Here is a 57671-nt window from a genome sequence, read left to right on the forward strand (position 1 = left end):
GAGCGCTCCATGACGTGGAAGTCGAGGCGTGTGGGTGTGTGCATGCGGTGGGGGCGAGTGGAACGGTCGTCCACCGGATGGGGTACAAGGCCCCGCCGCTGCGGACGCTCGCGCGGTGGTTCGATTGGTGGACGCGAGCGTCGCCGACCGGTGAGAACCTCTACGGAATTGCAGTCGGCCGGCCGCACATCGCGGTCGGTGCGAGCGGCACGATTCTCGAGCGGTGACGGGAGCCGGCTGCACTACCGTCACCGATAACCCCGACGACGAAACCAATAGGAAATAAGAGTGGAATCACGAATTATATTCTAAAATATACTTTCGAGCGGGTTTCAGCTTCCGTATTCTTCATGGCGTGGTTCAGGCCGGTACTGCAGTTAGGTGCTCTTCAGTATGGCTGTGCTATCCCCGAGAAAATCTGATTAATCGAGGTAGTGTTAGTGGCTTGCATGGTATTTTGAGAACTGGGACTAGTGTGGACGGCCGGTCGTGCCGGTTGGAGCTTGTTGCAGTGATTCAGTCGGTTCTGTGTTGATAACCGTGGGCAGTCAGAACGCTCCAGTACTGGGCTGAAACGCGGGTTTGTCGATCCGAAGGTAGTTCAGAGGTCGTCGAAAGTCGAGTTGTCGCTCGGCTTCACTCGCTCATTTTCGATACGGTAACCGAATCCGACTGTCGCCAGATACATCAAGAGTATATACAGTATTCTAAAGTGGTTTGTGAGTCGAGATGAGGGAGAGGCGTGGGTCGTGACGAGAGTGAATTAGGGTCCTACGGAACGGGGTAGGTCGTTACTCAGACGTACCCGTATCGAGCGAGTCGGTGACTACTGTGAGGCCGGCCGCCGCGTCGAGTTCGTCGAGCGTCTCGCGGAGGTGGGTTGGTCCGCTCCCGACGAGCGTGACCTCGACGGGCGTCCGGTTCGGGTGGTCGGCGGCAGTGCGGGATTGCGTGTTGACGGCGTCGAGTTCGGCGCCGGCGTCCATCACGACCTCGGTGAGCGTATCGAGGCCGCTCGGCCAGTCGTGGACCGCGACCCGTGCGTCCGTGCATCGGCCGAGTCGCATCAGGCCGGCTCGCACGAGTTCACCGTGTTCGGTCAGGTTCGCGTTGCCGCCGGAGACGACGGCGGCGACTCGCTCTCCGGAGACATCGAGGTCGTCGCTGAGGAGCGCGGCGACGGGCGCGGCGCCGGCGGTCTCGGCGACGGTCTTCACGCGTTCGGCGAGCAACGCGAGGGCGGTGGTGAGTTCGGCGTCGCTGACGGTGACGACGGCGTCCACGCGTTCGGAGACGACCGCCCACGTCCGCTCGAGGAGGCGGGTGTCGGCAATCCCCTCGGCGACGGTGTCGACGTCGCTCAACTGGTGGATCTCACCAGCAGCGAGTGACGGCGGAACGTGAGCGGCGCCCTCCGGTTGGACGCCGACGACGCGGACGTCCGAGTCGTGTGCCTTCAGGGCGGTCGCGACGCCGCTGATGAGGCCGCCGCCGCCGATGGCGACGAGGACGGTGTCGATGTCGCCGAACTCGTCGCGGAGCTCCAAGCCGACTGTTCCTTGCCCGGCAATCACGTCGTCGTCGTCGAACGGGTGGACGAACGTGTAGTCGTGCTCGTCGGCGAGGTCGAGGGCGTGCTCGTAGGAGCGCTCGTAGATGTCTCCGTGAACGACGACCTCCGCGCCGTAGCCCTCGGTGGCGTCGATCTTCGCGGCGGGAGTGACCTCGGGAACGACGATCGTCGTCTCGATACCCAACAGTTCCCCGGCGTGGGCGACGCCCTGCGCGTGGTTCCCCGCGCTCGACGTGACGACGCCGCGCTCGCGGGCGGCCGGCGAGAGCTGCGCCATCGTGTTGTACGCGCCCCGAATCTTGAACGAGCCGGTGCGCTGCATGTTCTCGAGCTTGAGGCCGACTGCGTCCGCGGACGCCCGCTCCGCGAGCGTGCGTGAGGTGTCGAGCGGGGTGTCGTTGACGACGCCCGCGATGCGCTCGCGTGCGTCCTCGATGTCCGCGAGCGTGACGACGTCGGCCGCCGAGGGAGTCTGCTGGCTCATGGTCGCTGGGCTGCGGTGGCGACGATTGCGTCGGTGAGGACGTCGACGCCGGTTTCGAGGGTGCGTTCGTCCACGTCGAAGGTCGGGGTGTGGTGGTCGCCGGGGTGGTCGGTGCCGACGATGGCGTAGCAGGCGCGCCCGCCCTGCTCTTGGACGCGTTGCATCAGGAACGTCGCGTCCTCGCTGGCGCCGAACTCCGCGGAGTCGAGGACTGTCTGGACGTCGTGGCGGCCGCGGGCCGTGTCGGCGACGACGGCGGCGAGCTCGGGGTCGCTGTCGGCGCGCGGGCATTCGCTGACGACGTCGACGTCGACGGTGCAGCCGTGGGCCGCGGCGGCGGCCTCGACGCGCTGCGTGAAGGCGTCCTGCATGTACCGCATGAGTTCGGTCGTCTCGCCGCGGACTTCGCCCCAGAGTGTCGTCTCGTCGGCGACGACGTTGCTCACGCTCCCGCCCTCGATGCGGCCGACGTTCACGCGCGTCAGGCCGTCTGCGTGCCGCGGAATGCCGTAGAGGTCGCTGACTGCGCTCGACGCCGCCTGGATGGTGTTGTCTCCTGCTTGGGGTGCGTTGCCGGCGTGTGCGGGGGTTCCGGAGAACGTCGCGGTGATGTGCGCCATCGCGAGCGGTTTGACGATGCCGGCGACGACTTCGCCGGTCGGGTGCCCGAGGCCGACGTGGACGGCGTAGAGGTAGTCGACGTCCGCGAGGTGGTCGGTTTCGGCCATCGGCTTTCCGCCGCCGCCGGCCTCCTCGGCGGGTTGGAAGAACACTTTGAGTGTGCCCGAGAACTCGCTTTCTTTGACGGCTTCGAGGACGCCGAGCCCGATGGTCATGTGGGCGTCGTGCCCGCAGGCGTGCATCGTGTCGCCGGTCTCGGAGCGAAACCCGTCGGCGGCGGGGACGTGGTCGGCGCTGTCGCTCTCCTCGATGTGGAGCGCGTCGATGTCCACGCGGAGACCGATCGTGGGGCCGTCGCCGCGTTCGAGGACGGCAACCGCACCCGTATTGCCGCCTTCGAGCTGTTCGAGGACGGATTGGCGTGCGCCGGCGTCGCGTGCGCGCTCGTACCACGCGGTGAGTGTGTCCTCGTCGGGGACGTTCATGCGTTGGGTGGTGTCGATTGCGTCCGGGCCGACGTGGAGGGCGTCGACGCCGATTTGCTCGATTTCGTCGACGAGGCGGCAGGTGGTCCAGAACTCACACCAGGCGGGTTCGGGGTATCGGTGGAACCGCCGACGGCGGTCGCTGAGGCTGGAGTGGTGCGTGCGACTCATCGTGTGTGAGTGGTTCCATACCAAGGTCCATAAGTGTACACGAAATCCGTACCCGTCGTACACGAGAAGTCGAAACAATCGAACGGCGTCGGGCGGATACGCGAGTCAGGAGGAATCGGCGCCTCGAGGCTCGGTCACGAAATTACTCAGAAACTGTGTACGATATGCGTATTTCCTGTGGATAAGATATTTGGTGGCGTGATTCCTGGAGAGAGGTATGGCAGGTCCACCGATCGAGGAGATCCACTTCGACGACGCACCGCACGTTGAGGAGTTCCCCGGACCGAAAGGCCGCGAACTGTTGGAACGACAGGAGGAAATCGACTCGAACGCCGTCGCCTACCCCGACCACATCCCCCTCGTGCCCGACGAAGGGAAGGGCGCGACCATCAAGGACGTCGACGGCAACGTCTTCCTCGACCTGTTCGCCGGCATCGGCGTCCTGAACGTCGGCCACGCGAACCCGTACGTGATGGAGGCCGTCCACGAGCAGGCGGACAAACTGGTTCACACCGTCGACTTCCCGAGCGAACCGCGCCTCGACCTCATCGAGAAGCTCGAGGCCATCGCCCCCGGCGACCTCGCCGGCAACAGCAGAGTCGTGTTCGGCGGCCCCACGGGCAGTGACGCCATCGAGGCCGCAATCAAGCTCGCGAAGTACAACACCGGCGGCCACGGCCTCATCGCCTTCCGCGGATCGTACCACGGCGCCACGAGCGGCGCGATGAGCATCACGGGCAAGAAAGACTTCAAGGAGCCGTACGCGCCGCTGCTCGGCGACGTCGAGTTCGCGCCGTACCCCAACGCCTACGAGCAGGGCGTCGACCCCGAGGCGGCGGTCGAGCGCTCCCTGTCGGAGGTTCGCGCGATCGTCGAGGAACCGTACAGCGGGCTGGCGAACCCCGCCGGCATCTTCGTCGAACCCATCCAGGGCGAAGGCGGCGTCGTCGCCCCGCCGGAGGGATTCCTCTCCGGGCTCCGGGAGATCGCCGACGACAACGACCTGCCGCTCGTGTTCGACGAGATTCAGGCGGGGCTCGGCCGGACCGGCGAGTGGTGGGCGAGCGACCACTACGACGTCACCCCGGATATCCTCACGACCGCGAAAGCGCTGGGCGGTGTCGGCTTCCCGCTCTCCGCCGCCATCTACCACGAAGACCTCGACACGTGGGGGCCGGGCGACCACGCCGGCACCTACCGCGGGCACGTCGTCGCGATGCGCGCCGGCCTCCGCGCGATGGAGTACATCGAGGACCACGACCTGCTCGCCCACGCCACCGATCTCGGCGAGTACATCCGCGGCCGGCTCCGCGACGTCGACTCCCCGCTCGTCGGGGACGTCCGCGGGAAGGGACTGTTCGTCGGCGCGGAGTTCAGGAACCCCGACGGCACGCCCGCCGACGAGGCCGTCAAGCAAGTCCAGAAGTACTGCTACGAGCGCGGCGTCCTCATCTGGAAGGCCGGCCAGTACAACAACGTCCTGCGGCTCCTGCCGCCGCTCGTTCTCACCGAGGCACAGGCCGAAACCGGCCTCGACGTCATCTGTGAGGCCATCGAGCACGTCAGCGCCGAACACGTCGCGACGACCTGAACCGACGACTGACGCGGACGACCTCCGTTTTCTCCCACGCGAAAAATCCGGCGCTCCCGCAGCGACACCGGTCGTCGCCGACCACGCTAACTCGTCGGGACGTACGCGACCGCGTCGATCTCGACCGCGACGTCACCGGGGAGTCGTGCGGTCTCGACGCAGACGCGCGCGGGCGGCACCGGCCCCTCGACGTACTCAGCGTACGCGTCGTTCATCGCGTCGTAGTCGTCCATGTCGTCGAGGTAGACGGTGAGTTTCACGGCGTCCGCGAGGCTCGCGTCTGCCTCCGCGAGCACGGCCTCGATGTTCTCCAAGCACCGCTGGGTCTGGGCGGTGACGTCGCCCTCGACCTCCGCGAGCGTCTCGGGCTCGACGGGGCCGAACCCGGAGACGTAGACGAAGTCGCCGGCGTGGACGCCCTGCGAGTAGGGGTGGTCGGTGAGCGGTGCGTCCTCGGTCGTGAGTGCGGTCTTCTCGGACATCGGTCTGTGGTGTCTGCCCGGCGACGGCGCTCACGGTGGCGGGCAGTAGCTCTCGCCGCCACGCGTGTCGTCCCCGGGACGGCAGTTCGTGGTGGGCGCCGCGCCGCCATAAAAGTTCGAGGCGCCCGCGAGACGGCCGCCTAGTCGCGCAGGTCGCTGACCTTCTGGTCGCGCGCTCGCTCTGCGGCCTCGACCTGCCCGACGAACTCCTCCATCTGCGCGTGCAGTTCCTCGCGTGCCGCGTCGGGCGAGAACTCGTCGCTCTCGGTGAGCAGGCGGACGAACGCGCGCAGTTCCTCGTCGGTGAGCTGTTCGAACTCGTCGTTGTCCAGCTTGTCGATGACGTCGTCGACGTCGATTCGGCCGACCGGGTCGACGTTGAACTCGACGTTCACCATCCGGTAGTCCGACCCCGCGAGGCGCTGCTCGGCCTTGTTCACGCCCTCGGCGAGCATGTGTTTGAACGGGACGTAGTACCCCATCGTCCCGAGGTGGAGGAACCCCAGCATGTTCGTGATGCCGCGGGTGTACGCCTCGCGTGCGTCGTCGTCGGGGTCGAACACCATCTCGCGGTCGCGCTCCTCGAGGTGCTCGAAGATGATCGAGAAGTCGAGGATGGCGTTCCGGAGTCGCCGCCGAATGCGGTTGCGCTTCTGCTTCTTCGAGTGCTCGGTGTAGTCCGTCTTCTGCCCGAGGAGGAACTCGCGGTCGCTCGGCGTGAGTATCCCGCGAGGCCGGTCGTCGTCTTCCGTCGGGTCGTATGATTCGTCCATACACAGATAATGTATACAATATCCGTTAAATCTTCTGTAAGCTGCTCTTTTCACTCGAACGGAACCTATAATAGCCACGTACGGCGCATATACCGGCGATTCCACTCGTTCAGTATTCGAAAACTGTTGACCAAGAATCCGCGCACGGGTAGCCGAGTGCGTGGCGCTGCGGGCTAGTCGTCGAGGCCGTCCGGCGGGGAGAGCCAGACGGTCTTCTCGTTGGTGAACTCCCGGATGCCCTGCGTCGCGAGCTCGCGCCCGTACCCCGAGTTCTTCACACCGCCGAAGGGGAGTCGCGGGTCGGAGGACACCAGCTCGTTCGCGAACACCGCGCCCGCTTCGAGCTCCCCCGTGAGTCGCTCGGCGCGGTCGAGGTCCGACGTCCAGACACTCGCGCCGAGCCCGTACTCCGTGTCGTTCGCCAGCTCGACGGCGGCGGCCTCGTCGGGCACCCGGAAGAGACTCGCGACGGGGCCGAACAGCTCGTCGCAGGCGGCCGGCGCGGTCTCGGGCACGTTCTCGAGGACCGTCGGCGCGTAGAAGTACCCCTCCCGGTCGAGCGGTTCGCCGCCGAGGAGAACGTCCGCGCCCGCATCGACACTCGCCTGGACCTGCTCCTCGAGCGTCTCGAGGAGGTCCTCGCGCGCGAGCGGGCCGACGTCTGTCTCGGGCGCAGTCGGGTCGCCGACCGTGAGCGCGTCCATCTCCGCGACGAACCGCTCCTTGAACTCCTCGTAGACGTCGTCGACGACGATGAACCGCTTCGCTGCGATGCAGGCCTGCCCGTTGTTCTTCGTGCGTGCGTCGACGCCGACGCGGGCCGCCCGGTCGAGCGGGGCGTCGTCGAGGACGACGAAGGGGTCGCTGCCGCCGAGTTCGAGGACGGAGGGTTTGAGGTGCTTCCCGGCGGTTTCGGCGACCGCACTCCCCGCACGTACGCTCCCGGTGAGCGTGACGGCGGCGACGCGGTCGTCCGCGATGGCGTCGTGGACGGCGTCGGGTTCGACGACGAGCGTCTGGAAGACGCCCTCGGGGATGCCGGCTTCGTGGAGGACGTCCTCCAGGACCTTCGCACAGCCGGTGACGTTCGGGGCGTGCTTGAGGAGCATGACGTTCCCGGCGGCGAGGGTGGGAGCGGCGACGCGGAGCACCTGCCAGAAGGGGTAGTTCCACGGCATCACCGCGAGGAGCGGGCCGAGCGGTTCGTAGGCGACCTTCGTCTTCGCCTGCGGGTGGACGCCGACGCGCTCGTCCTGCAGGAACTCGGCGGCGTGCTCGGCGTAGTACTCACAGACCCACGCGCACTTCTCGACCTCGGAGCGAGCCTGGTCGACGGGTTTCCCCATCTCTTCGGTCATCAGCGCGGCGTACTCGTCTTTGTTCTCGCGGAGGACGTCCGCGACACTGTCGACGAGCGCCTGCCGCTCGGTGATGTCCCGGCCACTCCACGATTCGAACGCCGCAGCCGCGTCGTCGAGTGCCGCGTCGAGTTCGCCAGCGTCGTGCTCAGCGTACGTCTGTAGTGGTGACTCGGTGGTTGGGTTGACGGTCTGCATGGTTCGTACGTCCTCATCACGGAGCCGGCCATATAGTAGTACTGTACACAGTGTATACAGTATCTGTTGCTGCAGTCTGCGTCTCGGTCGGTGAGCCGACGCCGACGGCAGAGTCGTTGCAGCGGCTCGCGCGACGGGCGCTTGAATACACATATTCTGTTTCTGAGGTACACAAAAGTTTTTACAGCCAGTCGCGGAAGGTGCGAACGAGACCCGCATGTCCAGAACGGTCTTCCCGAGTAGCGAGTACGACAGACGAATTGAACGGACGAAAGCGCGGATGGCCGAGGAAGGCCTTGACGCACTGTTCGTGAGCGACCCCGCGAACATGAACTACCTCACGGGCTACGACGGCTGGTCGTTCTACGTCCACCAGGGGCTCGTCGTCCTCCCGGACCGCGACGAGCCAGTGTGGGTCGGGCGGAGCATGGACGCGAACGGGGCGCGAGCGACGACGCGGCTCGACGAAGACAGCCTCCGGCCGTACAGCGACGACTACGTCCAGTCACCGCACGACCTCCACCCGATGGACGCCGTCGCCGACGTGCTGGAGGAGTTCGGCGTCGACGACGGCCGCATCGGGCTCGAAATGGACGCCTACTACTTCACCGCGAAGTCCTACACGCGCCTCCAGTCGAACCTCCCCGAGGCGACGTTCGAGGACCACACGCTCCTCGTGAACTGGATCCGCATCAAGAAGACCGATGCGGAACTCGAGTACATGCGCGAGGCCGCCCGCATCTCCGAGAACGCGATGCAGGCCGGGCTGGACGCCGTCGAGGAAGGCGTCCCCGAGTACGAGGCCGCCGAGGCCATCTACTCGGCGCTCATCGACGGGACGGAGGAGTTCGGCGGCGACTACCCGTCGATCGTCCCGCTGCTGCCGTCCGGCGACCACACCGGCACCCCACACCTCACCTGGAGCGACCGCACGTTCGAAGACGGCGACCCCGTCCTCATCGAGCTCGCCGGCTGCCGCCACCGCTACCACTCCCCGCTCGCCCGGACGACGTACGTCGGCGACCCGCCCGAGGAAATCCAGGAGACCGCCGACATCGTCGTCGAGGGGATGGAGGCCGCACTCGACATCGCCGAACCCGGCGTCACCTGCGAAGCCGTCGAGCAGGCCTGGCGGGAGACCATCGCCCAGTACGGCGTCGAGAAGAAAGACCGAATCGGCTACTCCATGGGGCTCGGCTACCCCCCGGACTGGGGCGAGCACACTGCGAGCCTGCGGCCGGGCGACGAGACGGTCCTCGAGGAGAACATGACCTTCCACACCATCCCCGGCCTCTGGTTCGACGACTTCGGCGTCGAACTCAGCGAGACCTTCGTCGTCACGTCGAACGGAGCCGAACCGCTCGCCGACTTCCCGCGGAAACTGTTCACCAGCTAATGACTGCATCAGACCCGACCGGAACGACGACCGACGACACGACCACCGTCGAGGACGACGCCTCGGCCGAGACGGCCGTGGCGACCGCCCGCCGGCAACTCGAACGCGCCGCCGCCCACGTCGACGTCGACCGCGGCGTCGTCGAACGGCTGAAACACCCGACGAAACTCCAGCAGGTGTCGGTCCCGCTCCGCCGCGACGACGGGACCCTCGAAGTGTTCACCGGCTACCGCGCCCAACACGACGACGTCCGCGGCCCGTACAAGGGCGGCATCCGCTACCACCCCGAAGTCAACGCCGAGGAGTGCATCGGGCTCTCGATGTGGATGACGTGGAAGTGCGCCGTGATGGACCTGCCGTTCGGCGGCGGGAAAGGCGGCATCGCCGTCGACCCGAAGACCCTCTCCGAGGAGGAGACCGAGCGCCTCACGCGGCGCTTCGCCGAAGAGCTCCGCGACGTCGTCGGTCCGAAAAGCGACGTCCCCGCACCGGACATGGGGACCGGCCCACAGGAGATGGCGTGGTTCATGGACGCCTACTCGATGCAGCAGGGGGAAACGACGCCGGGCGTCGTCACCGGCAAACCCACGATTATCGGCGGTTCCTACGGCCGCGAAGGCGCCCCCGGTCGAAGCGTCGCCATCGTCACCCGCGAGGCGGTCGACTACTACGACTGGGACATCGACGACGTGACAATCGCCATCCAGGGCTTCGGGAGCGTCGGCGCGAACGCCGGCCGGCTCCTCGACAACTGGGGCGCGAACGTCGTCGCGGTGTCCGACGTCGACGGCGCCATCTACGACCCGACCGGCCTCGACACCGAGAACGTGGAAGGCCACGACGAGCGCCCGGGGATGGTCTCGAGTTACGACGCCCCGTCCTCGATGAGTAACGCGGAACTGCTCGAACTCGACGTGGACGTCCTGATTCCGTCGGCCGTCGGGAACGTCCTGACGGCGGACAACGTCGACGACGTCCGGGCGGACATGGTCGTCGAGGGCGCCAACGGGCCGACGTCGTCCGCGGCCGACGCCGTCTTCGAGGAGCGCGGCGTGCCCGTGATTCCCGACATCCTCGCGAACGCCGGCGGCGTGACAGTGAGCTACTTCGAGTGGCTCCAGGACATCAACCGCCGGCAGTGGTCCCTCGAGCGCGTCCACGACGAACTCGAGGACGAGATGCTCAAGGCGTGGAATTCGGTCCGCGCGGAGTACGAGGACACGGAGATGACGTGGCGGGACGCGGCCATCGCGGTCGCGCTCTCGCGCATCGGCGACGCGAAGGAGACGCGGGGCCTCTGGCCCTAACGGTCGCTACGCGGAATCGAGTTTTTCGAGCGAAATACAGCGACAGAGAACCGCTGACTACGGCGTGTTCGTCGACTAGCGGTCGGGCGCCAGAACCTGGTTCTCGAGGGTCGTTCCTTCGTCGAGGCGGCCGAGGTTCTCGGCGACGATGTCAGCGAGGCGGTCCCAGTGCTTCGGCGTGTGGCCGCCCGTGTGTGGGGTGATGAGGCAGTTCTCGAGGTCCCAGAGCGGGTGGTCTGCGGGGAGCGGTTCCGGGTCGGTGACGTCGAGGGCGGCGCCCCGGATCTTGTTCGACCGGAGCGCGGCGACGAGCGCGTCGGTGTCGACGATGCCGCCGCGGGCGGTATTGACGACGACCGCGTCCGTCGGTAGCGTCGCGAACTCCTCGGCGCCGACGAGCCCACGGGTGAGGTCGTTCAGCGGGCACGCGAGGACGACGTAGTCGCTGCGCGAGAACGCGTCGTGGATCGCGTCCGCCTCGAAGCCCAGCACTTCGTCGGTCGGGCCGCCCTTCGACGGCGTGTACCGGATTCCGATGGTGTCGACTTCGAACCCGTCGAGCCGCTGGACGAGCGCCTGGCCGATCGACCCGAGGCCGACGACGGTGACCGTGCTGTCGGTGAACTCCCCGGACTGGAAGTGCCGCCACTCCGAGCGCTGCTTCCGCCGCCAGCCCTCGTGCAGCTGCCGGGCGAAGACGAGCATGTTGCCGAGCGCCTGTTCGGCGATCCCGGGCGCGTGAATCCCGCCGGCGTTCGTGACGGCGACGCCGTGTTCGGCGAGCGCGTCCATCGGCACGTGGTCGGTGCCGGCGAACGTGCACGCGAACAGTTCGAGGCGGTCCGCCCGCTCGAGCAGCTCTTCCTCGAGGGTGATTCCGGTGACGACGCGCGCCTCGGGGACGAGGTCGCGCTCCTGCTTCGGGGTTCGGGCGAGCGTGACCGTTCGGTCGGGGAGTCGCTCGCGGAGCGCGTCGGCGTACGATTCCATCGAGAGTCCTTCTGTCCCCTCGCGGAGGACGACGACGTCTGGTTGGTCTGTCATGAGTAGGTGGGCGTCGAGTCGAGACACTGCCGTTCGGGCGAGTCGGACGATGCGACCGCGTCGTGATCGGCGGCGAGTGCCATCGTTGGGTGTACTGTCATGTTGGGTGGTTCATGCGACTGCGTCCGTTGTGACGGCGTCCATCGCGTCACAGAACAGCTCGGTCCCGAGTTCGATCTCGCGGCGCGTGCTGTCGAGCGGCGGGAGCAGGCGAATCGTCTTCTTGCCGCAGCCGAGGGTGAGCAGGCCGCGGTCGAGCGCCGCTTCGACGACGGCGTCGCGGCGGTCGCCGGTGTCGAACTCGACGGCGAGCATCAGTCCCTCGCCGCGCACGTCGACGACGTGGTCGGGCGCTCCGTCGCGGAGAATCTCCTGCGCCTGCCGGCCGCGTTCGGTGGCGTTGTCGAGTAAGTCGTGTTCCTCGATGGCCTCGAGGGTGAACGCCCCCTGCATGGACGCGAGGAGGTCGCCGCCGCCGAACGTCGATCCGAGTCGGTTCTTCTCGGCGGGGAAGATGTCCGAGCGGGAGATCGTCGCGCCGACGCGGAGGCCCTTCGCGGAGGCGATGACGTCCGGTTCGATGGGGTAGTGGTCGGCGGCCCACATCTCCCCGGTCCGTCCGACGCCGGACTGGATTTCGTCCACGACTAGGGGGATGTCGTAGGTGTCACAGACGTCGTCAACCTCGGCGAGGAACTCCTCGTTGGGGAACCGGTAGCCGCCGACGCCCTGGACCGGTTCGAGGACGAGGAACCCGACTTCGTCGGGGTTGATGTGCCCGCCTTCGGGGGAGAGGGTGTTGCGGAGCCGGGAGCTGTCGCCGACGAAGAACCCGCACTCACAGGCGGCGGCGCTCTCGCAGTCACAGAACGGAATCGTCTGCACGCCGCCGATTTCGGGGTAGTGGCGGGTGTAGACCTCCTTGGACTTGGTGAGCGAGAGTGTGCCGACGGTCCGCCCGTGGAAACTGTTCTCGAAGGCGTACGCGTACTTCGCGGGGGGTTTGTGGTCGTGGCAGATCTTCATCGCGTTCTCAATCGCCTCGGCCCCGGAGTTCGAGAGGAAGACGGTGTCCATCCCGTAGTGGCTGGAGGCGTCGACGAGCCGGTCCATCAGGTGACTCGAGCCCGGGAACTCCGCCGTCTCGGGGTCGGGTCCGGCGCCGAAGTACATGTCCTGTCCAGCGATTTTCATCGGCTCGACGAGGTCGAACTCGCGGAGTTTCGAGAGGACCTTCTCGTTGTTGTAGCCGAGCGGCGCCGCACCGATGTGGCACGTGAAGTCGAGGAGGACGTTGCCGTCGACGTCGGTCACGAACGGGCCGTCCGCCTCGGCGGTGACGTCCCAGACGAACTCGTGAGAGTACTCGCTTGGCGCCGCGTTCTCGGAGTGGAAGTCGATCCACCGTTCGGCGTTCGGCCCGGGAAACGCTGCCGTCTCGGGCTCCGCGGTATCCCTATCCATACACAACAATCGTTGATACCATACATTAAAACTTGTTATATTCTGGGTTCCGGACGGCGGTTGCAAATAAGAACGGCGTGACCGAGCGCCGAGGCGCGGTCAGTCGTCGTCCGTAGCGGCCGCGCCCTCAGTCGCTTCGCTCTCACTGGTACTGGGCCGCCCGATCAGCGTCGTCTCCTCCTGGAGGAGGACGGGCCCGTGCTCGTCTTGGAACGTCCGTATCAGCCCGATCACCGCCACCACACAGACGATTGCGAACGGCGCACCCGTGATGATCGCCGCCGACTGGAGCGCACGGACGCCACCCACGACCATCAGGATGGACGCGACGACGCCCTGCAGCACCGCCCAGAACACGCGGCTCACCGCAGACGGCTCCTCCTTCCCGCCGGTCGTCATCATCGACACCGCCAGCGTCGAGGAGTCCGCGGACGTGACGAAGAACGTCGTCACGAGCGCGAGGAACCCGAACAACAGCACCGGCCCGAGGATCGGGAGGTTCCCGAAGAGGACGTACCCGGACACCGCCTCGCCGTACTCCGAGACCGGGCCGAGGATGTTCGCCGCGCCCGAGAACTGCATCAGGACCCCGGCACCGCCGACGATGATGAACCACGGAATCGTCGCCATCGCGGTCGCACCGATGCCGGCGAACGCGACCTCGCGCACGCTACGCCCGCGGGAGATGCGGGCGATGAACAGGCCGGCGAACGGCGACCACGCGAGCGGCCACAGCCAGTAGAACACCGTCCAGCTGTTCACCCACTTGCTCGTGCTGTCCGTGGCCACCTGCGTGAACAGGCTCATCTCGACGAAGTTCCCGGCGAACCCGCCGACGGCCTGCGTCCCCAGCTCGAGAATCCGGAACGTCGGCCCGAGGACGAGCGTGGAGACCATCAGGACCGAGAACAGCACCATGTTGAAATTCGAGAGACGGCGGATACCACGGTCGACGCCCAGCACCAGCGAGACCGTGAAGATGACCACCATCCCCGTAATGACGAGGACGGTTCCGATGTCGCCGAGCTGGATCCCCCACTGGAAGTCCAGCCCCGTGATGAACTGCTGGCCGATGAACCCCAGCGACGTGGCGACGCCGCCGAGCGTGGCGAACACCGCCAGGATGTCGACGATCTGGCCGAGTGGCCCGTCGACGTTGTCGGCGCCGACAATCGGCGTCAGGACCGCGGAGACGCGGAGCGGAGCGTCGTAGTTGTAGACGAAGTACCCGATTGCGAGCCCCATCACGGTGAAACACGCCCACTGCGTGAGCCCCCAGTGGAAGATCGCGTACTGCACCGCGACCGGCATCGCGCCGGCGGTCTGGGCTTGCACGCCGTCAGCGATGGGTGGCACCGTGGAGTAGTGGAACAGCGCCTCGGCGGGTCCCCAGAAGACGATGCCCGCCGCGAGCCCGGCGGAGTACATCATCGCGAAGTACGAGAGGAAGCTGTACTCCGGTTCCTCGTCGCCGAGTCGCAGGCGTCCCCACGGCCCGAAGATGACGAACAGGAGGAACAGCACGAACGCGAACATGGCGATGAGGAAGAACCAGTTGAACTGGGCGAGAATCCACTGCCGCACGGCGAGGACCACGTCGTACGCGGCGTCCGGGCGGAGACTGAACGCGCCGACGAACACCAGGGTGAGCGCGGCGCCGAACGCGAAGATCGTGGGTTCGATCTCGTCAAGGAACTCCGCCCACGCCCCGTCAGCAGAGCTCACAGTCACTCACCCCATTAGCTGTCCTCAGTTGTTGCCTCCCGGTGGCCGCGCCGACGCGGGGAGCGGTCTGTAACCGGTGTTCGTGTCGACTGTCGTGGCGAGCACCGTCGCGGTGTGGTCTTGCGGAGTACATGTGGTTTCTACCGAGGTTGTGTTCGTGCTACTCGGTGCCAACTGTCGTGATACGCTGTGGCACCCAGTCATACCCTTTGGATTAATGTATATAGTATTAACGGTGACTGTGTACAGCTCGTCGGTGACTGGGGTCGCCGACGCGGACCGGCTACGAATCCGCCGAGCCGTCCGTCTCCGACTGCGACGTCTGGTAGGACTCCAACATCTGCTCCTCGAACTTGTCGACGGCGCGTTCGAGAATCTCCACCTGCGTCGCCTTGGTATCCTCGTCGACGTAGTACTCCGGCCCGCTCAGGTTCAGCGAGCCGTAGACGCCACCCCGTGGTGACTTCACCGGCATCCCGACCGCCCAGAACCCTTCGACTGCTTCCCCGCAGTTCTCTGCGTACCCCCGCTCACGGACCTGCTCTAACTCCGCGAAGAACTCCTCCTCGGTCGTAATCGACTCGTCAGTCGCCTTGGGGAGGCCCCACCGGTCGAGAATCTCGCGGATTCGGCTCTCCGGGTACTCCGCGACGATCGCCTTCCCGGACGCGGTGGTATGCACGTGGAACGGACTCCCGTCGATGAGGAACCGCGGCGTGTTCGCGAACTCGAGGTTCCCGTACAGCGAGATGACGCGACCGTGCTCCTCGACTGCGAAGTCCGCCTCCATCGTCGTCTCGTCGGCGAGCCACGCGACGATCTCGTTCGCGGTCTGGTAGTACTCTTTGCGGGTTCGCACGTAGTCCCCGAGATGGCAGAACTTCGCGCCGAGTTGGTACTGATTGGCGTCACTGACCACGTACCCGTACTCGGCGAGCGTGTTGAGGTGGCTGTGGACGGTGCTCTTCGCGAGGTCGGTCGCCTCCGCGAGCTCGGTGAGACCAGCCCCCTCCTTCTCGAGGAGGGTGTCGATCAGTTGGAGTGATATCGCGGTCGTCTGCAACACCCCGGACGTTTCGTGGTTGGTCATACCCCCTCTTTCGCGCCGGACGGTAAAGAAGTACGCTCCTGTCGGGAGTGCCGGTTAGGACCGTCCGAGACGCGTACCGTGGTTGCTTCAACGGAGTACAGCTCGTGACAGAGCACTGCATGGTATCCTTTCTCTATCGTGAACGTTTATAATGGATTCCAGACTGAATCACGCACCCGCATATAAACTAACAGCCGATATCACCTCGAATATCCCGTCCCGCTCCCGATTCCGCTCACACCCACAGCAACATTACAATAAATGAGTTCGGCTCTCCGGAACCATTCGACGAACGCGGAACTACTAACGGGCTGGAATAGGGCGCTAACGCACGGTTAGCGAAGACCGCGACCACGGAATTCCCCTCAAAGGAACCTTCAAGTACTCCACCGTGGCCCTCGAAGACCGATCGTGGAGTGGTCGAGTTGTGGACGACTGACCAGCACCGGCAGGGAATTACAGACATAGTAGTGTAATACCAGCGCGGTTCAGCGATTCCAACAGAAGGTGCGGCTGTTTGCGGTGAATCGAGCGACAACAGTTGACCTCGTTTTGAAGCCCCGAACCCAATCTAAGCTCCACAACTACCAATACCGAATACAGTATATATTTTTTATAATCTCACGTCAGCCGCTGCCAGCTGGTCGCTCGCAACCGAGTCTGGAAAGTGAATCTACAGCGCTCTGACGGTGGCAACCCAGACGGCGCCCCAACCAGCAAACAACACTCTGGCTCTACAACGAGCCATCCATCTGGGTCAAACCTACCAATTCTCAGTCTATACCTCAAATATGTCCGGATTTGTAGAGTCACTACGCCCGATTATCCGACTATCTACGGTATAGTTCGTCAGAACAATATCGCCGCCGGCGGCGTTCTTCGACGGTCCTGTACTGTGGTAGGAGATGTTCTCTCGGGCGCGATCTCGTCGACGAGCACCAATTACCGGGTAATCAGACCAGCACCGAAAATATATTTTTAGTAGGAAAATACTAGATAAACCAGATTCCGTATATTTCTTCTCTGCGGAACGAGACTCCAGACGTTCACCGCTACCCGGACCTCGCTCGTCGGCCCCTCGAGTGGCTGGAACTGGAATCCAGATTTCCGTTGTCGGCGTCTGCAACCCGCACAACGTAGGGCGACAAACCGGACGGGCTACGGAGCGTGCGTCAGTTCGTCGGCGAACTCGATGTCGCCGGTAGCGTAGTACGTCCACGCGACGAGGAGGGCGATGCCGATCGCGGCCCGGACACCCCACAGTTCCACGGATTGAGCGAGCGATGCGCTCCCCAGGCCGTCAACGACGAAGACGGACGGGAGCGTCAACCGTGGGCTCTGCGAGACGGGGTCCTGCATGACGGTGAGGATGGCGACGCCGCCGAAGTGGACGCCGAGCGGCAGCGACAGTTGGCCGCACAGCACGTACGCCGTCGCGAACAGCAGCCCCGCAATCGCACTCGTCAGCACAGCAGCCACGCCGCCGCTGCCGACGAGGTGCAACAATCCGAAGACGGGCGCGCTCACGACGACTGCGAGCGCGACCGCAGCGGGCGGTGACAGCGAGCGCGCCTGGAGGCCGCCGGCGGCGGTGCGGATGAAAATCGCGCGGAACAGTAGCTCCTCGAAGACGTTGTTCGCCAGATAGAACAGCAGGAGAGCGGCGACGGCGAGGACGGTGAGGCCAATCGAATCGACGCCGACGCCGGTCAGTTCGACTTGGAGGGACGCCTCGCTGGTCGCTGCGTAGTAGAGCACGGCGCCGACGGACGCAATCACGCCGATGAGCACGCCGACGAGGAACTCGCCGCCCCACCGACGCGACAGATCGAGGCCGTAACTCGCGGGAGGGCGTTGGTCGAGTCGTGCTGCGACCAGCACCGCGACAAATCCGCTCGCAGCGATGACGAAAGCTAACAGCACGAACAGGACCAACGCCCAGAGCAAGGCACGCTGTCCCGATACGTCACCGAGGACTGCTCGGACGCCCAGCGGCACCGCTATCTGGCCGGCGAGATACAGTGTCAGCCCGGTTAGGACCGGAAGCACGACTCGCCAGGTCGCTCGGAGCCGCCCGTCATCGGAGCCGTACAGCAGCCGCGCCGCGAGGGTTCGCATCCGCGACCGGACCCCGGAACGCAGTGGCATACCCGACCTGTATTTCGGTCAGGCCCTTAGCAGTTCAGCCCACACGGCCGCGCTCGGCCCCCACGATACCACGGCAGGAACACCAACGGGACACAAACTGAATCTGGGTCACGGTGGCCCGGTGTCGCCGTCAGTTACGCGTCGTGTTCGGCGCGGTGTCGACGCCGGTGAATTCGAGGCGGGCGCCGCCGGCGTCGCTGTCGGTGACGTGGACGTCCCAGCCGTGTGCATCCGCGATTTGTTCGACGATGGCCAGCCCGAACCCGGACCCGCCGTCCAGCGTCGAGAACCCGTTCTCGAAGACGCGTTCGCGGTCGCTCTCGGGAATCCCCGCGCCGTCGTCCTCGACGTAGAACCCGTCCGAGAGCTCGCCGACCCGGACGGTCACGTCGTCGCCGCCGTGTTCGACGGCGTTCCGAATCACGTTCTCCAGCAGTTGCCGGAGGCGACTCCGGTCGGCCTGCACGGACAGCTCCGCCGCCACGTTGAGTGTCGCGTCCGCCGTTGCGACTTGCGCCCAGCACGTCTCCACGAGTGCCGGCAAGTCGATGGGTTCGACGTCGCTGACGTTCTGGCCCTCGCGGGCCAGCGTCAGCAGGTCCGCAATCAGGTCGTCCATCCGCTCGTGCGCCTCGGCGACGGCGTCGAGGTGTGGACTCTCGCACGTCTCCCGGGCGAGTTCGACGTAGCCCTCCGCGACGTTCAGCGGGTTCCGGAGGTCGTGGCTGACGACGCGCGCGAACTCGTCGAGGCGCGCGTTCTGCCGCTCCAGTCGCTGCTCGTACTGCTTGCGCTCGGTGACGTCCTGGACGGCACCGCGGAGCATCACCGCCTCGCCGTCCTCGACTTCGGGGACGCCCTGAATCCGCAGCCACCGGACGTCCTCGCTCGGCGTGCGGAACCGCGCCTCCACGTCGAACGCCTCGCCGTTGGCGAGCCCGTCCTCGACGGCCTCCGCGACGATGGGACGGTCCTCCTCGTGATAGACGTCGAGGGCTTCGTCCAGCGGCGGTTCCTCGTCGTACTCGACTTCCAGGAGCTCGAAGAGGTGGTCGGTCCAGAACACCTCCTGGGTCTCCGTGTCGATCTCCCACCCGCCGACGTCGGCGATGTGCTCGGTCTTCTCGAGGAGGTCACGAACTCGCTCGATCTCCTGTTCGCGCTCGCGGCGCTCGGCGAGGTCGCGCGCGACGCCGACCAGTCCCACGAGGTCGCCGTCCGAGTCCGTCAGTCGGGCGCCGGTCAACTCGTAGGGGGTTCGCTCGCCGGACGCGGTCAGGATGTCGGCTTGCAGCGACGCTTGGCCGGTCTCTAACACGTCCGACACCGCGTCGGCGACGCGGTCCGCGTCCTCGCCGTCGAAGAACTCGTGGAAGTGCATCCCCCCGATTTCGTCGTCGCCGTACCCCGTCACTTCGCAGAGGCTGTCGTTCCACCGCTTGAGCGTGCCGTCCGTTCCGATGACGTAGAACGCCTCGTCGAGCGTGTCGAGCGCCTGCTCGACGAAGGCCTGTTCTTCCTCGAGTTCTCGCTGGCGGCGGCGTTGCTCGGTGATGTCTTTGGCGGACGCGACCAGCGAGACGACCTCGCCGGCCTCGTCCGTGACCGGACGGATCGTCCCGCTGAGACTGTACGGGTCTCCGGAGGGCTGTGCGAGGTCGGCTTCGAAGGAGACGTACTCACCGCTGGCTGCGCGTTCGACCCACTCCTCGACGTCCGACTGGAGGTCCTCGCCCCACCACGGCGTCTCCCAGAACGCCGTGCCGAGCACCCGTTCCTCGGTCGGCTCGATGAGCTCCATCGCGGTCTGGTTGACCTGCTCGACGCGGCCGTCGGCGTCGAGCACGCCGACGAGCATCTGCGGGTCTTCGAACACGGCTTCGAATCGGCGTTCGTTCTCCCGGCGTTCGACGAGCGCGCGTCGCCGGTCGACGGCGTTCCGGATGCGGTTGGCGAGAATCGTGTACTGGCTGGTGCCGGCGTCCTTCTGGAGGTAGTCGGTGACGCCCGCCGTGATCGCCTGGCTGGCGATCTCCTCGTTACCCTTCCCGGTGAACAGGATGAACGGCAGTTCGGGGTGGTCCTCGCGGACGGCTTCGAGGAACTCGATGCCCGTCCGCTCGGGCATGTCGTAGTCGGAGACGATGCAGTCGACCTCGGTGGCCGCGAGGGCTTCGAGGCCGGCGTCGGTACTGGTGGCTGTCCGGACGGTGAAGCGGTCGTCGTCGCGCCGGAGGAACTCGCCGGCCATCTCGGCGAAGCCGGGTTCGTCGTCGACGTGGAGAACGCGGATCGGAGCGGAGTCAGTCATGTGTGCAGTGGGCGGTCGAGCGAGCAATTACTACCGTACCGAAACGGTTGGTATATAAAAGCGTAGCGGCCGGGCCGCAAGCACCCGGACGGGACCGCTTCAGTCGCCGAGCGCGTCGGCGACGCGCTGGACGACCGGGGGCGCGGCAGCGGCGTAGCGGTGTGCGTTCGCGTACTCCGAGTAGAGGTAGTGGCCGGGAGAGGACGCGGAGTCCTGCTCGATACTCCGGTTGGCGCTCTGGAGGTGACTGTGGGCGTAGGCCGCCGGGCGACGCGCGAGGAGGCCCGGCGACGTGTCCAGGAGAGTTCGTAGCGCTTCGACGGCTGCCTCGCGTTCCGCTGCAATCGGCGCCGTCGACTCGGGAACGCCGTACGCGCCGTCTGCGATGGCGTCGGTCGCGTCCGCGAACGCGCGGTCGAGCGTGAGCGCTCGCATCGCAGAGCCGACCGCGAGCGCGACGTGGCCGTCGTCGCGGCGTTCGACGGCGGTGTCGGCGGCGTTCCACCGCGCCCCGGCGAGTTCCTGCAGGAGCTCCGACGCGGCAGTGCCCTCGATGTTGCGGTCGAAGCCACCCGTCACGTCATCCCAGTCGGGCCGCGTCGCGTGGTCCTCGACGTCGGCGACGAGGTCGTCGGCCACCCGCGCGAACCGCTCGGCGTAGTCGTGCGTGGCGTCGAGCGTGCCCGCGTAGTGGTCGTAGAAGCGACGGGCGTCGGTCGCGTACGCGTGCCCCCACTCGACGCCTTGCGCGAGTTCGGCGGTGTGGAGGACGGTGTTCTCGTACTCGTGGTAGTCGCTCGACCGCGCGATGCGAGCGCCGGTCTGCCCCCAGTCGGTGATTTTCGCGTGTGCGGCGAACGCGGCCACCGGGTCGTCGGCCGGGCCGACGTACGCGTAGTCCGCGAGGAACGACTCGGCGGCTTCGACGTGGCGCTGCCGACGCGCCTCGATGTCGTCAGGCCCAAGGTTTCCTTCGAACGCTTGCACGCCGGCGTGGACGAACATCGCTTCCGAGCGCGGGTGCGTCAGCCCGGCGAGCGCGCCGACGCGGGTGTCGTCCGTCTCGTCGTCTTCGAGCGAGTCGCGGGCGTAGTCGCGTTCGCGGACGAGCCGCCGCCGGACGGCCTCGTTGGGAATCTCCGAGAGGTCCGCGTCCTCGAGCAGCGACCGGATTCGGTCGCGGGCGGCCGCGACGGCGTCGGCGGGCGGCTGTGCGGGCGTCAACGGCGGGACCTCCGGCAGGTCGCCGGCGAGCGCGGCGATCGCCTCGTCGTCGTACTCGACGCGGGACTCGCTGGAGAGCGGATTGAGGCCGCTACAGCCGGCGAGCGCGGTCGTCACTGCGGTGCCGGCCGCGGCGAGCACCGACCGGCGGGTCTGGCGGGTCACGCTGACTCACCCGTGGTTCGGTAGCGTTCGGGGACGGGGTCACAGCTCCCGCCGCTGCCGACGGAGTACCCACTGAACCCGTCTGCGGGGAACGGGAGCCGGACGAACACGGCGGCGTGGTCGTAGGCGTCCCGTTCGCAGTTGATGTCGGCGTCACGAATCACTCGGCAGAGCTCCAGGCTCGGGTCGCCGTCGTCGTCCCGGGTGACGTAGTTCAGCTCGAGCGCGTAACACTCCGGGATGCGCGACTGGTAGACGAGCACCGACTCGTCGTCGTAGTCTGTCTCGGCGACGAGCCGCCGGACGGCGGCGGCGTCGCGGGCTTCGTCCGCGAACTCGAACGCTTCGGCGTCGGCTTCGGTCCCGACGACGTGCAGGGACAGCGGTTCTGTGGCAGTCGATTGGTCGTCGCTGGCCGCGCCCTCGGCGTCCTCGCGTGGCGCGACGACGGGCGGTCGTTCGGTCGGCGAGCGGGTCGTCGCGGCGACGTAGTCGGTGACGAGCGTGCCGTCCGGCGAGGAGGAGTGCTGGGTCGCAGTCTCCTGACAGCCGGCGAGCGCGGCCGCGAGCCCGGCGCCGAGGCCGGAGAGGAGGGCGCAACGGGAGGGCGTCTGGAGTGACGGGGCCATACAGCCGTACAATCCCGGCAGCCCACCAAGAAACCAGCGCCTACGGTCACACGAGTGGCTGGTGGGTCGTTCTGTCGGTGGCACACGCGCGGTGGTTCTGTGCGGTGGCGAGTTCGCCAGCGCTACGAACCACGGGCGAGAACAGCCAACGAACGGGTCAGGCGTTGTTCATGCGGGTCTTGCTGGTCGCCCCGCAGGCCTGACACTCGGCGATGCGGTACGGCTCCCGGGAGAACGACGCGTTCTCGTCGTCGTCGCTCTCCGTGAGGATGTCGATGGAGACGTCGTGGGGCTGTTCGCTGCCACACGTCGCACACTCTTCGGCGATCGCATCGGAGTGAACGTTCTTGCTGGCCATCGGACTCACCCACCTGTGCGTTACGGCCCGACCGCCTTCCGTCGTACGCCTAATATTTTAGGTATCGATGTGAGAGGCGACCGCCGGGACCGCGACTCACCGCCGGAAGTCATCGCTTACCCACGCGCCAATCCCCAACTCGGGACATCGAGTTCACAATAACCCGAAGGACATGAGAGAACAGTTCATCGAGAGGTGCTAACAGTAGGGGTGTCGCGTCCCCGAGCGTTCCGACCCGGCGCTCACACAGTGCAGACTACGAGGACAGCGGGGCTTGCCGCGACAGCGAGGACCGCGATGAACACAGACCCTTCGAAGATGGACGCCGCGAATCGAATCGTTCGGACCGAGTGGACAGCAACTGGAACGCCCAGCGAGGGCGTCGTCGACGCCGTCGCCACGGCGGCCGACTGTGACCCAACTCGACATCGAACCACTCCAACGGTACGTCGACGCCGACGCGCTCGTCGGCGAAGCAGCCCACGGCTCGGTTCGCGTCGCCTTCGACTACGAGGCGTTCGGCGTCGTCGAGAGCACCGGCACCGTCGAAATCTACGCCGACTGACCCCCTCAGAGACTACGACCGCGGGTGGTCGTCGTCGAACAGCACCGCTTCGCCCGGCATCGTCGTCGCTCCCGCGCCGAGTTTGACGCCCGCGTTGAGGCTCGTGTTGATTGCGGTCTTCGCGCCGTCACCGAGCACGACGCCGAACTTCCGCCGACCGGTCGAGGTCGGCTCGCCCTTGACGACGACTTCGACGTCCGCGTCGTCGTGCCGGAGGTTCGCGACCTTCGTCCCGGCGCCGAGATTCACGTCGCGGCCGAGGACGCTATCTCCCACGTACGAGAGGTGCCCGGCCGTCGCGCCCGCCGAGAACACGCTGTTCTTGACTTCGACGCCGTGCCCGATACTGGCGTCGGGACCCACGAGCGTCGCCCCGCGCACGTACGCGTTCGGGCCCAACGTTGCACCCTCCCGGACGAGCGCTGGCCCCTCCACGACGACACCCGCGTCGACGCGAGCACCCTCCTCGACAACCACCGACCCGCGCAGGTCGGCGTCCTCGTGGACGTCACCGTCTATGCGTCGGTCGAGCTCGCCGAGCTTCCACTCGTTGGCGGCGAGCAGCTCCCACGGCCGGCCGACGTCCAGCCACCGGTCGAACGGCACCGGCGTCACGTCCGCGTGCTCGCAGGCGCGCTCGAGGACATCCGTCAGTTCGAGCTCGCCGCGCTGGCTCTCCCCGACATCGAGCCACGACCACGCCGCCGCGGGGAAGACGTACGCGCCCGTGTTCACGAGGTCCGATGGCGGGTCCGCGGGCTTCTCGGTGACACCGGTCACGCGGCTCCCGTCCGCGGTGGTGTGGAGCACGCCGTACGAGGAGGGATCGTCCGCGCGGTACGAACCGACCGCCGGCCCGCTGTCGTACAGCTCCGCCAGCCCGCGCTCGTCGTGGAGCGCGTCCCCGTTGAGCACGGCGAACGGCCCGTCGTCGAGCTCGGAGGCGGCCACCCGCACCGCGTCGGCTGTCCCGCGCTGTTCGGGCTGTTCGACGAGCGTCACCGGGACGCCGCGGAACTCGTCGCCGAAGTACTCGCGGAGGGCCTCACCGCGGTAGCCGACCACGACGACCAGCCGGGACGCGCCGGTCTCGACGGCCGCGCTGGCGGCGTGGCCGACGAGCGGCTCGCCGGCGACTGGAAGCATCGGTTTCGCGGTGTTCGCCGTCAGCGGTGCCATGCGAGTGCCGCGGCCGGCAGCGAGGAGAACGGTCTGCATACGGGCCAGTTCGGGAACCACCAATAAAACGGTTCCACCTGAGCGGGGTTCCGCTCCTCACACGAATCGCTCCAGGAACTACCAATTACACGAAACACTAACAGTCTATTATCTGATATAGAAAGGGAAAATATAGGTATCGATTCTCAGAAGCTTCGAGTTAAGAACGGAAGTGCAGACGAAGTAACCAGATTCTCGGAATAAGACTGCCATACCCGTCGATTCTGAATAGAAAACAACTGAGCCGGACCTCTCGGTCGGAGGCTCCACACCAACTGATATTGAAGTCTGTAATCCCTCTGAGAGACCGTTTAACTCTATTAGAGGTATTCCAAGCTAACTCTCGCGAACTCTTACTGGCGCACACGACAGACTCATGAAATAATTATAGGATAACAACTACTTCCAGAAAAACCCAATTTGAGTAGATATCTTCTGACGTGAAATCGTCTCGATGACTGCCCCGTTCGCGCGGCTCGCGCCGAACGACGACCGCAGGTGCGTTCCGGGAGTAGTCGACGTGGCTAATCCGACCGCACAAGCGTCGCTCAGAAGTCCATGATGCCGCGGTACAGCTCCTCGACGGTGAGGTGGTCGTCGGCGACTCGCTGCTCCGTCTGGCGATAGAAGCGGTCGCGTTCGTCCGCGACATCGTCGCTCACGTCGAAGTCGTTGGTCTCGTAGAACTCCGAGGTGGCGCCCATGTTCCGCATGACCGTGTAGAAGTCCGGGAGCGCGAACACCTTCAGCTCCGCGAGCCGCGAGGGGTCCGCGACGTCGACGTTCCAGTCGTAGCCGTACCGGTCGAACTCCTCGGCGATCTGGTCGACACGCGAACTCACATCCAGCGACTCCATCGCCTCCCAGAACGGCGTGTCCCCGGAGGAGTACTCGTAGTGGACGCCGACGAAGTCGTGGATGGACTCCCACGTGCGGCGGACCGAGGCGTTGAACGCGTCCCGGACGTCATCGTCGGCGACCCGGCCGTGCGAGGCCAGCAGGTTCGAGAACTGCACGGCGAGCGAGGCGTTGGCGGTGAGCGCGGTCGACTGGAGCGGTTCCACGAACCCCTCGGCGTTCCCGATGGCGAGGCAGTTGGCGACCCACGCGCGGTCGTAGTACCCGGAGTCGAAGTCGTACCGGTCGACGTCGGCGTCGTCGACGACCGTCTCGCTGTCGGCGTCGCCGGGGGCGACGTCGGCGACGAACTCGCGGAACTCCGCCCGCGCGGTCGCCTCGTCGGCGTACTCGGTGGCGAACACGTAGCCGAGGTCGCGGTCGTCGTACGTGTCGATCTGCCAGAACCAGCCGTGGTCGCCCGTCTCGATGACGGTCGCGGGCACGACCTCGGAGAGCGACCGGTCGACGCGGACGTTCAGCGCCGCGTCCAGCGGGAACTCGAACTCCCGGAACTCGACGTCCTGCTCTGACCGGAGGACGCGGTTGAACCCGGTGGCGTCCACGTAGAGGTCCGCCTCGTAGGCGCACCGGTCGCTGCGGACGCGGTCGATTCGCTGACCGGTCGTCTCGACGGCCGTGACCTCGTCGTTGACGAGCGAGACGTCGCGGGCGTGGCAGAGCTTCCGCAGGTACGTGTTGAAGCGGTTCGTGTCGAGGTGGTACGCGACCTTGTCGTACCTGTCGAGGTCGCCGTCCGACCCGTAGAACCACGGCGACTTCCCCTGCGCGACAATTTGCTCGTCCCGCGTCAGGTGGTCGGGGCTGTCGTAGAGCTCGTCGTAGTGGTAGTAGTAGTGCTCGACGGCGTCCGGCGTGTCCGCGTTCGGGTACTTGTCCGGCGGGTCGAAGGGGTACTGGAACGACGGCCGGTCGCACCAGTCCCGGAAGTACACCGACGCCTTCCAGATTGGCTTCACCTCGGAGATGAACTGGTGCTCGTCGATGCCGAGCGAGCCGTGGAGGATGCTCTGAATCTCGCGGTACGTGCTCTTGCCGACCTGCGGTATCTCCTGCTGGAAGTCGTCGACGACCGAGACGTCCACGCTCGGGTTCATCCGGCGGACGCCCAGCGCCGTCAGCAGGCCGACGTCGCCGCCGCCCACGACGACGACGCTGTCTACTTTCCCGTCCATCGTTCCCGAGGACCGCGCTGGTGGACAATAGCTCCGACGGTTCTCTCCGTCGCCGAGCCACGTCGAAGAATCCGGTGGTCAGCCACGGGCGGAATTCCTCCGGCCGGGGTTCGGCGACTGCTCGAGGCTGACCGCCTCGCGGGTGCGTGCGACGGCGGTCAACACGGGGTACGTCCACGGCTCGTCGTCGTAGAGGAGCGCGCACAGCGAGTGCTCGTCGAACTGCGGCACCGAGTCGCGGCGCTGGATGGTCTGCTGGCGGCGCTGCGCGACCGCGTCGAGGTCGTCGGTGAACGACTCGCAGTGCCACTCCGGGATGATGGTCGTGTCGAGGGCCGCGAACACCGTCGAGAGGTCGCCGCGTGCGTCCTCGATGGATGCGGCTTCGGCGTCGAGCGTGTCGACGAAGTCCCGTCGCATGCGGATGGAGCCCGTGGTGCGGGCTTCGAGCGTGCGCTTGTACGGCGCGGTGAACGACACCGCTGAGTCGGGGCGGAACGCGTCCGCGATGCCGGCGCCGAACTCGCGGCCGAGGTGGGCGACCAGCGGCTCCCCGTACGCCTCGTCGTAGTGGGGCGTCGACAGCACGGTGTCGCGGTAGGCGTCGCGGACGCGCTCGATACGGTCCGACGTCGTGTCCCGGCCGGGGAGTCCCGCGTCGGGCGGCGTCGACGGAGCCGGGTCGATTTCCCGCAGTCGGTCGCGGAACGTCTCGTAGGCGTCCAGTTCGGCCACCACTTCCGCGCGTTCGGTCTCGACGAGCCGTGAGGCGGTCGACAGCGGGGCGAGGACGTACTGGCGCAGGGAGTGCACGAAGTACTGTGGGTTCCGTTCGCTGTTCGCGTCGCTCATACGCGTGTGATACAGTAACGTCCCACTAAAAGCTACTGTCGGCGCGCGCGAACCGGCCGCCCGCGAGCACCCGGAGTTACTACCGGAATCCGAAGTAACGTTTTTCGCCGAAATCCCCCGCTTCAACAGGCTTATTAAACTATCTCGCGGATTACGAGGTAGAATGGTAGGTCTCAGTAGCGTCCCGAAACCTACAGAGTATCCGGACCCGGAGACAGCCGACCACGTCACGTACAACCCGTCGTTGGACGAACTCCGCGAGTTCTCCTCGCACTCGGAGACGACGACGGAGTACGGCGCGCCGGCGTACGTCAGCGAGTACCGTTCTCGCAGCGCCGACCGCACCGCCAACGCCGTCGACGCCGACTTCGGCGCCGACGACGTGGCCGTCTTCGAGAACGGCCTCGACTGGGTGCGGGACGCGGCCAACGACGTCGTCTGCGTGGACCGCGTCGTCGGTCGCCACTCCGAGGCGTCGTACGTCTGCCGGCTGTACCTCCCGAAAGAGTACGGCCGCATCGCGCTCTCGTGGGCGAAACTCCTCGAGCCGGCCGAGGGCGCCGACCCGGACTTCGTCACGGTCCAGCTCCCGGACGCGACCGACGAACCGAAAATCCGAGTCCACCCCGAGACCGGCGTCACGACCGTGCTGGGCAGCGACTACACGGGCGAGGCGAAGAAGTCGTTCCTCCGGCTGTTCATGCTCCGCACGAAAGAACAAGGCGGGCTCGGCCTCCACGCCGGCAGCAAGCGCGTCACCCTCGACGACGAGGACGGCCAACGGGAAGTCGGCCAGCTCTTCCTCGGCTTGTCGGGCACCGGCAAGTCCACGCTCACCAGCCACGGCCTCTGGCTGGACGACCCCGAGGGCGTCGAGATGATCCAAGACGACGTCTGCGCGCTCCTGCCGTCGGGCACCGTCGCGGGCAGCGAGGGCAGCGGCCTCTACATCAAGACCCTCGGTCTGGACGGCGACGAACAGCCCGAACTCTACGACGCCGCGACTGACGAGTCCGCCGTCCTCGAGAACGTCGCGGTGGACGACGACGGCACCGTCCACTTCGACGAACCCCGCTACGGCCGGAACGCCCGCGCGGTGGTCCGCCGGGACAACCTCGAGAGCTCCGCCGAGGGCATCGACCTGCCGAGCGTCGACCAGGTGTTCTTTATCACGCGGAACCCGCTGATGCCGCCGGTCGCCCGGCTCAGCGACGAGCAGGCCGCCGTCGCGTTCATGCTCGGCGAATCGATCGAGACGAGCGCGGGCGACCCGTCGAAGGCGGGCGAGTCCATCCGCGTCGTCGGCACCAACCCCTTCATCGTCGGCTCCGAGGGCGAGGAGGGCAACCGCTTCCGCGACCTCATCGCGGAGCTGGACGTCGAGTGTTACGTCATCAACACCGGCGCGGTCGGCACCGACGACCCCGTCGACGTGGGCGTCGAGGAGACAGTCGCCATCCTCGAAGGCGTCGCCCGCGGCAGCGTCGAGTGGGAGCGCGACGACGCCCTCGACCTGACCGTGCCCAGCGAGGTGCCGGGCATCGACGTCGACCGGTTCCGGGTGCCCGACCGCGTCGAAGAGTTCGAGACGGCACAGTCAGAACTCCGGCAGGAACGGCTGGCCTACCTCGACCAGTTCGACGACCTCGACGACGACATCGTCGACGCGACGTACTGAGGCGCTGCGGGTCGATTTTCGGGGTGTCAGTCGGCGCCGTGTTTCGGGGCGTAGCCGCAGTCTCGGCAGACGAGTGAGCCGTGTTCCCGAGTGACGTCGCTGTTGCAGCGGGGGCACTTCCAGCGCATAGGTGCCGGTTGTTCGACGTTCAACTTTAACGTTGTCGTTGATTGTCGACGCGCGAGTTATGCCGAGACTACCAGCGCAGAACGGGGACTCGCCGTCCACCGCTACGCTTACCACGCCCGCCACCGACGTTCTCGACGACACTACCCGAAGCCGATGAAGGCCTACCTCACCATCGACGACGCGCCGTCGGCGACCCTCGGCGCGAAACTCGACACACTGACCGCTCACGACGTGCCCGCGGTCCTCTTCTGCGAGGGGCGCCGCCTCGCCGACAACCGCGAACTCGCCGCGCGCGCCGTCAAAGCGGGGTATCACCTCGGCAACCACACGCACTCCCATCCGCGCGCGTCCGCCATCACCGAACGCGAGTTCGAGCGAGAGCTCGCACGGACGGAGCGACACATCGACGACGTCTACGACCGCGCGAACGCCTCGCGTCCCGCTCGCCTGTTCCGCTTCCCCTACGGCGACGACGGCGGCGACATGAGCGAGAGATTCCAGCGCGTCCTCCGCGAGCACGGCTTCGTCGGTCCGGAACGCGCGGACACGGCTGACACGCGGTACGACTGGCCGTGGACGTTCGACGTCGCAGACTGGCAGACCGACGACCGTGCGGTACTGCACGAGAACTTCGAAGCGACCGCGAGCGACGCCGCCCGCGGCGACGAAATCGTCCTGTTCCACGACGCCGGCAACGCCCCGGAGCTGTTCGCGGCGTTCGTCGGGTGGCTCGCCGACAGCGACCTCGACCCCGCGGACCCGCTCGAGTTGCTTCCGTGACTGGCGGACGACCCCTCAGTCGTCGGTCGCGGCGCTCGGCCGGTAGCCCCGGCTGATGGCGCGCCACTTCCCGGAGCGGAACCGGTAGTAGTTGATGGCGGCGCCCGGCAGGCTCTCCGCGAGGAACGACAGGTGGATACCGACGATGCCCAACGGGGTCGTCGCCGCGAGGTACACCAGCGGGATGGCGAGCCCGAACATGCCGACCGCGCGGCTGTAGAACGGCCAGTTCGTGTCCCCGGTGGCGTCGAGCGCGCCCGCGACGGCGTTCGTGACGCCCTGCGGGACGACCGCGACGCAGGCAGCGTAGACGAGCGTCACGGCGACCGGCACCGCCTGCGACGCCGGGTCGTTGACGAACAACCGCACGATCGGCTCCGCGAACACCGCCACGAGGACGGCCGCGAACACGTAGACGGCGGCGGTGAACGTGGTGATCTCGTAGCCGTACAGCTCCGCGGTGTCCTCGTCGTCGGCGCCCAGCGACTGCCCGACGAGACTCGAAGCGGCGAGCCCGAACCCCCAGCCGGGCGTGTTCATCAGCCCCCAGATCCGGCGGCTGATGACGTACGCCGCGACGACGTGCGAGCCGAACGTCCCGACGAGCGCGAGAATCGGGAACCGCGCGACCGTCCACACCGAACTCCGGCCGACGACCGGCATCCCGATGGAGACGAGGTCCCGGCAGAACTCCCAGTGGACGTACCGGTCGAGCCACCGCACGCGAATCGGGAACTCGCCGACAAGCGGGAGCCGCCCGAACGCCAGCCCGACGGCGAACGTCGCCGTGACGAGCACGCCCGCGACGACCGTGCCGAGCGCCGCGCCGACGACGCCCATGTCGAGACCGAAGACGAACACCGCGTTGAGGCCGACGTTCGCGACGGCGCCGCTGGAGCGGACGACCATCGGCGTCCACGCGTCGTCGGCGCCGACGAGCGCGCGACTCCCGATCTGGTTGAGGATGCCGAACGGCACGCCGACGGCGAGCACGCGCAGGTAGTCGGCGCCGTACGCGACCGCGACCGGGTCGTCGCTCAACAGCGCCACCAGCTCGTGGGGGAACGTCCAGAACAGCGCGGTCAGCGGGAGCGCCATCGCGGTGACGACGAACGCGCTCGACCGCACCACCTGCCCGAGTTCGCCGTACGCCTCCGCGCCGTACCGCTGGGAGACGAGCGCGATGGTGCCCGCCGCCATCCCGCCGCCGACGGCGAACGTCATCCCCCAGTACGGCCCCGCGAACCCCATGCCCGCGATTGCCGTCGGCCCGAGCGCGACCCCGACCATCGCGACGTCCGCGGCGCCCTTCGACATGCGGGCGAGCCCGGTGACGATGCGCGGCCACGCGAGGTCGGTCGTCTCGCGCGCCCGTTCGCCGGAGACGAGGCCGAACCGCGCGAGTACCGCGCCGATGCCCAACAGGAGCAGTCGAATCGGGTTCCGGGAGCGAACCACCGTACGTCGCGGCAACTCGGACCGCCCCAATAAGTGTTGTTCCCGCGAGCGGTCGGCGGGCGGAGTTAAGTCCCGGCCCCGCGAAGCCCGACCATGCGAACGCTCCGAGACGCCGCCGCGGACGCTGACGTCCACGTCGGCGCCGCCGTCGACGTCGACGCGCTCCGGACCGACACCGACTACCGGCAGACGCTCGCCCGCGAGTTCGACGCCGTGACCGCCGAGAACGCCATGAAGTGGGGGCCGCTGGCGGACGGCGAGCGCGGCTACGACTTCGCTGACGCCGACGACGTCGTCGAGTTTGCGGACCGCCACGACATGTACGTCCGCGGGCACGCGCTCGTCTGGCACCGCATGTACCCCGAGTGGGTACGGCCGTGGACGCGGTCGGCGGCGGACGCCGACCGCCTCCTCCGGAACCACATCTACACCGTCGCCGGCCGGTACCGCGGCCGGGTGGACGCGTGGGACGTCGTGAACGAAGCCGTCGCGGACGACGGCGGCCTCCGCGAGACGCAGTGGCTGGACGCCCTCGGCCCGGAGTACGTCGACCGCGCGTTCGAGTACGCCGCCGACGTCTCCGACGCCGACCTCTTCTACAACGACTACGGCGCCGACGGCCTCTCCGCGAAGGCCGACGAGGTGTACGACCTCGTCTCGGACCTCGTCGCGCGCGGCGTCCCCGTCGACGGCGTCGGCCTCCAGCTCCACGTCTTCGACGACCTCGTGCCGCCGGCGGACGTGGCCGCGAACGTCGAACGCCTCACCGACCTCGGCTTGGACGTCCACGTCACCGAACTCGACGTCGGCATCGGCGAGGCTGTCGCCGACCGGGAAGCGCAGGCCCAGTACTACCACGACGTCGTCGCCGCGGCCGTCGACGCCGGCGCCGACACCGTCGTCACGTGGGGCGTGGACGACGGCCAGTCGTGGCTCCCGCCGCTCGGCCACGGCGAAGCGCCGCTGCTGTTCGACGAGGAGTTCGCGCGGAAGCCCGCCCACGGCGCCGTCGTCGACGCGCTCTCCGAGTAGCTACGCGAAGTCGGGGCCGTCGATGTCCGCGTCGGCGGCCTCCCGCCACGTGTGCTCGGGCGTCCAGCCGAGGTCGCGTTCGGCTTTCGCCGTCGTGAACGCCGCTTCCTCGCCGTCAGTCTCGCAGGGCGGCGCATCCGCGAACAGCGCGTCGAAGAGGTCGGCGGTGTCCACGCCGAGGTAGTTCTCGTCGGCGTGACAGAGGTACGCCTCGTGACCGGTGACGTCGGCGTCCAGTGCGGCCGCGACCATGGACGCGAGGTCGCGGACGTCGATGTACGACCAGAAGTTCCCGATGCCGCCGTCCGGCGGCGCGTCCGCGGAGCGCGCCCGGAGCGCCTCGAGGTCGAAGGCCTCGCGGTTCTGCTCGGTCAGGTACTCGCCGGGGTACTGGACCCACGACGGGCGGATGGAGACGACGGAGACGTCGTGGCGGCGCGCGGTCGCCTCCGCGACGGCTTCGCCGGAGACCTTCGAGACGCCGTAGGCGTCCTCCGGGCGGAGCGGGTGAGATTCGTCGATGGGGACGTACTCCGGTTTCAGCACGCTGTCGGCGAACGGGAAGCCGTACGCGGACTCGGAGCTCGCCCACACGACGTCGGCGCCGGCGCGCCCCGCCGCGGTGAGGACGTTGTACGCGCTCTCGGTGTTGTTCGTGAACACGCGCGACCCGGCGTGGCCGGTCGGGTCCGGAATCGCCGCGAGGTGGACGACCGCGTTCGGGTCCGCGGCAGCTATCAGTTCGGCCGTCTCGCCCTGGTCGGTCAGGTCGACCGCGAAGAACGACGCGCCCTCGGGGCCGCCCGCTTCCGGGAGGCGCTGGTCGAGGCCGACCACGTCGTAGCCGTCGCCGGCGAGCCGGTCGACGACCCACTGTCCGACGCCGCCGAGCGCGCCCGTGACGACGACACTCGTTGCTGGTGTACTCACGACCGTTCGGAAGACGGCCGCCCCCTTCAAACCGTGGGAGACAGCTCGTCAGTACGCGTCGGCGGCGGCGAGCACGTCGGACCCCTCGAGGTCCCAGTCGTCGAGGTACTCGGCCTGTGCGGCGACGAGCTCCGCGAACAGCTCCCGGGCGTCCTCGGTCTGGAGCGTGCGGACCTGCGGATCCAGCAGGAACGCCCGAAACGCGCGGTCGAGGTCGCCGTCGCGGGCCGCGTCCACGACCGTCTCGATGGTGTCGACGTGCGTGGCGAGTAGCGAGCGCACGGGCCGGGGGAACCCACCGGCGGCGAGCGGTCGGATTTCGCCGGCGGCGACGAGCGCGTTCGTCTCCACGACCGACCCGGACTCCAGCCCCTCGACCTGCCCGCGGTTCGGGAGGTTGACGTTCGTGACGAACTCCTCGCCGCCGGCGAGCGCGCCCAGCACGTCCAGCAGTACTTCGCCGGACGCTTCGAGTTCGAACTCGCGTTCGCCCGTGAGCCACGCCTCCACGTCGGTGGTCTGTTCGGACTCGGCGGGCGTCCAGTGTTTCGCGCGGAAGTCGCTGCCCGTGCGCTTGACGCCCCACCGGTTCAGTGCCTCCCTGCCGCCCTGCAGGAACCACGTCGCGTACTCGACGACGTGGCGGTCGCCCGCGAACGGGAGCACGCCGAAGTTCCGGTAGAGCTCCCACGAGACCTGCCACGGGTCGGCGAACGGGCTCTCGTCTTCGAGGTCCGCGGGCTCGAAGGTCCGGTTGCCTTCCTCCCCGTGCGCGAGGTCGTCGAGCAGCGGCCAGAGGTCCACGCCGTCGACGTACGCCTCGTCGATCCACGTGAAGTGGTTGATGCCCTTGACGTTCACCGAGACGTCCGCGCGGTCGGCGTCCATCCCGAGGTGCTCGTCGGCGAACGCCGCGAGGCGGTCGCGGGCGTGCAGGACCTCGTGGCACATCCCGACGGCGTTGATGTCTGGGTACTCGTCGTAGAGGGCGCGCGTCACGAAGTGCACGGGGTTCGTGAAGTTGAACACCCACGCGTCCGGGCAGTGTTCGCGGATGGCGGCGGCGAAACGCCGGTAGACGGGGATGGTGCGCATCGCGCGGAAGATGCCGCCCGGGCCGATAGTCGCGGCGACGGCGCCGTAGATGCCGTACGACTCGGGGATGTCGAGGTCGTGGACGAACGTCTCCGTGGGGTCGTACTGCGTGGACAACAGGACGACGTCGGCGCCGTTGAGGGCGACTGCGAGGTCGCTGGTGGCGGTGTACGTCCACTCCGCGGTGGCGTCCTCGCGGTCCTGGACCCAGTTCCCGAACTGGGCGTTGCGCTGGGCCGCGTCGGCGTTGACGTCGTAGAGGCGTACGTCGCCGTCGAACGCGGAGAGCGCGAGGTCCTGGACGAGGTTCGGGACCCACTGGCGGCTGCCGCCGCCGACGTACGCGATGGTCACGTCGTCGCCGTCGAGTGCGTCTCCGGACGTCGCGCGCGACGCGGCGGCTGGCCGTGCACGGCTGGCTCGGTCCATACCTGATGGCTTCGGCGGGCACACAAAACCGTACCGGGTGCCGCGAACCCCCCGGGTTCGTTCTCCCATCCAGAACACTTTAGCCGACGTAGGTAGTGAGTCCCTCGCATGGACGCCAAACATCCGGTGCGGACGACCGAGAAGACCCTCGCCCTGGTCGAGGAACTGATGGACCGGGGGCCCTGTGGGGTGACGGAGCTGACCGACGGCCTCGACATGGGCAAGAGCGCCGTCCACAACCACCTCACGACGCTCCGCGAGCACGGCTACGTCCTCAAGACCGGCGACGAGTACCAGCTTGGCCTGAAGTTCCTCGAGGTCGGCGGCGCGACCCGGAAGTCCATGGAGTTCTACCAGGTCGCCGAACCCGAGGTGAAGTCGCTGGCGAACGAGACCGGCGAGCTCGCGAACCTGCTCGTCGAGGAGCAGGGGATGGGCGTCTACCTGATGCGGTCGAAGGGCGACGAGGCCGTCGACCTCGACACGTACGCGGGGCTCCGCACGCACCTCCACACGACCGCACTGGGGAAGGCCATCCTCGCCCACCTCCCCGAAGACCGCGTCGAGGAAATCATCGAGCGGCGCGGCCTCGAACGGAAGACCCCGCGCAGCATCGGCTCCCGCGACGAGCTGTTCGAGGTCTTGGAGGGCGTCCGCGACCGGGGGTACGCCATCGACGACGGCGAGCGCCTCGAGGGCCTGCGCTGCATCGCGGCGCCGGTGAAGGACTCCTCGGACGAAGTACTGGGCGCCATCAGCGTCTCCGCGCCCGCGAGCCGCGTCAGCGACGAGGACCTCCACGGGGAACTCCCCGAGCGCGTGCTCAGCGCCGCGAACGTCATCGAGCTCAACATCAACTACTGACTCACGTTCTAATTTAGAGAATCTCTCCTCTCGCTCTCCTCATACGGCCCTGAACGGACGATTTCGCACCCTCTTGGCAGTATCTTCGGCACGGATCACTTCATACTGGACCTACATTACACTACTACGGTTGTAATTCCAATCCCGATTTGCCACCCCCTTTCGTTCTGTATTTCAGAATTAGGTTCTGCGAGTCGGCGGCGGGTCGCACCGCTGTTCGGGGCAGTCGAAGTGAGAAACTGCGAGGGTGCGCTCGCCCGGCGAGACGGCGGCGGTGCGTGGGACAGACGCTGTGGAGTGCAGACGCTACTCGTGACGCCGCGTCCAGTGTCCGCCCGGCGAGCCGGCTAGTACCGGTTGCTGACTCCACACAATACTTTCGGAATTCCGGGGAGCCCTACTGGTCGCCGCGCCCCAGCCGTACGCCTGCCAGCCGCCGTCGGCGTACAGCACTTCGCCCGTCACGAAGTTGTTCCGACTCACGAGGAACAGCGCACACTCCGCCATCTCCTCGACGGTCCCGAACCGACCCAGCGGCGTCCGGTCGCGGATGTCGTCGTTCGTGTACCCCGCAGAGCCCTGCGTCTGCTCGGTGATCTCCGTCCAGATGAACCCCGGCGCGAGCGCGTTCACGTGGACGTCGTGCTCGGCCCACTCGACAGCCAGCGTCTGCGTGAGGTTGTTCACGCCCGCCTTCGACGCACAGTACGGCGACCGCAGCTGGAGACCGCGACCGCCCATCAGCGAGGACATGTTCAGAATCGCGCCGCCCTCCTCCTGCTCGATCATCTGCCGGCCCGCGGCCTGACAGCCGACGAACGTCCCCACGAGATCGACCTCCACGACCTCCCGCCAGTCGTCGACGTCGAACTCCTCGGCCGGCCCGAGCGTGGTGACGCCGGCGTTGTTCACGAACACGTCGAGGCGCCCGAACTCCTCGACGGTCGTCTCCACCAGCGCCGCCATCTCGTCCTCGTCGGTGACGTCGGCCTCAACGCCGATGGCTGTGCCACCCTCGGCTTCGATGGCTTCGGCGGCCTCCTCGGCGCGCTCCTGGGAGCGAGAGTTCACGACCACGTTCGCGCCCTCGGCGGCGAAGTGCTCGGCGATGCCCTTCCCGATACCCTGACTGGACCCCGTGATGATGGCGGTGTCTCCGCTGAGTCGTCCGGTCATGCGTACCTCAGACGACCCGCGAGGCCCACTTTACTGTGTCGATGCCTACAGTCCGTACAGCTCCTTCGGCCGGTCGTACGCGACGTGCTCGACGAGGCGCTCGGCGTTCTCGTAGGGAATCCGCCCGCGGTCGACCATCTGCCCGACCACGTCCGCGAGCGTCCGCCGGAACATCTCGAACCGCGAGCCGTAGGAGACCAGCTTCCGGGAGTCGCTGACCATCCCAGCGTGGTTCGCCAGCAGGTCGACGGCAGCCACGCGTTCGAGCTGGTTCGCGATGCCCATCGGGCTGTCGTTGAACCACCACGCCGGCCCGATGCTCACGTTCGGGTAGGCGCGCGCGACGACCGTCGCGCTCGGGTAGTGCGTCGGGTCGAGCGTGTAGAGGACGACCTCCATCTCGCCGTCGAAGCGGTCGAAGAAGTAGTCCAGCCCGTCCACGAGGTCGACGTCCTGCGTGGACACGTCTCCGCCCGCGTTCTTCCCGACGGTCTCGTAGAGGGAGTCCCGGTAGTCACGCACCGCGCCGACGTGGAGTTGGGTCGTCCAGCCCGCCTCGCTGTTCAGCTCGCCGACGAACTCCAGCAGGTACGCCTTCCAGTCCCGAATCTCGGCCGCCGTGAGGTCGTCGCCGCGGCGCGCCTTCGCGTACACCTCACTCGCGCGCTGCGTGCTCACCGGCCGCGAGACGGGATTCGTTCCCAGGCCGATGTCGCAGGCGACGCAGCCGTGCTCGGCGAAGTAGTCGTGGGTCTCCGCGAGCGCGTCCAGGAAGCCCGCGAAGTCGTCGATCGTCGTCTCGGTCGCGTCGTCGAGGTCCGCGACGAACTCCGTCCACGCCGCGTTCTCGACTTTCAGCGCGCGGTCGGGCCGCCACGTCGGCAGCACGTCGACGCCCTCGACTTCGGTCTCGGCGCGCTCGTGGTACCGCAGCCGGGAGGTCGGGTCGTCGCTGCTGCACAGCACTTCGACGTTCATCTCTCGCAGCACCTGCTGGGGTCGCATCGCGTCGTCGGCGAGCTGGCGCTTCGTCTCCCGCCAGATCTCGTCGGCGGTGTCCGCGTTCAGTGGCTTCTCGATGCCGAACCGGCGCTTGAGGTCGAGGTGGACCCAGTCGTAGGTCGGGTTCCCCGCGAAGTCCGGGAACACCTCGGCGAGGGCGTCCCACTTCTCGCGGTTGCTGGCGTCCCCCGTGACCTTCTCCTCGGGGACGCCGCGCTTGCGCATCAGCTGCCAGACGTAGTGGTCGGTCGCGCCCTCGACCTCCCAGACGTCGTTCCACGGCTCGTTCTCCACGACTTCCGCGAGGTCGACGTGGTTGTGCGGGTCGACGACCGGCAGGTCCGCGATGGACTCGTAGAGGTCGACCGCGGCCTCGGAACCGAGCAGGTACTCCTCGTCGAGGAAGCTCATGGGCGTACAACCGCCGAGCGCGACAAAAAAGCCTTCGACGGCCTACGCGTCGGTCTGCTCCAGCAGTCCCTTCATGTACCCGACGGCGAACAGCGGCCCATGTCCGTGTAGCCGGCCTGTGCGTCGTCGCGGTGGCCTTCGTCGAGCATCCGCGGCACGTGGTCGGGGCGAATCGGGCCGTCGAAGCCCACCTCGCGGTACGCCTCCATCGCGGCGAGCATGTCCGTCGGGCCGTCGTCCTGCCACGTCTCCACGAACTCCTCGGGGGAGCCGTCGACGTCCCGGAAGTGGACGAAGTGGATGCGGTCGCCGAACCGTCGAATCGTCTCGGGGACGTCGGCGCCCATCGCCGCGTAGTTACCCTGACAGAACGTCAGGCCGTGGTTCGGGCTGCCGTGGAGGTCCAGAATCCGCTGGACGTTCTCCACGGAGTCGACGAGCCGCGGCACCCCGCGCACCGAGTCGACGGGCGGGTCGTCGGGGTGGAGCGCGAGCTGCACGCCCGCCTCCTCGGCGACGGGCACGACCTCGTCGAGGAAGTACTCGAGGTTCGCCCAGAGCTCGTCCTCCGTGACGTCCACGGGGTAGTCGGGCGCGCGCTCGGCCTGCTCGTGGTCGTACGCGGTCGTGCGCGAGTCGCCGCGCAGCGGCACCTCGTCCGACGTTCGGAGCACGCCGACCGGGTTCTCGGTCCACACCCAGCAGTAGACGTCGATGCCCGCGCGGCCCATGTTCCGAATGAGGTCTTTGACGGTCTCGATCTCCTCGTCGCGGCCCTCGCGGCCGAGCACCGTTTTCGTCATCGGCGGGCGGTCCTCGACGACGTCCAGCGACAGCCCGTGGTCGGCGAACCGGTTCTTGGTCTGCAGCAGGGAGTCGTACGTCCACCACTCGTCTTCGCCCCAGAACCGCACGACTGCGGTCGAGAGGCCGAGTTGGCGCGCGAGCGTCCACCGCCGGTCGGGGTGCGGCGGGAGCATCGTCGTCGTGTCCATACCCCGTCTTCGCGGACCCCCACAATAGTGGTTGCGCGACGCGGCGCGGAGTTACGGCCGAGCCCCGCGAGAAAATCCAACGCACCCCCATAATTAAATAATCACAACCCGTGGGTGTGTTTGGAGTGAGCACACTCCATGGCAAGAGACCTCAGCAGTTACGACAGCGGACGGCGCACGTTCCTCAAAGCACTCGGCGCCCTCGGCGCGACGGCGGCAGCGAGCCCCGCCGTCGCCGGGCAGGCCGCGGCCGACGACGCCGCGGACTACCACGAGTCGCTGCGAGCGGAACTCACAGCATCGAGCAGGCAAGCAAAACAACTCCCCGCCGGCGAGTACGTCTACGACACCACGGAGGAAGCGACCATCGAGACGTTCTCCCTCGTGGGCGGCGGCACGGAATCGACGATTAGCGTGGACGTCGACGCGGTCCCGCACACGGAGGCGGAGCGCTTGGACGTCCCGAGCGCCGACGATCCCGGTGCGGTCGCGTACCGCGGACCGATCACCGACCACAGCGTCACGGAGGGCGACCTGCTCCTCGGCGTCGCGTGGGTGCGAAGCGACGACGACGCGGCGGAGGCGAGCGCGCGCTTCGGCTACGTCGACAGCGACGGCGAACCGGTCGGCGAGAACTTCGTCCAGCGCGGCGCGGCCGTCGACCCGCAGGGCGAGTGGCTGCGGTACTTCTTCCCCGTCGAGGTCGGCGAGCGGCCCGACGACGCGGACGTCCCCGCGCTCGAACTCCAGGCCGGGTACGCCGACCAGACGCTCGACGTCGGCGGCGTCGCGCTGCTGGACTACAGCGGCGACGGCGTCGGCCTCGGGACGCTCCCGCCGTACGACTACGAGGGGCGCAGCGAGGACGCCGACTGGCGGCAAGCCGCCCACGAGCGCATCGAGGAACACCGCAAGACCGACGTCGAAATCGAAGTGCTGAACCCCGGCGGCCAGCCGATGGACGGCGCGACCGTCGACGTGGAGATGGTCGAACACGAGTTCGACTTCGGGAGCGCGGTCTCCGTCGAGCACGTCGTCGGCGACACCGAGGACGACGAGATCTACCGGGAGACGTTCCTCGACCACTTCAACAAGGCCGTCGTGGAGAACGGCCTGAAGTACCCCGCGTGGGAGGGCGTCTGGGACACCGACAACGACGACACCCGGGCGACCCTCGACTGGCTGAACGAGCGGGACGTCCCGACGCGCGGCCACTACCTCCTCTGGGAGCAAGACCAAGCATCCGGCGGCGGCGGGATGAACGTCGACCCGGACCTGCCCGCCGACGAGAAGCAGGAAGTCATCGCGGAGAAGATCGCCGACCACGCCGCCGAGTTCGAGGGCGACGTGACCGAGTGGGACATGCACAACCACCCCATCTGGCAGAGCAACTACCGCAACAACCCCGAACTCGGCTGGGACGCGGTCGAGGAGTGGTGGGCGGTCGCCGACGACACCACCGACACCGAACTGTACACCAACGAGATGGGCGCGCTCGGCGGCCAGTGGCAGCGCAGCCAGTACCTCGACTACGTCGAGCACCTCGTGGAGAACGACTACCCCATCGACGGCATCGGGTTCATGGGCCACCACCAGCAGCAGTGGGGGCAGATGCTGGACATGGACAACCTGCTCTCGGGCATCGACCAGTTCGCGGAGTTCGACCTCCCGCTGCTGGTCACCGAGTTCGACATCCAGATTCTCGACCGGCGGAACGCCCAGGACGTCGACGTGCAGGTCGACTACACCCGGGACTTCCTGACCGCGCTGTTCAGCAAGGAAGCCGTCGAGGGCGTCGTCTCGTGGGGCTTCTGGGAGGAGGACCACTGGCGGCCCTCGGGCGCGTACTACGACTCCGACTGGACGCTCCGGGAGAACGGCGAGCAGTTCCTCGACCTCGTCTTCGACGAGTGGTGGACCGAGGAGACCGGCGAGACCGGCGACGACGGCGTCTACGCCACGCGCGGCTTCAAGGGCGACTACCGCGTCACCGCCGAGAAGGGCGCGCTCTCCGGCGAGACGACCGTCACCGTCGACGACGACGCCGACACCGTCACCGTCGAACTCACCCCGCCCGGCAGAGACGATGGGAACGGCCGAGGCGACGCTGACGGGAACTGAACGCTACGAGCGGGGAGCGCTGACCGACCGCCACCGCGACGGCGGCGTCACTCCATCTGGACGGTGACGAACCCGGGGAAGTTGAGCACGAGCCGCTGGGTGGTGTCCCCGAACACCGCTTTCCCCGTCGGGGAGCGCTGCCGGCCGACCGTGAACACGTGGTCGCAGCCCTGTTCGTTCCCGATCTCGATGACGCGCTGTGCTTCGACTTCCTCGGTGACGTCCGTGACGACCGTGTAGTCGACGTCGAACCCCTCCAGCGCGTCCTCGGTGACGTCCTCGGCGTACTGGCGGGCGACGCTCAGCGCGTCCTCGTCGCTGTAATCTTTGTTCTCCACGCGACCGATCTCGTCGAGTGCGGCCAGCGACTCCTCGAACTCATCCTCGGTCAGCGGGACGTAGAGCACGAGCTCCGCGTCGGCACCGGTCACGTACGCGGCGGCCTCGCGGACCACGCCGGCAGTACTCTCTCTGTCGTCGACGACTACGAGTGCGTCTTCCATGCCTACCGCCACGAACTCGTCCCGTATAAAACTCCGCGCTTCCCGGGGCGGCGAAAAAACGGCGCCGGACCGCAGCGACCTCAGTAGTTGTCGTAGACGGTTTTCTCGATGGTGTAGAACTCAAGGCCCTCGTCGCCCTGTTCGCGCCACGTCTCGGACGAGGAGCGCTTGAACCCGCCGAAGGGCACGTGGAGCTCGAGCCCGGTCGTCTTCTCGTTGACTTTGACGACGCCGGCCTCGGCCTCGTCGACGAAGCGGTTAGCTTCGGTGTGGTCGTCGGTGACGATGCTCGCTGAGAGCCCGTACTCGACGTCGTTGGCGGTTTCGAGGCCCTCCTCGAAGTCACTCACCTTGATCACGGCGACAACCGGCCCGAACACTTCCTCCTGGGCGATGCGCATGTCGTTGTCGACGTCCGTGAACACCGTCGGCTCCACGAAGTACCCCGAGTCGTACTCGTTGGGTGTGTCGCCGCCGGCCGCGAGGGTCGCGCCCTCGTCCTGGGCGATGTCGATGTACTCGAGCGTGGAGTCGAGTTCGCTCTGGCTGACCTGCGGCCCCATCTCGTGCTCGAGGCCCGGGCCGATGTCGATGGACTCGGCTTCGTCGACGAGCGCGTCCACGAACTCGTCGTAGACGTCCTCGTGGACGATCGCCCGGGAACAGGCAGTACAGGACTGGCCGGTGGTGCCGAACCCGCCGCTGGCGACGATTTCGGCGGCTTCCTCGGGGTCGGCGGAGTCGGCGACGAGCGTCGGGTTCTTCCCGCCGAGTTCGGTCTGGACGCGCTTGCCCTGGTCGGTCGCCTGGTCGTACACCATCTCGCCGACCTGGCTGCTCCCCGTGAAGGAGACGGCGTCGGTGCCGTCGCTTTCGATGAACTCCTGGCCGACGGAACTCCCGGGGCCGGTGACGACGTTGAACACGCCGTCCGGCAGCCCCGCTTCGTCGAGGGCTTCCGCGATGGCGAGGACGACGCCGGGCGCCGCGGAAGCGGGCTTGAGCACGACGCTGTTGCCCGCCGCGAGCGCGGGCGCGAGCTTCCACGCCGGGATGGCGATGGGATAATTCCACGGCGTGACGAGCGCGGCCACGCCGACCGGCTCCTTGCGCGTGTACAGCGTCGTGTCCTGGCTGCTGGACCCTTTGACGGTGCCGCCGAGGTCCGACGCCTTCCCCGCGAAGTAGTGGAAGATGTCGATCGCGCGCTGTACCTCGCCGGCCGCTTCCGGACGGGCCTTCCCCTCCTCTTCGACGAGGAGCTCCGTCAGCTCGTCCTTCCGCTCGGCGAGAATCGAGCCGGCCTGCCGGAGGACGCGCCCGCGCTCTGGACCGGGCGTGTCCGCCCACTCGTCCTGCGCGGCCACCGCCGCGTCGACCGCTGCCGCGGCGTCGTCGGCGCTGGACTGCTGGTACGTAGCGACTGTCTCGCTCGGATTCGCCGGGTTCTCGACGTCGAACGTCTCGCCGGTCTCGGTAGCGACCCACTCGCCGTCGACGTAGTTCTGATTGGTCTCAGTCACACTCCAAACGTCGCAATTCTCCCATACCATTCTTACGATTCCGTCACCACTCACGGCCTCGTCCAGTACACTTTTGGGGGGAGCCGCGAACCCACCTACCATGTCAGCAGCAGACTGTCTGAACAGCGTTCGCCACCGCGACTGGGAGCAACTCGACTCGGGAACGCTCCGGGTCGCGATGGTCAGCCTCGGGTGGTGGACCCGCGAACAGGCGATGCCCGCCGTCGAGGCCTCCGAGTTCTGCGAGACGACCGTCGTCGTCAGCAGCACCCACGAGAAAGCCGAGGAGGTCGCCGCCGAGACGCCGACCGTCGAGGCCGCGCTCACCTACGAGGAGTTCGAAGCCGGCGAAGCCACCGACGAGTACGACGCCGCGTACATCTGCACGCCGAACGCGCTCCACCTGCCGTACGCGGAGGCCGCCGCCGACCACGGGAAGGCCGTCCTCTGCGAGAAGCCCGTCGAGGCGACCCGCGAGCGCGCCGAAGCCCTCGTCGAAGCCACCGCGGACGTCCCGCTGATGGTCGCCTACCGGATGCAGACCGACCCGCAGGTCCGCCGGATGCGCGAACTCGTCGCCGACGGCGCCATCGGCGACCCCGTCGCCGTCCACGGGAACATGAGCCAGCAGATGCTCGACGTTGTCTCCAGCGACACCGACCAGTGGCGCCTCGACACCGAGCTCGTCGGCTACGGCGCGACCGTGATGGACCTCGGCATCTACCCCATCAACACCGCGCGGTTCGTCCTCGACGCCGACCCGGTCAGCGCGACCGCGCAGATGCACTCCGAAGACAAGGCGTTCGACGACGTCCCCGACCAGCACGCCGCGTTCACGCTGCAGTTCGACGACGGCACGTACGCCGCCTGCACGGCCAGCCAGCACGGCGCCCGCTCGGGCCACCTCCGCGTCGTCGGGACGGACGGCGAGCTCCGCCTCGAACCCACGTTCCTCGGCGAATCCCCGCAGACGCTGACGCTCCGCCTCGACGACAAGGAGATGGAGATCGACGACGGTCGCCGGGACGTGTTCGGCGACGAGATGACCGAGGAGTTCGACTACTTCGCCGACCGCGTGCTCCGCGGGGAACCCATCCACCCAGACGGCGAGCACGCGCTCGTCGACATGGAGGCCCTCGAAGCCGTCTACGAGGCCGCCGACACCGGTGAGACCGTCTTCCTGTAGGCCGGACCGGAACTCGTTCTCACTCGGGCGTCTCCGGGTCGTGTTTCCCCTGCTGTTCGAGAATGTCCACGAGTTCGTTCGCGAACTCGACGGTCCGCCGCGGCAGCCCGTACCGGTCGGTCCCCATGTCGTAGTCGCGTAGCTCCGCGACCGTCTCGGCCGTGTGCGGGAGCGTCGTCACCGTCTCCCGGACGTCCACGTCGAGCACGCCGTCGTCGGTGTCCAGCCACGGCTGCTTGCGCTGCTTCTCGTCGTACTCGATCGGGTGCGTGTCGCCGCCCATCGCGGCGACCACGTCGTCGACGGCACCGATTTCGACGCGGTCGTCGGCGTCGTCGGCGACCAGAAAGAGCGTGTCGTCTTCGACGACCGGCTCGTACCGTGTCATGTGCCGACGTTGACCGGCGCGCGTAATAACCCTGTTGTCGCGCGCCACGGGCGTGGCAGCCGGCGCGGGTTACCGCTCGACCGCGTCCGGGTCGGCTTTGGCGCCTTCGAGCGGTTCGCTGTCCCAGTAGGCGTGGTCCGGGTCCTCCCGGAAGCACGCCGCCTTGCCGTCGCCGCCGTCGATGTCCTGGAGCTCCGGCGTCTCCTCGCGGCACGCCTCGCGGGCGACCGGACACCGCGTGTGGAACCGGCAGCCCGACGGCGGGTCGATCGGGTCCGGCACGTCGACTTCACGCAGCGGCGGCCCCGACTCGTCCATCTCCTCGAGGTCGAGGTTCGGGGTCGCCCACCGCAGCACCTCCGTGTAGGGGTGGCGCGGGTCGTGAATGAGCCGCTCGGCGGACCCGATTTCGACGATCTCGCCGAGGTACATCACCGCGATGCGGCCGTCGCCGTGCTCGGCGAAGTACCGCGCGTTCGAGAGGTCGTGGGAGATGAACAGGAACGACGTCTCGAACTCGTCCTGCAGCTCCAGCATGAGGTCCATGATCTCGATGCGGAGCGAGACGTCGACCGCGCTGATGGCCTCGTCGGCGAGAATCGCCTCCGGGTTCATCAGCAGCGCGCGAGCGAGCGCGACGCGCTGTTTCTCCCCGCCGGAGAGCTGGTGCGGGTAGCGGTCGAGGAAGTCGTCGGCCGGCGACATCCCCACGCGTTCGAGCAGCGAGCGCATCCGCGCGCGCCGCTCCGAGCGGTCGCTGTTCGGGTGGGTGTGCCGGAGCGCCTCCGAGAGGATGTTGACCACGCGGTCGTTCGGGTTCAGCGCGCTGCCCGGGTCCTGGTGGATGATCTGGAGCGCTTGCCGAATCTCCTCGTGGGAGATGTCGCCGTTCCCGCGCTTGGCCTCCCAGATGTCCTGCCCGCGGAACTCGATGGAGCCGCCGGTGGGCTTCTGGAGGCCGATCATCGTCTTCCCGAGCGTCGTCTTCCCGCAGCCGCTCTCGCCGAGCAGGCAGACGAGGTCCTGTTCCTCGATGTCCAGGGAGACGCCGTCGACGGCGCGCACCGTGTCGGAGTCGCCGAAGAACTGCTCGACGATTCCCTGTTCTTCTTCGAAGTGGACCTCGACGTCGTTCAGCGAGAGCAGCGGCTCCTCGCCGTCGACGGACGCGGACGTCTCCCGCTCGCTCGTCGCCTCGATACCGCCGACGTCCGGGCTGTCCTCCCCGAAGTTGAGGGGGATCTCCTCGCGGGCCTCCGCCCAGTGGTGGCACGCCGAGCGGTGTTCGTTGTCGTCGTGGGAGACCAGCGGCGGGTCGTCCGTTCGGCACTCCGCCGTCGCGAGCTCACACCGCGGGTGGAACCGACACCCCGACGGGACGTTCACCGGCGCCGGGCCTTCGCCCTCGATGGGCTGCATCTCCGACAGCGGCGCGTCCAGATTGGGTGTCGCGTTCAACAGCTTCCGCGTGTACGGGTGCGCGGAGTTCTGGATGATGTCGTCCCGCGGCCCGATCTCCGCGAACTGGAACGCGTAGATGATGGCCATGCGGTCGGCCAGCGACGCGACCAGCGGGAGGTCGTGGGTGATGAAGACGATAGTGAGGTCGTACTCCGCCTGGAGCTCCTCCAGCAGCGAGAGAATCGACCGCTGCATCAGCAGGTCGAGCGCGGCGGTCGGCTCGTCCATCACCAGCACCTCGGGGTCGAGCACCATGCTCAACGCGATGAGCGCGCGCTGCTGCATCCCCCCGGAGAGCTCGTGGGGGTAGGCGTCGAGCACGCGGTCGGGTTCGAGGTAGAGGTTCTCGAGGAGTTCGCGCGCGAACTCCAGGCCCTCGGAGACGCTCTTGTCGTGGGCCTTCAGCGTCTCCTCGAAGTGCGTCTTGACTTTCATCGTCGGGTTGAACGACGACATCGCGCCCTGGAACACCATCGACACCTCCTCCCACCGGAACTGCCGGAGCTCCTCGTCGCTGAGTTCGAGGACGTCGACGCTCTCGCCGTCCTCGGGGTGGTAGTGGATCTTCCCGCTGAGCACGCCGGGGTCCGGGATGGCGTCCATCAGCGCGGACGCGAACATCGACTTCCCGCTGCCGCTCTCCCCGACGATGCCAAGCACCTCGTGGCGGTCGATGCTGACGTTCGCGTCGTCGAGCACGTACGTGTGCCCGTCGTTGAACGTGACGTTCGTGTCCTCGACTTCGATGATGGGGTCCTCGACGGAGTGGTCCGTCGCGGGCGCCCGAGATTGATTTTCAGTACTCATTTACATCAGCCCCCCGGTCGACGAGTCGTCTGCTTCCTCGACGGACTCGGACTCCCCCGAGAAGCGGGTCCGCACGCGGGGGTTGAAGATGCGGTCCATCCCCTGACTCAGCAGGAGGAGCCCGAAGGCGAGCCCGACGATGGCGGCGATCGGGACGAGTAGCCAGTGCACTGCCTGCATCGTGAACAGGCCCCCTTGGTAGTAGGCGTTGTTCAGTGTGACGCCCCAGTTCTGCCCGCTGTACGGCAGCACGCCGATGAAGTACAGCCCCACCGACGCGAAGATGGTGTACCGCGCGGCCTTCACGAAGTTCACCAGCACGTACGGCATGATGTTCGGGAGGATGTCCTTGCGGATAATCCGCAGGGTCCCAGTGCCCATCGTGCGCGACGCCTCGACGTAGCTGTTCTCGCGGATGGACAGCACCTGCGAGCGGATGGAGCGGCCGAGGCCCGCCCAGTAGTTGATGGTGAGCACCACGCCGAGCAACAGCGGGTTCTCCGGGCTGAGCGTGATCGCCAGCACGATGACCAGCGGCAGCCCCGGAATCGCCATGAAGAAGTCCGAGATGGTCGTGATGACGGTGTCGACCCGGCCGCCCTTGTACCCGGAGACGGTGCCGACGAGGACGGCCAGTGTGGTCGCCCACACGCCGCCAGCGAACACCATCAGCAGGATGAACGGCGTCGAGTCGATGATGAGCGCCAGCAGGTCGATGCCGGACTGCGTCGTCCCGAGCGGGTACTTCAGCGACTGGAACGGCGGGAGCAGCCGGTGCATCGACTGGTTCGGGCTGGCGTTCCGCCAGAGGCCGAACACGTCGACCAGCGCCATGACGACGTAGAAGCTCACGATGAAGAACCCGATGCGGGTCCGCATGTCGGACCACGCGACGAGCGCGGGCTCCCGAATCGAGTGCTGGTAGATCTCCTCGAGGCGGTCGCGGAAGCCGACCTCGCCGGCCGACTCGTCCGCGCGCCAGTCGAACTCGTCGCTGCCCTCGTCCTCAGTAGGCATCGGAATCACCCGCGCTGATGCGTGGGTCGATGAGTCCGTACGTGAGGTCGGCGATGAAGACGGCGACGACGAGTGTTACTGTAATCACGAGGAAACACCCCATCATGAGGGGGTAGTCGTTGGCGTTGACGGCGGCGATCAGGTAGTAGCCGAGTCCGGGGTACGAGAAGATCTCCTCCAGGACGACGGTGCCGCCGAGCCGGAATCCGATCTGCAGCAGCAGCCCGGTGTACATCGGGAGGATCGCGTTCTTCGCGACGTAGCTGGTCGCGATGCGGTTGTCCGAGAGGCCGCGCAGCCGCGCGACCTCGACGAACTCCTCGCCGAGCACTTGGATGCTGTTCCCGCGCATGTTGAGCGCCGTCGACCCGATGCCGCCGAGGGTGAACGACGCGATCGGCAGCGCCGCGTGGTAGAGCACGGTCTGGATGTACGCGACCGTGAAGCCGGGCTGGACGCTGCGGGCTGCCGCGTTCCCGGTCGGGAACCAACCCAACTGGAACGACAGGAAGAACAGGCCGATCACGGCGAAGATGTAGTACGGAATCGACATCAGGAAGATGGACGCCCCGGAGGTCACCTGGTCGAACCAGGAGCCCTCCCAGTACGCCTGTACTGCCCCGATGAGCACGCCGAGCACGAACATCAGCACCGTGGACGTCACGACGAGGAAGACGGTCCACGGGAGCGCTCGCGCGAGCACGTTGATGACGGGTTCGCCCAGCGAGATAGACCGCCCGAGGTCGAGCTGGACGACGCCGATCATGTAGTCGATGTACTGTTGCCAGAGCGGTGCGTCCGGTCTGATGTTCTGCAGCGCCTGAATCCGGGCGTCGACCTGGTCTGCCGGAATCCCGCGCTGGAGGAGCTGTATTCGGAGCTGCGTGAACGGTCCGCCCGGAAGGAGTCGAATCAGCCCGAACGTCAGCGTCGCTACCGCAAGTATCGTTGCGGGGATGCGGAGCGTGCGTCTGAGGTAGTAGTTCATGTTGATAAAGGTTGGAAAGGGAACCGTCGCCTAGCTCAGCCCTTGTACTGGAGGTCGCCCTCGTGAACCCACCAGAACTGCGGCCACTTCACCTGCCGATTCGCGTCGCCCTCCTCGGCGATGGTCCAGTCGTCGTCGGTCGTCCACGACTGCTCGAACTTCGAGACGAGGCCGAGGAACGGCAGCTCGATGTGGTTGTGCCACGCCGCCCGCTGGACGTACTCGCGCGCCGCCTCGTCGTCGGGCTGCTTGGCGATCTGGTCGACCTCCTCGAGTGGCGTGATCGTCATCTCGCCGCCGTCGGGGCCGGGGATCGTCTGCTCGGTCTGTGCGGCCTCGCGGTAGTTGTGACCACCGCCGATCTCGTCCTCCCAGAGCTGGTACCGCAGCGGGAAGTACGGGAACGACGACCGCGACCCACCGGGCAGCCAGTACAGACTCCCCATCGAGAAGCTGCTGTTCGAGTACTGGCTGAACCAGTCGTTGGTCGGCTTCGTGCTGATGGAGAAGTCGAAGCCGAAGTCGTTGAGCTGGCTGACGACCGTCTGGGTCATCGTCGTCCAGTCGGTCCAGCCGGCCGGCGAGTAGTAGTCGCCGCTGATGGTGTCCCCGCTCTCGTCCTGCCACGTGCCGCCCTGCTTCTCGTAGCCGGCGTCCTCGAGGAGCTGCGTGGCGGTCTCCGTGTCCTGGGACTCGGGGCTGTACGTCTCGAAGTCGCTCTGCATGTCGTCAAGCCAGTACTCCTGGTCGCGGGGCGCGATCCCGCACGGCGTCTCCGTCACGAACTTCGAGCGCGGACCGGCGTTCTCGACGATCGACTGCCGGTCGATGACGTGGGCGGTCGCCTGCCGGACCGCGCGCTTGCCGAAGTGGCGGTCGGCGTGGTTGAACACGATGCCGTACCCCCACTTCGCGGGAATGTTGACCTGCTCGACGTGGTCGGCGAACTGATCGACAATCTCAGGCGGACAGAACAGGCTCGGTGCGCCGTCGACGTGGTCGGCAGACATCAGCGCCTGCTGCTGAGCCGTGTTCCCACCGAAGCTCTCGATCATGAACCGGTCGAAGTTCACGTTGTCGGCGTTGTAGAACTCCGGATTGCGCTCGAACTCGAAGGCCTGCCGGTCCTTGTTGACGAACGACCACATGCCGCTGGCGACCGGATCCTCCCACGCCCAGCGGAGGAACTCGGAGGCGTCCTTGTCGAGGAACTGCTCGTGAGTCTCGACTTTCGTGTCCACGAGGAAGTTCGTCAGCTCGAACTTGACGATGCGCGGGTTCGTCGGCCCGGCGAGGTGGAGCCGGGCGGTCTTCTCGTCGACGATCTCGTAGTCCTCGAGGTACCCCCAGATCGAGCTCCCGGTCTTCTCCGCGAGCTGGAGCTAGACGTCGAAGTCCTCGGTCGTCCACTCGTCGCCGTTGTCCCACTTGAGGTCGTCGCGGAACGTCAGCGTCACTTCCTGGCCGTCGATGGTCAGGTCGCTGAGCGCGCCCAGGATGAACTCGCTGCTGGTGAACGAGTACTTCATGAACGGCGCGAACACCGAGCGGCCGGCGGGCCACCGGTAGTTCTGAATCCCGGACGTGTTGAAGTGGAGGTCGGCCGGGTTCCCGGTGTACGCGTTCGTGTACGTCGCCTGGTGGACCGAGTCGCCGCCACTGGTCGTCCCGGAGTCCCCCGAGTCGGTCGGGTCCGAACCCCCGCTGTCGCCGCCGCTGGCACACCCCGCGAGTGCCGCTACGCCGGACGCACCGGCGACGGACAGTATTTTTCGTCGACTGACTGCGTGGTCGTATCCGTCACTACCATCGTCTGCTGACATAGCGTAGCATCAATTACCGTAATAGGTCATAAATATTGGGGAGGTTGGCACCGCCTGACACCCGAACGCGGGTCGAACATCCCGGGCACCGCGCTCGCCGCTCGAATGGCCCACCGCGCAGGCGTCTCTCGGCGTCACGCGGCCAGTCGGCGCCGCGACCACTACCATTTTACCGGGTCGCGCCGACTCTCCGAGCGACACGATGAACGAGTACGACGACTGCTGGCTCCGATACGACCGCGTGGCCGACGACGACCGCCGCGCCGCGTACCGCCGGCGGTGCAGCCACGCGTACGTCGCAGAGAAGTCCCCCGAGTGCAGCGCGGTCCGCGACGAACTCCGGCGCGCGCTCCCCGACCTGCTCGGCCGCGACCCCCACCTCTGGCAGCACCCGCCCGAGACAGTTGCGGGGTTCCTCGCGGTCGGCACGCCCGACGACATGGCGATGATAGCCGAGACGGTCGACGTCGACGAGGTCGAATCACTCGCGGACGGCGGCTACCTCCTGCGCTCGGTGACGTGGAACGGCGCCGACTGTCTGGTCGTCACCGCACCGACCGACCGGGGCCTCGTCTACGGCACCTTCCACCTCCTCCGCCTGCTGAGCACGCGCGACCCCATCGACGACCTCGACGTCCGCGAGGAGCCAGCCCACGAACACCGCCTCCTGAACCAGTGGGACACGCCGTTCCACCGCTCGGTCGAGCGCGGGTACGGCGGCGAGTCCATCTTCGACTGGGAGCGACTGCCGGACCTCCGCGAGCGCTACGAGGACTACGCGCGCCTGCTGGCGTCCGTCGGCGTCAACGGCGTCGTCCTGAACAACGTCAACACGACGAAGCCCCCCCGGGGGAGCGCGAACGACGCCTTCGACGCCTTCGAGGGGTGGCAGCTGCTGGAGTCCGGTCGCCTCGAAGACCTCACCGGGCTGGCGGCGACGTTCCGGCGGTACGGCATCCGGACGTACCTCTCGGTGAACTTCGCCGCGCCGATGCTCGTCGGCGACCTCGACACCGCCGACCCCCTCGACGAGGACGTCCGCGAGTGGTGGCGCGAGAAGGCCGACGAGGTGTACGACCTGCTCCCGGACTTCGGCGGCTTCCTCGTCAAAGCCGACTCGGAGGGCCAGCCCGGCCCCTACGACTACGACCGCGACCACGTGGACGGCGCGAACGCCATCGCACAGGCCCTCGAACCCCACGGCGGCCGCGTCTGGTGGCGCGCGTTCGTCTACGGCACCCACGAGGACCGCGCGGTCCAGGCCTACGAGACGTTCGAGCCGCTGGACGGCGAGTTCGCGGACAACGTCACCGTCCAGGTGAAGAACGGCCCCATCGACTTCCAGCCCCGCGAGCCCGTCTCGACGCTGTTCGGCGCGATGCCCGAGACCGACCTCGGCCTCGAACTCCAGATCACCCAGGAGTACACCGGACAGGGCGTCCACGCGACCTACAACCTCCCGATGTGGAAGGAGATATTCGAGTTCGACACGCACGCGGACGGCCCGGACACGCCCGTCAGCGAGCTGTTCCGCGGGAGCGGCGAGGGCGTCGTCGGCGTCGGGAACGTCGGCGAGGACTACAACTGGACCGGCCACTACCTCGCGCAGGCGAACCTGTACGCGTTCGGTCGCGCGGCGTGGGACCCTGACGTCGACGCGCACGCGGTGACCGAGGAGTGGGTCCGGCAGACGTTCGGCGCCGACGAAACCGTCGTCGACACGATAACCGGCATCCTGCACGACTCGTGGGAGGCCTGCATCGACTACGAGACCGGCGGACTCGGCCTGATGCACATGATGCACAACGGCGAGGAGTACCTCGAGAACCACTACTACCCCTCGCCCGAGGAGTGGCCGGGCTACCACGGCGTCACCGAGGACGGCGTCGGCGTCGACCGCACAGAGACGGGCAGCGGGTACGCCGAGCAGTACCGCGACCCGGTCGCAGAGCGGTACGCGTCCGTCGAGGACTGCCCCGAGGAGCTCCTGCTGTTCTTCCACCACCTCCCGTGGGACCACGAACTCGAGGACGGCACGACCGTCGTCCAGCGGCTCTACGACAACTGCTTCGCCGGCGTCGAGGAAGTCCGCCGGCTCCGCGCGCGCTGGCGGGACCTCGAGGGCCGCATCGACGAGCGGCGCTTCCGCCACGTCAGCGAGCGCTTCGACGAGCAGGTCGCGCAAGCCGAGCGGTGGCGGGACGTCCTCACCGAGTACTTCTACGAGCACTCGGGCATCCCCGACGAACGGGGACGCGTGCCGGCCGAGTAGGACCGCTCACCGCTGGGTTTTTGGCGTTCGTCCGCGACGCTGCCAGTATGTCGAAGACATCGTCCCTACTCGACCTCCTCTGCGCTCACCGGCCGCAGATGAAGGTCGCCCTCGGCGTGCTGATCGCGTGCGCGTTGCTCCTCGGGCTCTCCGCGCTGTTCGTCTCCCCGGGCGACGACGCGTGGTTCATCCTCGTCATCGACGGCGTGCTCGTCGTCGGCGGCATCGGCTTCTTCTCGGTGGCGTACTGGTACTGCACGAAGCGCGCGATGAACGAGAGCTAGGCGTCCGTGAGGAAGGCGGCCGTCTCGCCCGCGAGTTCTCGAACGTCCTCGTTGTCGTCGGTGTCCGCGAGCGTGCGGAGCTTCGGCACCGCGCCGACGTCGCCGAGCCGGCCGATGGCACCGACCGCTCGCGCACGCACGCCGGGGTCCTCGTGGTCGAGGCACTCGCGCAGTTCGTCGCTCACGGGCGCGACGGCTTCCGGGTCCGCCGCGGCCAACTCGCCGAGCGCGTCGATAGCGGGGCCGACGATGTTCGGGTTGTCGTCGTCCAGCAGCGCGGCGAGCGGGTCCACCGCGTCGAAGGCCGACTCGGGCGCCTCCTCGGTGACGGCGACGACGACGTTGACGAGCGTCTGGCGGCCCGAGATGCGGCGCTCGCGTTCCGCTCGCTCGTGCTCGGCGATGGTCTCCCGCGTGGAGGGGTGGTCGACGAACTCCTCGAGGTCCGGCGACTCGTCGGTGGGTTCGGTGTCGCGGACGGCCGCTGCGAGCGCTCGCGCGTGCGGCGCGACGAGGTCGGGCCGTTCGACGACGAGTTTCCCGAACAGCACCGCCGTCGTCAACTGGACGTCCACGATGTCGCTGCTCGCGGCGGCGACCAGCGAGTCCAGCCGCCCGTCGAGGGCGTCCGGGTCGGCGACCGCGACGGCGTCGAGCGTGGAGACGGCGCTCAACCCGACCGCCGCGTTGTCGTCGTCGGGCAGCGCGGCGACGTCGTCGAGCAGCGGGCGCACGGCGTCGACGTCGTCCTCGGCGAGCGATTCGCAGACGTCGACGCCGCGCTGGCGGACCAGCGGGTTCGAGGCGTTCAGTGCCGCTCGCACCTCCGCGACGTCGACGTCGCCTGGGTCGACCGCGTCCGGGTCGACTCCCTCGAGAGGGTCTGTCGAGTTCGTAGCCATGGGCGTACGATGTGCGTCGCGGGGTAAATACGTGCGGGTCACTGCAGGAGTCGAGCAGCCCCCTGTGTGCGCCGCGACGGTCGAGCGCCGGAATCGCGGGCGCTCTGTCGGGAGTGCGAGCCGGTAGCACATCCAAAGTTTTACTATCGGGTTGCGGAATATACGGACGCAAATGGTCGATCACGCGAAGCTCCGCGACCCCAACGCGGAGTACACCATGCGGGACCTCTCCGCAGAGACGATGGGCATCTCCAACGAGCGCGGTGGCGTCCGCGACGCGGAGATCACGGACGTACAGACGACGATGGTCGACGGCAACTACCCGTGGATTCTCGTCCGCGTCTACACGGACGCGGGCGTCGTCGGCACGGGCGAGTCCTACTGGGGCGGCGGCGACACCGCCATCATCGAGCGGATGAAGCCGTTCCTCGTCGGCGAGAATCCCTTAGACATCGACCGCCTCTACGAGCACCTCGTCCAGAAGATGAGCGGCGAGGGCTCCATCTCCGGGAAAGTCATCTCCGCCATCTCCGGCATCGAAATCGCGCTCCACGACGCCGCGGGGAAGCTCCTCGGCGTTCCGGCCTACCAGCTCGTCGGCGGGAAGTACCGCGACGAGGTACGGGTCTACTGTGACCTCCACACCGAGAACGAGGCCGACCCGCAGGCCTGCGCCGCCGAAGCCGAGCGCGTCGTCGAGAACCTCGGCTACGACGCCATCAAGTTCGACCTCGACGTGCCGTCCGGCCACGAGAAGGACCGCGCGAACCGCCACCTCCGCAACCCCGAAATCGACCACAAGGTCGACATCGTGGAGGCGACCACGGAGGCCGTCGGCGACAAGGCCGACGTCGCCTTCGACTGCCACTGGGCGTTCACCGGCGGCTCGGCGAAGCGGCTCGCCAGCGAGCTCGAGGAGTACGACGTCTGGTGGCTCGAAGACCCCGTCCCGCCGGAGAACCACGAGGTCCAGGAGCAGGTCACGAAGTCCACGACGACGCCCATCGCGGTCGGCGAGAACGTCTACCGGAAGCACGGCCAGCGGACGCTGCTGGAGCCGCAGGCCGTCGACATCGTGGCGCCGGACCTGCCGCGCGTCGGCGGGATGCGCGAGACCCGCAAGATTGCGGACCTCGCGGACATGTACTACATCCCCGTGGCGATGCACAACGTCTCCTCGCCCATCGGGACGATGGCGAGCGCTCACGTCGGCGCCGCCATCCCGAACTCGCTGGCGCTGGAGTACCACTCCTACGAGCTCGGCTGGTGGGAGGACCTGGTCGAGGAGGACGACCTCATCGAGGACGGCCGCATGGAGATTCCGGAAGAGCCCGGCCTCGGCCTGACGCTCGACCTCGACGCCGTCGGCGACCACATGGTCGAAGGCGAAACACTCTTCGACGAAGCGTAGCTTCATCGAGCACGCTGGGCTTCGCTCAGCGACGTTCGACGACGCGTAGCTGTACTGAACACGGGACCGACGTCCCGAACGACCGACACGTAACCCTCTGGCTCGCGTCGCACGGCCCGCTGTTCCGGGTCGGCGGCGCCGCGGCGCCCGCGTGCCGGGCGTCGCGTTCTGCCGCTTCTCCGTCGGACCGAATCGCCAGTCCGACAACCGACTATTACCAGTTAGTTCACGGACGGGACGGCGATACTCTTTTAACTACATCGGTGTATCAACGAGTATGCGGTACTATCGACTCCCTAGTAGAGAGCAGGGAACGGACTCGGAGTCCCTCGTCGTCGTCGACGGGGAAGACGACGCCTACGACCTGACGACGGCGTCCGACGACCTCGGGTCGTTCACAGAACTCGCTCGCGCGGCGAACGCCAGCGACCGGTCCATCGACGCCATCGCACAGGACCGAATCCCCGACGCCGACCAGTACGAACTGGACGACGCCGAGCGGGACGCACTCCTCCCGGTCGTCCCCGACGAGGTCTGGGCAGCGGGCGTCACGTACAGCATCAGCGAGGAAGCGCGGAAGGCCGAGAGCGGGAAACCCGAGGTGTACATCGACGTCTACGACAGCGACCGCCCGGAGCTGTTCCTGAAAGCGACCCCCTCCCGGACGGTCGGTCCGAACGACGCTATCGGCGTGCGCGGGGACTCCGAGTGGAACGTCCCCGAGCCCGAACTCGGCGTCGTCCTGCACCGCGAGCAGGTCGTCGGCTACACCATCGGCAACGACGTGTCCAGCCGCGACATCGAGGGCGAGAACCCGCTGTACCTCCCGCAGGCGAAGGTCTACGACCGCTGCTGTTCGCTCGGCCCCTGCGTCGCCACCGGCGACGTCGTCGAAGACCCACACGACCTCGAGATGACGCTCACAATCGAGCGCGACGGCGAGCTCGTCTTCGAAGACGCCACCTCGACGAGCGAGATGGCGACGACCTGTGAGAACCTCGTCGAGTACCTCCGCCGGCACAACAACCTCCCCGAGACCCTCGTCTTGCTCACGGGGACCGCGCTCGTGCCGCCGGACACGTTCACGCTCAACGAAGGCGACGAAGTCACCATCGACATCGACCACATCGGCGAACTCGTCAACGACACCGTCGTCGTCTGACGGGACGCGAAAACACGAAACGACCGCGAGAGTGCGGCGCTAGCTCGACGCTGCGAACGGCGATGAACCGCTATTCTGCGCTTTCGACGTCCGTCTCGGCGAAGTACGTCCGCGCGCCCTCAGGGACGGCCTTCGTCTCGGTGACCTCGAAGCCGGCCGCGTCAGCGATGTCCGCCGCGGAGTGACCGACGCGGAACGCGTACGGCCCCTCCTCGACGGCGAGGTTCATGTCGCGGTCGTGGTACGCCAACTGGGAGGCGTCGACCTCGAAGCTGACGCGCTTGGTCTCGCCCGGGTCGAGGGCGACGCGCTCGAACGCGACGAGCTCCTGCACCGGCCGCGCCTGGTCGGGGTTCTCCGCGCTCGCGTACAACTGGACGACGTCGTGGCCCGCCGTGTCACCGGTGTTCTCGACGGTCACCTCGGCGGTGACGGTGCCGGCCGGCTGGAGTTCGGTCGTGGACAGCGAGAGGTCGCCGTACTCGAAGTCCGTGTAGCTGAGGCCGTGCCCGAACGGGA

General features: G+C 67.3%; 44 protein-coding genes and 3 pseudogenes (1 of these 47 running past the window's edge). 15 read left to right on the forward strand and 32 right to left on the reverse strand.

Annotated elements, in window-relative coordinates; genetic code table 11:
- Positions 1 to 227: pseudogene (locus GJ634_RS00380) on the forward strand (hypothetical protein); the annotation flags it as partial.
- A gap of 564 nt (positions 228 to 791) precedes the next feature.
- On the opposite strand, the gene ilvA reads toward GJ634_RS00380, so the two are convergent.
- Both ilvA and GJ634_RS00390 read right to left on the reverse strand, forming a co-directional pair.
- Positions 792 to 2057, reverse strand: a complete 1266-nt coding sequence (ilvA, locus tag GJ634_RS00385) for a threonine ammonia-lyase (RefSeq protein ID WP_157499825.1) — start codon at positions 2055 to 2057, stop codon at positions 792 to 794.
- Positions 2054 to 3334, reverse strand: coding sequence for an amidohydrolase (locus tag GJ634_RS00390; protein ID WP_157499827.1), 1281 nt, complete (start codon positions 3332 to 3334; stop codon positions 2054 to 2056). Before GJ634_RS00390 ends, ilvA begins: the two co-directional genes overlap by 4 nt.
- Before the next feature lie 217 nt (positions 3335 to 3551).
- Between GJ634_RS00390 and GJ634_RS00395 the strand changes: the two genes are divergently transcribed.
- The gene (locus tag GJ634_RS00395; protein ID WP_157499829.1) at positions 3552 to 4925 is read left to right on the forward strand and encodes an aspartate aminotransferase family protein; all 1374 of its coding nucleotides are present in this window, start codon (positions 3552 to 3554) and stop codon (positions 4923 to 4925) included.
- Between the two features lie 86 nt (positions 4926 to 5011).
- On the opposite strand, the gene GJ634_RS00400 is transcribed toward GJ634_RS00395, so the two are convergent.
- The 3 genes from GJ634_RS00400 to GJ634_RS00410 form a co-directional block, all read right to left on the reverse strand.
- Entirely contained in the window at positions 5012 to 5407 is a 396-nt protein-coding gene (locus GJ634_RS00400) for a RidA family protein (protein WP_157499831.1), read from the reverse strand.
- A 140-nt stretch (positions 5408 to 5547) separates the two neighbouring features.
- Entirely contained in the window at positions 5548 to 6180 is a 633-nt protein-coding gene (locus GJ634_RS00405; RefSeq protein WP_157499833.1) for a hypothetical protein, read from the reverse strand.
- Between the two features lie 173 nt (positions 6181 to 6353).
- On the reverse strand, positions 6354 to 7736 hold the full coding sequence (locus tag GJ634_RS00410) for an NAD-dependent succinate-semialdehyde dehydrogenase (RefSeq protein WP_157499835.1): 1383 nt from the start codon (positions 7734 to 7736) through the stop codon (positions 6354 to 6356).
- Positions 7737 to 7953: 217 nt separating this feature from the next.
- Here GJ634_RS00410 and GJ634_RS00415 point away from each other — a divergent pair, with 217 nt between their 5' ends.
- The gene (locus tag GJ634_RS00415; RefSeq protein ID WP_157499837.1) at positions 7954 to 9132 is read left to right on the forward strand and encodes a M24 family metallopeptidase; all 1179 of its coding nucleotides are present in this window, start codon (positions 7954 to 7956) and stop codon (positions 9130 to 9132) included.
- Positions 9132 to 10439: a glutamate dehydrogenase GdhB gene (gene gdhB, locus GJ634_RS00420; protein ID WP_157499839.1), complete on the forward strand. Its 1308-nt coding sequence runs from the start codon at positions 9132 to 9134 to the stop codon at positions 10437 to 10439. Before GJ634_RS00415 ends, gdhB begins: the two co-directional genes overlap by 1 nt.
- Positions 10440 to 10514: 75 nt before the next feature.
- Here the strand turns inward: gdhB and GJ634_RS00425 are convergent, their stop codons facing one another.
- The 9 genes from GJ634_RS00425 to GJ634_RS00465 form a co-directional block, all read right to left on the reverse strand.
- A complete protein-coding gene (locus GJ634_RS00425) occupies positions 10515 to 11483 on the reverse strand; it encodes a D-2-hydroxyacid dehydrogenase (RefSeq protein WP_157499841.1) in 969 nt (322 codons plus the stop codon).
- 111 nt (positions 11484 to 11594) lie between these two features.
- Positions 11595 to 12947, reverse strand: coding sequence for an aspartate aminotransferase family protein (locus GJ634_RS00430; RefSeq protein ID WP_157499843.1), 1353 nt, complete (start codon positions 12945 to 12947; stop codon positions 11595 to 11597).
- 99 nt (positions 12948 to 13046) lie between these two features.
- Positions 13047 to 14672, reverse strand: a complete 1626-nt coding sequence (locus tag GJ634_RS00435) for a BCCT family transporter (protein WP_331713915.1) — start codon at positions 14670 to 14672, stop codon at positions 13047 to 13049.
- A 283-nt stretch (positions 14673 to 14955) separates the two neighbouring features.
- Positions 14956 to 15762 carry an IclR family transcriptional regulator gene (locus GJ634_RS00440; RefSeq protein ID WP_157499845.1) on the reverse strand — a complete coding sequence of 269 codons (807 nt, stop codon included), beginning with the start codon at positions 15760 to 15762 and terminating at the stop codon, positions 14956 to 14958.
- A 1158-nt stretch (positions 15763 to 16920) separates the two neighbouring features.
- Positions 16921 to 17709: a type II CAAX prenyl endopeptidase Rce1 family protein gene (locus GJ634_RS00445; protein ID WP_197425337.1), complete on the reverse strand. Its 789-nt coding sequence runs from the start codon at positions 17707 to 17709 to the stop codon at positions 16921 to 16923.
- A 331-nt stretch (positions 17710 to 18040) separates the two neighbouring features.
- The gene (locus GJ634_RS00450; RefSeq protein WP_157499847.1) at positions 18041 to 20221 is read right to left on the reverse strand and encodes a PAS domain-containing protein; all 2181 of its coding nucleotides are present in this window, start codon (positions 20219 to 20221) and stop codon (positions 18041 to 18043) included.
- A 99-nt stretch (positions 20222 to 20320) separates the two neighbouring features.
- The gene (locus tag GJ634_RS00455; RefSeq protein WP_157499849.1) at positions 20321 to 21610 is read right to left on the reverse strand and encodes a hypothetical protein; all 1290 of its coding nucleotides are present in this window, start codon (positions 21608 to 21610) and stop codon (positions 20321 to 20323) included.
- A complete protein-coding gene (locus tag GJ634_RS00460) occupies positions 21607 to 22239 on the reverse strand; it encodes a hypothetical protein (RefSeq protein WP_157499851.1) in 633 nt (210 codons plus the stop codon). The genes GJ634_RS00455 and GJ634_RS00460 overlap by 4 nt, the downstream gene beginning before the upstream one ends.
- Before the next feature lie 157 nt (positions 22240 to 22396).
- On the reverse strand, positions 22397 to 22597 hold the full coding sequence (locus GJ634_RS00465) for a hypothetical protein (protein ID WP_157499853.1): 201 nt from the start codon (positions 22595 to 22597) through the stop codon (positions 22397 to 22399).
- Positions 22598 to 23009: 412 nt separating this feature from the next.
- On the opposite strand from GJ634_RS00465, the gene GJ634_RS00470 reads away from it, so the two are divergent.
- A complete protein-coding gene (locus GJ634_RS00470) occupies positions 23010 to 23162 on the forward strand; it encodes a HalOD1 output domain-containing protein (protein WP_157499855.1) in 153 nt (50 codons plus the stop codon).
- A 12-nt stretch (positions 23163 to 23174) separates the two neighbouring features.
- Here the strand turns inward: GJ634_RS00470 and glmU are convergent, their stop codons facing one another.
- The 3 genes from glmU to GJ634_RS00485 all read right to left on the reverse strand — a co-directional run bounded on the left by glmU (position 23175) and on the right by GJ634_RS00485 (position 27325).
- A complete protein-coding gene (glmU, locus tag GJ634_RS00475; protein WP_157499857.1) occupies positions 23175 to 24380 on the reverse strand; it encodes a bifunctional sugar-1-phosphate nucleotidylyltransferase/acetyltransferase in 1206 nt (401 codons plus the stop codon).
- Between the two features lie 548 nt (positions 24381 to 24928).
- The gene (locus tag GJ634_RS00480; RefSeq protein ID WP_157499859.1) at positions 24929 to 26473 is read right to left on the reverse strand and encodes an FAD-dependent oxidoreductase; all 1545 of its coding nucleotides are present in this window, start codon (positions 26471 to 26473) and stop codon (positions 24929 to 24931) included.
- A gap of 78 nt (positions 26474 to 26551) precedes the next feature.
- Positions 26552 to 27325, reverse strand: a complete 774-nt coding sequence (locus GJ634_RS00485) for a hypothetical protein (RefSeq protein WP_157499861.1) — start codon at positions 27323 to 27325, stop codon at positions 26552 to 26554.
- Between the two features lie 163 nt (positions 27326 to 27488).
- On the opposite strand from GJ634_RS00485, the gene GJ634_RS00490 reads away from it, so the two are divergent.
- The gene (locus GJ634_RS00490) at positions 27489 to 29003 is read left to right on the forward strand and encodes a phosphoenolpyruvate carboxykinase (ATP) (protein WP_157499863.1); all 1515 of its coding nucleotides are present in this window, start codon (positions 27489 to 27491) and stop codon (positions 29001 to 29003) included.
- Between the two features lie 282 nt (positions 29004 to 29285).
- Entirely contained in the window at positions 29286 to 29912 is a 627-nt protein-coding gene (locus GJ634_RS00495; RefSeq protein WP_157499865.1) for a polysaccharide deacetylase family protein, read from the forward strand.
- 15 nt (positions 29913 to 29927) lie between these two features.
- Here the strand turns inward: GJ634_RS00495 and GJ634_RS00500 are convergent, their stop codons facing one another.
- On the reverse strand, positions 29928 to 31370 hold the full coding sequence (locus GJ634_RS00500; RefSeq protein WP_331713916.1) for an MATE family efflux transporter: 1443 nt from the start codon (positions 31368 to 31370) through the stop codon (positions 29928 to 29930).
- Positions 31371 to 31463: 93 nt separating this feature from the next.
- On the opposite strand from GJ634_RS00500, the gene GJ634_RS00505 reads away from it, so the two are divergent.
- A complete protein-coding gene (locus GJ634_RS00505; RefSeq protein WP_157499869.1) occupies positions 31464 to 32402 on the forward strand; it encodes an endo-1,4-beta-xylanase in 939 nt (312 codons plus the stop codon).
- On the opposite strand, the gene GJ634_RS00510 is transcribed toward GJ634_RS00505, so the two are convergent.
- Together GJ634_RS00510 and GJ634_RS00515 are read right to left on the reverse strand one after the other, a co-directional pair.
- Positions 32403 to 33332, reverse strand: coding sequence for an NAD(P)-dependent oxidoreductase (locus GJ634_RS00510; protein ID WP_331713917.1), 930 nt, complete (start codon positions 33330 to 33332; stop codon positions 32403 to 32405).
- 48 nt (positions 33333 to 33380) lie between these two features.
- Positions 33381 to 34856 (reverse strand): glycoside hydrolase family 4, encoded by a 1476-nt coding sequence (locus GJ634_RS00515; protein ID WP_157499873.1) that lies wholly within the window; start codon positions 34854 to 34856, stop codon positions 33381 to 33383.
- Positions 34857 to 34964: 108 nt separating this feature from the next.
- Between GJ634_RS00515 and xacR the strand changes: the two genes are divergently transcribed.
- Entirely contained in the window at positions 34965 to 35720 is a 756-nt protein-coding gene (gene xacR, locus GJ634_RS00520; RefSeq protein WP_157499875.1) for an HTH-type transcriptional regulator XacR, read from the forward strand.
- Positions 35721 to 36026: 306 nt separating this feature from the next.
- Here xacR and GJ634_RS00525 read toward each other — a convergent pair whose 3' ends face one another.
- The 3 genes and pseudogenes from GJ634_RS00525 to GJ634_RS00535 form a co-directional block, all read right to left on the reverse strand.
- Positions 36027 to 36896, reverse strand: a complete 870-nt coding sequence (locus tag GJ634_RS00525) for an SDR family NAD(P)-dependent oxidoreductase (RefSeq protein ID WP_157499877.1) — start codon at positions 36894 to 36896, stop codon at positions 36027 to 36029.
- 45 nt (positions 36897 to 36941) lie between these two features.
- Positions 36942 to 38309: a glucuronate isomerase gene (uxaC, locus tag GJ634_RS00530; RefSeq protein WP_157499879.1), complete on the reverse strand. Its 1368-nt coding sequence runs from the start codon at positions 38307 to 38309 to the stop codon at positions 36942 to 36944.
- A gap of 42 nt (positions 38310 to 38351) precedes the next feature.
- A pseudogene (locus tag GJ634_RS00535) lies at positions 38352 to 39304 on the reverse strand (mannonate dehydratase).
- A gap of 138 nt (positions 39305 to 39442) precedes the next feature.
- On the opposite strand from GJ634_RS00535, the gene GJ634_RS00540 reads away from it, so the two are divergent.
- On the forward strand, positions 39443 to 41425 hold the full coding sequence (locus GJ634_RS00540) for an endo-1,4-beta-xylanase (protein WP_157499881.1): 1983 nt from the start codon (positions 39443 to 39445) through the stop codon (positions 41423 to 41425).
- 47 nt (positions 41426 to 41472) lie between these two features.
- On the opposite strand, the gene GJ634_RS00545 is transcribed toward GJ634_RS00540, so the two are convergent.
- Together GJ634_RS00545 and GJ634_RS00550 are read right to left on the reverse strand one after the other, a co-directional pair.
- Positions 41473 to 41928 carry a universal stress protein gene (locus GJ634_RS00545; protein ID WP_157499883.1) on the reverse strand — a complete coding sequence of 152 codons (456 nt, stop codon included), beginning with the start codon at positions 41926 to 41928 and terminating at the stop codon, positions 41473 to 41475.
- Between the two features lie 80 nt (positions 41929 to 42008).
- Positions 42009 to 43451, reverse strand: a complete 1443-nt coding sequence (locus GJ634_RS00550; protein ID WP_331713919.1) for an aldehyde dehydrogenase family protein — start codon at positions 43449 to 43451, stop codon at positions 42009 to 42011.
- Between the two features lie 100 nt (positions 43452 to 43551).
- Between GJ634_RS00550 and gfo6 the strand changes: the two genes are divergently transcribed.
- On the forward strand, positions 43552 to 44637 hold the full coding sequence (gfo6, locus tag GJ634_RS00555) for a D-xylose 1-dehydrogenase Gfo6 (protein WP_157499887.1): 1086 nt from the start codon (positions 43552 to 43554) through the stop codon (positions 44635 to 44637).
- Positions 44638 to 44656: 19 nt separating this feature from the next.
- Here gfo6 and GJ634_RS00560 read toward each other — a convergent pair whose 3' ends face one another.
- From GJ634_RS00560 to GJ634_RS00580, 5 genes and pseudogenes are all read right to left on the reverse strand, one after another.
- On the reverse strand, positions 44657 to 45025 hold the full coding sequence (locus GJ634_RS00560; RefSeq protein WP_157499889.1) for a hypothetical protein: 369 nt from the start codon (positions 45023 to 45025) through the stop codon (positions 44657 to 44659).
- A gap of 69 nt (positions 45026 to 45094) precedes the next feature.
- The gene (locus GJ634_RS00565) at positions 45095 to 47293 is read right to left on the reverse strand and encodes an ABC transporter ATP-binding protein (RefSeq protein ID WP_157499891.1); all 2199 of its coding nucleotides are present in this window, start codon (positions 47291 to 47293) and stop codon (positions 45095 to 45097) included.
- Complete coding sequence (locus GJ634_RS00570; protein ID WP_157499893.1) at positions 47294 to 48310, reverse strand: ABC transporter permease; 1017 nt, start codon at positions 48308 to 48310, stop codon at positions 47294 to 47296.
- The gene (locus tag GJ634_RS00575; protein WP_157499895.1) at positions 48300 to 49298 is read right to left on the reverse strand and encodes an ABC transporter permease; all 999 of its coding nucleotides are present in this window, start codon (positions 49296 to 49298) and stop codon (positions 48300 to 48302) included. Before GJ634_RS00575 ends, GJ634_RS00570 begins: the two co-directional genes overlap by 11 nt.
- A gap of 35 nt (positions 49299 to 49333) precedes the next feature.
- Positions 49334 to 51121: pseudogene (locus GJ634_RS00580) on the reverse strand (ABC transporter substrate-binding protein).
- Positions 51122 to 51323: 202 nt separating this feature from the next.
- On the opposite strand from GJ634_RS00580, the gene GJ634_RS00585 reads away from it, so the two are divergent.
- Positions 51324 to 53393, forward strand: coding sequence for an alpha-glucuronidase family glycosyl hydrolase (locus GJ634_RS00585; RefSeq protein ID WP_157499897.1), 2070 nt, complete (start codon positions 51324 to 51326; stop codon positions 53391 to 53393).
- Between the two features lie 47 nt (positions 53394 to 53440).
- On the forward strand, positions 53441 to 53677 hold the full coding sequence (locus GJ634_RS00590) for a hypothetical protein (RefSeq protein ID WP_157499899.1): 237 nt from the start codon (positions 53441 to 53443) through the stop codon (positions 53675 to 53677).
- Here GJ634_RS00590 and GJ634_RS00595 read toward each other — a convergent pair.
- A complete protein-coding gene (locus GJ634_RS00595; protein ID WP_157499901.1) occupies positions 53674 to 54579 on the reverse strand; it encodes a HEAT repeat domain-containing protein in 906 nt (301 codons plus the stop codon). The two genes, GJ634_RS00590 and GJ634_RS00595, sit on opposite strands and share 4 nt — an antisense overlap.
- Positions 54580 to 54751: 172 nt before the next feature.
- On the opposite strand from GJ634_RS00595, the gene GJ634_RS00600 reads away from it, so the two are divergent.
- Both GJ634_RS00600 and GJ634_RS00605 read left to right on the forward strand, forming a co-directional pair.
- Positions 54752 to 55990 (forward strand): mandelate racemase/muconate lactonizing enzyme family protein, encoded by a 1239-nt coding sequence (locus GJ634_RS00600; RefSeq protein WP_157499903.1) that lies wholly within the window; start codon positions 54752 to 54754, stop codon positions 55988 to 55990.
- A gap of 277 nt (positions 55991 to 56267) precedes the next feature.
- A complete protein-coding gene (locus GJ634_RS00605; RefSeq protein WP_157499905.1) occupies positions 56268 to 57152 on the forward strand; it encodes a fumarylacetoacetate hydrolase family protein in 885 nt (294 codons plus the stop codon).
- A 70-nt stretch (positions 57153 to 57222) separates the two neighbouring features.
- On the opposite strand, the gene GJ634_RS00610 is transcribed toward GJ634_RS00605, so the two are convergent.
- On the reverse strand, positions 57223 to 57671 hold the 3' end of the coding sequence (locus GJ634_RS00610) for a glycoside hydrolase family 3 N-terminal domain-containing protein (protein WP_394350858.1). The gene runs 1882 nt beyond the window's last position; the window shows 449 of its 2331 coding nt (coding positions 1883-2331); its start codon lies off the right edge, out of view; it ends in the stop codon at positions 57223 to 57225.

Source organism: Halobacterium sp. CBA1126, assembly GCF_009741975.1.
GTDB lineage: Archaea > Halobacteriota > Halobacteria > Halobacteriales > Halobacteriaceae > Halobacterium.

Coding starts and splice junctions, on each gene's coding strand:
- GJ634_RS00485 (WP_157499861.1), bottom strand. CDS start 27,325: ATGAGCGACGCGAACAGCGAACGGAACCCACAGTACTTCGTGCACTCC.
- GJ634_RS00595 (WP_157499901.1), bottom strand. CDS start 54,579: ATGGCTACGAACTCGACAGACCCTCTCGAGGGAGTCGACCCGGACGCG.
- GJ634_RS00560 (WP_157499889.1), bottom strand. CDS start 45,025: ATGACACGGTACGAGCCGGTCGTCGAAGACGACACGCTCTTTCTGGTC.
- GJ634_RS00525 (WP_157499877.1), bottom strand. CDS start 36,896: ATGACCGGACGACTCAGCGGAGACACCGCCATCATCACGGGGTCCAGT.
- GJ634_RS00570 (WP_157499893.1), bottom strand. CDS start 48,310: ATGCCTACTGAGGACGAGGGCAGCGACGAGTTCGACTGGCGCGCGGAC.
- GJ634_RS00590 (WP_157499899.1), top strand. CDS start 53,441: ATGTCGAAGACATCGTCCCTACTCGACCTCCTCTGCGCTCACCGGCCG.
- GJ634_RS00505 (WP_157499869.1), top strand. CDS start 31,464: ATGCGAACGCTCCGAGACGCCGCCGCGGACGCTGACGTCCACGTCGGC.
- GJ634_RS00545 (WP_157499883.1), bottom strand. CDS start 41,928: ATGGAAGACGCACTCGTAGTCGTCGACGACAGAGAGAGTACTGCCGGC.
- GJ634_RS00605 (WP_157499905.1), top strand. CDS start 56,268: ATGCGGTACTATCGACTCCCTAGTAGAGAGCAGGGAACGGACTCGGAG.
- xacR (WP_157499875.1), top strand. CDS start 34,965: ATGGACGCCAAACATCCGGTGCGGACGACCGAGAAGACCCTCGCCCTG.
- GJ634_RS00405 (WP_157499833.1), bottom strand. CDS start 6,180: ATGGACGAATCATACGACCCGACGGAAGACGACGACCGGCCTCGCGGG.
- GJ634_RS00600 (WP_157499903.1), top strand. CDS start 54,752: ATGGTCGATCACGCGAAGCTCCGCGACCCCAACGCGGAGTACACCATG.
- GJ634_RS00585 (WP_157499897.1), top strand. CDS start 51,324: ATGAACGAGTACGACGACTGCTGGCTCCGATACGACCGCGTGGCCGAC.
- GJ634_RS00515 (WP_157499873.1), bottom strand. CDS start 34,856: ATGGACCGAGCCAGCCGTGCACGGCCAGCCGCCGCGTCGCGCGCGACG.
- GJ634_RS00440 (WP_157499845.1), bottom strand. CDS start 15,762: ATGACCAACCACGAAACGTCCGGGGTGTTGCAGACGACCGCGATATCA.
- gdhB (WP_157499839.1), top strand. CDS start 9,132: ATGACTGCATCAGACCCGACCGGAACGACGACCGACGACACGACCACC.
- GJ634_RS00430 (WP_157499843.1), bottom strand. CDS start 12,947: ATGGATAGGGATACCGCGGAGCCCGAGACGGCAGCGTTTCCCGGGCCG.
- GJ634_RS00540 (WP_157499881.1), top strand. CDS start 39,443: ATGGCAAGAGACCTCAGCAGTTACGACAGCGGACGGCGCACGTTCCTC.
- ilvA (WP_157499825.1), bottom strand. CDS start 2,057: ATGAGCCAGCAGACTCCCTCGGCGGCCGACGTCGTCACGCTCGCGGAC.
- GJ634_RS00425 (WP_157499841.1), bottom strand. CDS start 11,483: ATGACAGACCAACCAGACGTCGTCGTCCTCCGCGAGGGGACAGAAGGA.
- GJ634_RS00495 (WP_157499865.1), top strand. CDS start 29,286: ATGAAGGCCTACCTCACCATCGACGACGCGCCGTCGGCGACCCTCGGC.
- GJ634_RS00410 (WP_157499835.1), bottom strand. CDS start 7,736: ATGCAGACCGTCAACCCAACCACCGAGTCACCACTACAGACGTACGCT.
- GJ634_RS00390 (WP_157499827.1), bottom strand. CDS start 3,334: ATGAGTCGCACGCACCACTCCAGCCTCAGCGACCGCCGTCGGCGGTTC.
- GJ634_RS00490 (WP_157499863.1), top strand. CDS start 27,489: ATGGTAGGTCTCAGTAGCGTCCCGAAACCTACAGAGTATCCGGACCCG.
- glmU (WP_157499857.1), bottom strand. CDS start 24,380: ATGCAGACCGTTCTCCTCGCTGCCGGCCGCGGCACTCGCATGGCACCG.
- GJ634_RS00465 (WP_157499853.1), bottom strand. CDS start 22,597: ATGGCCAGCAAGAACGTTCACTCCGATGCGATCGCCGAAGAGTGTGCG.
- GJ634_RS00450 (WP_157499847.1), bottom strand. CDS start 20,221: ATGACTGACTCCGCTCCGATCCGCGTTCTCCACGTCGACGACGAACCC.
- uxaC (WP_157499879.1), bottom strand. CDS start 38,309: ATGAGCTTCCTCGACGAGGAGTACCTGCTCGGTTCCGAGGCCGCGGTC.
- GJ634_RS00415 (WP_157499837.1), top strand. CDS start 7,954: ATGTCCAGAACGGTCTTCCCGAGTAGCGAGTACGACAGACGAATTGAA.
- GJ634_RS00575 (WP_157499895.1), bottom strand. CDS start 49,298: ATGAACTACTACCTCAGACGCACGCTCCGCATCCCCGCAACGATACTT.
- GJ634_RS00395 (WP_157499829.1), top strand. CDS start 3,552: ATGGCAGGTCCACCGATCGAGGAGATCCACTTCGACGACGCACCGCAC.
- GJ634_RS00400 (WP_157499831.1), bottom strand. CDS start 5,407: ATGTCCGAGAAGACCGCACTCACGACCGAGGACGCACCGCTCACCGAC.
- GJ634_RS00565 (WP_157499891.1), bottom strand. CDS start 47,293: ATGAGTACTGAAAATCAATCTCGGGCGCCCGCGACGGACCACTCCGTC.
- GJ634_RS00460 (WP_157499851.1), bottom strand. CDS start 22,239: ATGGCCCCGTCACTCCAGACGCCCTCCCGTTGCGCCCTCCTCTCCGGC.
- gfo6 (WP_157499887.1), top strand. CDS start 43,552: ATGTCAGCAGCAGACTGTCTGAACAGCGTTCGCCACCGCGACTGGGAG.
- GJ634_RS00480 (WP_157499859.1), bottom strand. CDS start 26,473: ATGGACGGGAAAGTAGACAGCGTCGTCGTCGTGGGCGGCGGCGACGTC.